The organism is Neorhizobium petrolearium, from assembly GCF_029854435.1.
Taxonomy (GTDB): domain Bacteria; phylum Pseudomonadota; class Alphaproteobacteria; order Rhizobiales; family Rhizobiaceae; genus Neorhizobium; species Neorhizobium petrolearium.
In genome coordinates this window covers 279,849-337,519 of sequence record NZ_CP123000.1, presented here as the reverse complement: position 1 = coordinate 337,519, position 57,671 = coordinate 279,849, and the positions used below count along the sequence as shown (strand labels likewise).

The 57,671-nt window shown below is 59.2% G+C and carries 51 protein-coding genes (2 of these 51 cut by a window edge); 10 read left to right on the top strand and 41 right to left on the bottom strand.

All coding sequences use genetic code 11. The features are described from left to right. A protein-coding gene (locus tag QEO92_RS01735; protein ID WP_227701952.1) for an AsmA family protein crosses the window boundary here: on the top strand, positions 1–1,134 show its 3' portion. It extends 651 nt beyond the left edge of the window; only the last 1,134 of its 1,785 coding nucleotides appear in the window; the start codon falls outside the window, past its left edge; the stop codon is at positions 1,132–1,134. 22 nt (positions 1,135–1,156) lie between these two features. Here QEO92_RS01735 and QEO92_RS01730 read toward each other — a convergent pair whose 3' ends face one another. The 5 genes from QEO92_RS01730 to QEO92_RS01710 all read right to left on the bottom strand — a co-directional run bounded on the left by QEO92_RS01730 (position 1,157) and on the right by QEO92_RS01710 (position 6,773). After that, positions 1,157–1,975, bottom strand: a complete 819-nt coding sequence (locus tag QEO92_RS01730; RefSeq protein ID WP_227701951.1) for an ABC transporter permease — start codon at positions 1,973–1,975, stop codon at positions 1,157–1,159. A gap of 1 nt (position 1,976) precedes the next feature. Continuing rightward, positions 1,977–2,888, bottom strand: coding sequence for an ABC transporter permease subunit (locus QEO92_RS01725; protein WP_037158619.1), 912 nt, complete (start codon positions 2,886–2,888; stop codon positions 1,977–1,979). 16 nt (positions 2,889–2,904) lie between these two features. Next, complete coding sequence (locus QEO92_RS01720; RefSeq protein WP_227701950.1) at positions 2,905–4,062, bottom strand: ABC transporter ATP-binding protein; 1,158 nt, start codon at positions 4,060–4,062, stop codon at positions 2,905–2,907. 72 nt (positions 4,063–4,134) lie between these two features. Further along, positions 4,135–5,232, bottom strand: a complete 1,098-nt coding sequence (locus QEO92_RS01715) for a polyamine ABC transporter substrate-binding protein (RefSeq protein WP_037158625.1) — start codon at positions 5,230–5,232, stop codon at positions 4,135–4,137. A 122-nt stretch (positions 5,233–5,354) separates the two neighbouring features. Next, positions 5,355–6,773 (bottom strand): helix-turn-helix domain-containing protein, encoded by a 1,419-nt coding sequence (locus QEO92_RS01710; protein ID WP_227701949.1) that lies wholly within the window; start codon positions 6,771–6,773, stop codon positions 5,355–5,357. Between the two features lie 205 nt (positions 6,774–6,978). Between QEO92_RS01710 and aceA the strand changes: the two genes are divergently transcribed. Beyond that, a complete protein-coding gene (aceA, locus tag QEO92_RS01705; protein WP_227701948.1) occupies positions 6,979–8,268 on the top strand; it encodes an isocitrate lyase in 1,290 nt (429 codons plus the stop codon). 103 nt (positions 8,269–8,371) lie between these two features. Continuing rightward, entirely contained in the window at positions 8,372–8,614 is a 243-nt protein-coding gene (locus tag QEO92_RS01700) for an SMc00767 family acetate metabolism repressor (protein WP_037158634.1), read from the top strand. On the opposite strand, the gene QEO92_RS01695 is transcribed toward QEO92_RS01700, so the two are convergent. The 4 genes from QEO92_RS01695 to QEO92_RS01680 form a co-directional block, all read right to left on the bottom strand. After that, entirely contained in the window at positions 8,611–9,474 is an 864-nt protein-coding gene (locus QEO92_RS01695) for a LysR family transcriptional regulator (RefSeq protein ID WP_037158637.1), read from the bottom strand. The genes QEO92_RS01700 and QEO92_RS01695 overlap by 4 nt on opposite strands. A 296-nt stretch (positions 9,475–9,770) precedes the next feature. Then, positions 9,771–11,612, bottom strand: a complete 1,842-nt coding sequence (locus QEO92_RS01690; protein ID WP_227701947.1) for a methyl-accepting chemotaxis protein — start codon at positions 11,610–11,612, stop codon at positions 9,771–9,773. A 173-nt stretch (positions 11,613–11,785) separates the two neighbouring features. Then, entirely contained in the window at positions 11,786–11,923 is a 138-nt protein-coding gene (locus QEO92_RS01685; RefSeq protein ID WP_200884017.1) for a hypothetical protein, read from the bottom strand. 143 nt (positions 11,924–12,066) lie between these two features. After that, complete coding sequence (locus QEO92_RS01680) at positions 12,067–13,251, bottom strand: BaiN/RdsA family NAD(P)/FAD-dependent oxidoreductase (protein ID WP_227701946.1); 1,185 nt, start codon at positions 13,249–13,251, stop codon at positions 12,067–12,069. 124 nt (positions 13,252–13,375) lie between these two features. Between QEO92_RS01680 and QEO92_RS01675 the strand changes: the two genes are divergently transcribed. The 6 genes from QEO92_RS01675 to QEO92_RS01650 all read left to right on the top strand — a co-directional run bounded on the left by QEO92_RS01675 (position 13,376) and on the right by QEO92_RS01650 (position 21,735). Then, a complete protein-coding gene (locus QEO92_RS01675; RefSeq protein WP_227701945.1) occupies positions 13,376–14,815 on the top strand; it encodes a glutamine synthetase family protein in 1,440 nt (479 codons plus the stop codon). A gap of 11 nt (positions 14,816–14,826) precedes the next feature. Then, a complete protein-coding gene (locus QEO92_RS01670; RefSeq protein WP_227701944.1) occupies positions 14,827–16,131 on the top strand; it encodes an NAD(P)/FAD-dependent oxidoreductase in 1,305 nt (434 codons plus the stop codon). A 99-nt stretch (positions 16,132–16,230) separates the two neighbouring features. Further along, positions 16,231–17,703 carry a glucose-6-phosphate dehydrogenase gene (gene zwf / locus QEO92_RS01665; RefSeq protein ID WP_227701943.1) on the top strand — a complete coding sequence of 491 codons (1,473 nt, stop codon included), beginning with the start codon at positions 16,231–16,233 and terminating at the stop codon, positions 17,701–17,703. A gap of 4 nt (positions 17,704–17,707) precedes the next feature. Further along, positions 17,708–18,406 carry a 6-phosphogluconolactonase gene (gene pgl / locus QEO92_RS01660; RefSeq protein WP_227701942.1) on the top strand — a complete coding sequence of 233 codons (699 nt, stop codon included), beginning with the start codon at positions 17,708–17,710 and terminating at the stop codon, positions 18,404–18,406. An 80-nt stretch (positions 18,407–18,486) separates the two neighbouring features. Continuing rightward, on the top strand, positions 18,487–20,304 hold the full coding sequence (edd, locus tag QEO92_RS01655) for a phosphogluconate dehydratase (RefSeq protein WP_227701941.1): 1,818 nt from the start codon (positions 18,487–18,489) through the stop codon (positions 20,302–20,304). Positions 20,305–20,373: 69 nt separating this feature from the next. Then, positions 20,374–21,735 (top strand): metallophosphoesterase, encoded by a 1,362-nt coding sequence (locus QEO92_RS01650; RefSeq protein ID WP_227701940.1) that lies wholly within the window; start codon positions 20,374–20,376, stop codon positions 21,733–21,735. 18 nt (positions 21,736–21,753) lie between these two features. Here QEO92_RS01650 and QEO92_RS01645 read toward each other — a convergent pair whose 3' ends face one another. From QEO92_RS01645 to QEO92_RS01490, 32 genes are all read right to left on the bottom strand, one after another. After that, entirely contained in the window at positions 21,754–22,110 is a 357-nt protein-coding gene (locus QEO92_RS01645) for a hypothetical protein (protein WP_037158662.1), read from the bottom strand. A gap of 172 nt (positions 22,111–22,282) precedes the next feature. Beyond that, entirely contained in the window at positions 22,283–23,374 is a 1,092-nt protein-coding gene (locus tag QEO92_RS01640; RefSeq protein ID WP_227701939.1) for an ABC transporter ATP-binding protein, read from the bottom strand. Positions 23,375–23,392: 18 nt separating this feature from the next. Further along, a complete protein-coding gene (gene bglA, locus QEO92_RS01635) occupies positions 23,393–25,048 on the bottom strand; it encodes a beta-galactosidase BglA (RefSeq protein WP_227701938.1) in 1,656 nt (551 codons plus the stop codon). 34 nt (positions 25,049–25,082) lie between these two features. After that, positions 25,083–26,243, bottom strand: a complete 1,161-nt coding sequence (locus QEO92_RS01630) for a carbohydrate ABC transporter permease (protein WP_227701937.1) — start codon at positions 26,241–26,243, stop codon at positions 25,083–25,085. A 1-nt stretch (position 26,244) separates the two neighbouring features. Continuing rightward, positions 26,245–27,258, bottom strand: coding sequence for a carbohydrate ABC transporter permease (locus QEO92_RS01625; RefSeq protein WP_227701936.1), 1,014 nt, complete (start codon positions 27,256–27,258; stop codon positions 26,245–26,247). 147 nt (positions 27,259–27,405) lie between these two features. Beyond that, complete coding sequence (locus QEO92_RS01620; RefSeq protein ID WP_227701935.1) at positions 27,406–28,767, bottom strand: ABC transporter substrate-binding protein; 1,362 nt, start codon at positions 28,765–28,767, stop codon at positions 27,406–27,408. 139 nt (positions 28,768–28,906) lie between these two features. Then, positions 28,907–29,806 (bottom strand): bifunctional methylenetetrahydrofolate dehydrogenase/methenyltetrahydrofolate cyclohydrolase FolD, encoded by a 900-nt coding sequence (folD, locus tag QEO92_RS01615; RefSeq protein WP_227701934.1) that lies wholly within the window; start codon positions 29,804–29,806, stop codon positions 28,907–28,909. Between the two features lie 116 nt (positions 29,807–29,922). Continuing rightward, positions 29,923–31,668: a GumC domain-containing protein gene (locus tag QEO92_RS01610; protein ID WP_227701933.1), complete on the bottom strand. Its 1,746-nt coding sequence runs from the start codon at positions 31,666–31,668 to the stop codon at positions 29,923–29,925. Between the two features lie 93 nt (positions 31,669–31,761). Beyond that, complete coding sequence (locus tag QEO92_RS01605) at positions 31,762–32,406, bottom strand: hypothetical protein (RefSeq protein WP_227701932.1); 645 nt, start codon at positions 32,404–32,406, stop codon at positions 31,762–31,764. A gap of 171 nt (positions 32,407–32,577) precedes the next feature. Further along, on the bottom strand, positions 32,578–33,117 hold the full coding sequence (locus QEO92_RS01600) for a hypothetical protein (RefSeq protein ID WP_227701931.1): 540 nt from the start codon (positions 33,115–33,117) through the stop codon (positions 32,578–32,580). Continuing rightward, positions 33,117–33,482: a hypothetical protein gene (locus QEO92_RS01595; RefSeq protein ID WP_227705067.1), complete on the bottom strand. Its 366-nt coding sequence runs from the start codon at positions 33,480–33,482 to the stop codon at positions 33,117–33,119. The genes QEO92_RS01600 and QEO92_RS01595 overlap by 1 nt, the downstream gene beginning before the upstream one ends. Positions 33,483–33,507: 25 nt before the next feature. Next, positions 33,508–34,059: a rod-binding protein gene (locus tag QEO92_RS01590; RefSeq protein WP_037158690.1), complete on the bottom strand. Its 552-nt coding sequence runs from the start codon at positions 34,057–34,059 to the stop codon at positions 33,508–33,510. Positions 34,060–34,221: 162 nt separating this feature from the next. Further along, on the bottom strand, positions 34,222–34,623 hold the full coding sequence (locus QEO92_RS01585) for a hypothetical protein (RefSeq protein WP_037158692.1): 402 nt from the start codon (positions 34,621–34,623) through the stop codon (positions 34,222–34,224). A gap of 11 nt (positions 34,624–34,634) precedes the next feature. Further along, the gene (gene fliR / locus QEO92_RS01580; RefSeq protein WP_227701930.1) at positions 34,635–35,387 is read right to left on the bottom strand and encodes a flagellar biosynthetic protein FliR; all 753 of its coding nucleotides are present in this window, start codon (positions 35,385–35,387) and stop codon (positions 34,635–34,637) included. Between the two features lie 31 nt (positions 35,388–35,418). Then, positions 35,419–37,506 carry a flagellar biosynthesis protein FlhA gene (gene flhA, locus QEO92_RS01575; protein WP_037158698.1) on the bottom strand — a complete coding sequence of 696 codons (2,088 nt, stop codon included), beginning with the start codon at positions 37,504–37,506 and terminating at the stop codon, positions 35,419–35,421. A 117-nt stretch (positions 37,507–37,623) separates the two neighbouring features. Beyond that, complete coding sequence (gene fliQ, locus QEO92_RS01570; protein ID WP_037158701.1) at positions 37,624–37,890, bottom strand: flagellar biosynthesis protein FliQ; 267 nt, start codon at positions 37,888–37,890, stop codon at positions 37,624–37,626. A gap of 30 nt (positions 37,891–37,920) precedes the next feature. Then, positions 37,921–38,403 carry a flagellar hook assembly protein FlgD gene (gene flgD, locus QEO92_RS01565; RefSeq protein ID WP_227701929.1) on the bottom strand — a complete coding sequence of 161 codons (483 nt, stop codon included), beginning with the start codon at positions 38,401–38,403 and terminating at the stop codon, positions 37,921–37,923. Beyond that, positions 38,394–38,843 (bottom strand): flagellar biosynthesis repressor FlbT, encoded by a 450-nt coding sequence (gene flbT / locus QEO92_RS01560; protein WP_037158707.1) that lies wholly within the window; start codon positions 38,841–38,843, stop codon positions 38,394–38,396. The genes flgD and flbT overlap by 10 nt, the downstream gene beginning before the upstream one ends. Beyond that, positions 38,840–39,187 carry a flagellar biosynthesis regulator FlaF gene (gene flaF, locus QEO92_RS01555; protein WP_037158710.1) on the bottom strand — a complete coding sequence of 116 codons (348 nt, stop codon included), beginning with the start codon at positions 39,185–39,187 and terminating at the stop codon, positions 38,840–38,842. The genes flbT and flaF overlap by 4 nt, the downstream gene beginning before the upstream one ends. Before the next feature lie 38 nt (positions 39,188–39,225). Continuing rightward, complete coding sequence (locus QEO92_RS01550; RefSeq protein WP_037158711.1) at positions 39,226–40,335, bottom strand: flagellar hook-associated family protein; 1,110 nt, start codon at positions 40,333–40,335, stop codon at positions 39,226–39,228. 2 nt (positions 40,336–40,337) lie between these two features. Then, positions 40,338–41,807, bottom strand: coding sequence for a flagellar hook-associated protein FlgK (flgK, locus tag QEO92_RS01545; protein WP_227701928.1), 1,470 nt, complete (start codon positions 41,805–41,807; stop codon positions 40,338–40,340). A gap of 46 nt (positions 41,808–41,853) precedes the next feature. Then, a complete protein-coding gene (locus QEO92_RS01540; RefSeq protein ID WP_037158717.1) occupies positions 41,854–43,140 on the bottom strand; it encodes a flagellar hook protein FlgE in 1,287 nt (428 codons plus the stop codon). A 107-nt stretch (positions 43,141–43,247) separates the two neighbouring features. Beyond that, entirely contained in the window at positions 43,248–43,919 is a 672-nt protein-coding gene (gene rem / locus QEO92_RS01535; protein WP_037158720.1) for a transcriptional activator Rem, read from the bottom strand. A 281-nt stretch (positions 43,920–44,200) separates the two neighbouring features. Then, positions 44,201–44,896, bottom strand: coding sequence for a lytic transglycosylase domain-containing protein (locus QEO92_RS01530; RefSeq protein WP_265105651.1), 696 nt, complete (start codon positions 44,894–44,896; stop codon positions 44,201–44,203). Beyond that, the gene (gene fliK, locus QEO92_RS01525; RefSeq protein WP_227701927.1) at positions 44,826–46,289 is read right to left on the bottom strand and encodes a flagellar hook-length control protein FliK; all 1,464 of its coding nucleotides are present in this window, start codon (positions 46,287–46,289) and stop codon (positions 44,826–44,828) included. The genes QEO92_RS01530 and fliK overlap by 71 nt, the downstream gene beginning before the upstream one ends. Next, on the bottom strand, positions 46,286–47,560 hold the full coding sequence (motC, locus tag QEO92_RS01520) for a chemotaxis protein MotC (RefSeq protein ID WP_407720698.1): 1,275 nt from the start codon (positions 47,558–47,560) through the stop codon (positions 46,286–46,288). Before motC ends, fliK begins: the two co-directional genes overlap by 4 nt. Position 47,561: 1 nt before the next feature. Next, positions 47,562–48,863 carry a MotB family protein gene (locus tag QEO92_RS01515; protein WP_227701925.1) on the bottom strand — a complete coding sequence of 434 codons (1,302 nt, stop codon included), beginning with the start codon at positions 48,861–48,863 and terminating at the stop codon, positions 47,562–47,564. Beyond that, entirely contained in the window at positions 48,860–49,501 is a 642-nt protein-coding gene (locus tag QEO92_RS01510) for a hypothetical protein (RefSeq protein WP_227701924.1), read from the bottom strand. The genes QEO92_RS01515 and QEO92_RS01510 overlap by 4 nt, the downstream gene beginning before the upstream one ends. Positions 49,502–49,788: 287 nt before the next feature. Next, a complete protein-coding gene (locus tag QEO92_RS01505; RefSeq protein WP_037158732.1) occupies positions 49,789–51,063 on the bottom strand; it encodes a flagellin N-terminal helical domain-containing protein in 1,275 nt (424 codons plus the stop codon). Between the two features lie 326 nt (positions 51,064–51,389). Continuing rightward, a complete protein-coding gene (locus tag QEO92_RS01500; RefSeq protein ID WP_037158735.1) occupies positions 51,390–52,655 on the bottom strand; it encodes a flagellin N-terminal helical domain-containing protein in 1,266 nt (421 codons plus the stop codon). Positions 52,656–52,907: 252 nt separating this feature from the next. Beyond that, a complete protein-coding gene (locus tag QEO92_RS01495; RefSeq protein WP_227701923.1) occupies positions 52,908–54,173 on the bottom strand; it encodes a flagellin N-terminal helical domain-containing protein in 1,266 nt (421 codons plus the stop codon). A gap of 252 nt (positions 54,174–54,425) precedes the next feature. After that, positions 54,426–55,691 carry a flagellin N-terminal helical domain-containing protein gene (locus tag QEO92_RS01490; protein WP_227701922.1) on the bottom strand — a complete coding sequence of 422 codons (1,266 nt, stop codon included), beginning with the start codon at positions 55,689–55,691 and terminating at the stop codon, positions 54,426–54,428. Between the two features lie 330 nt (positions 55,692–56,021). Between QEO92_RS01490 and QEO92_RS01485 the strand changes: the two genes are divergently transcribed. Then, on the top strand, positions 56,022–57,671 hold the 5' portion of the coding sequence (locus tag QEO92_RS01485) for an O-linked N-acetylglucosamine transferase, SPINDLY family protein (protein WP_227701921.1). It continues 291 nt past the right edge of the window; the window shows 1,650 of its 1,941 coding nt (coding positions 1–1,650); it begins with the start codon at positions 56,022–56,024; its stop codon lies beyond the right edge, outside the window.

The window sequence follows — 57,671 nt, the reverse complement described above, 5'->3', positions numbered from 1 at the left end:
AAAAGCGGCAATGCATCCGGCACAATCCGGTCCGATCTATTCCACGGTCGCTTCGATGGCGTTGCCAACCTTGCCGTTCACGGTTTCCTTTCCGGCGAGGCCGATTTTACGGTTCCCGATCTTCCCGCGCTCATGGACTGGGCCAGCGTAAGACTCGCCGGTGCTGAACGGTTGAAAAGCCTTTCGTTCAACGCCCGGCTGGTGACCAATGACGATTTCCTGCGCTTCGAGAACCTGTCCCTCGGCCTCAATGACGCGAAGGCGACGGGCATCCTCGATCTTCTGCTTCCGTCGAACCGATTGCCGAGACTGACCGGCACACTCGCATTCGACCGGATGGATCTTTCCGGGATTCTTGATGCGATCGCCCCCTCGGGCATGAAAGATGCCAATGGCAACGTTGATCTGCACAGTGGCCTTGAACTCGACCTCAGACTTTCCGCACAGCAGGCAAGGCTCGGTCCCTTCCAGCTCTCCGAGGCTGCCATCAGCGTGATGAAGACCGCAGACCAGTCTCGTATCGACATTGCCGACAGCGATTTCGAAACCGGGCGCCTCACCGGCCGGATCGCCACGATCAAGAACGAAGGAGCCGGCGGGATCGCCTTGCGGCTTTCCGTTCAGAGTGCCGACTTCGGCAACATCGTCCGCGAACTCGGATTGGCCGGGCCACTCCCCATCGCGCGCGGATCGCTGGACCTGTCGCTTGATACCGACCAGCCGCTGACTGCCACGGCGTGGCGGGACGGAAAGGGAAGCATCCGCTTGCGCACGGAACGTGGTTTCCTGCCAGGCGTGAACCTCGCGGGCGTCCGGCGGCTTGCGACGCAGAAAACTTACTTCCCTCTCAGCGAGGCCGGCAGCGGCAACTTCGAGTTCGACAGCATCGACATATCGGCCAATCTTGAAGGCGGTTCGGCCGATATTCTGGACGGCAAAGTCATTAGCGGCGGAGAAACGCTCTCACTTTCCGGCGTTATTCCCTATGCCAGCAACAGTCTGGCGCTCTCCGCCAGCATTAAGCCAACGACCTCGACCCCGAACGTCACGCCGTTCATCGTCTTCATCGGCGGGTCCTGGCCGAACCCGGTCATCTGGGCGATTTCGCAAACTCCAGCCAAGCCCGCTCAATAACGGTCCTGCTGCACTTGCCCCATCAGGTCGCCCCGCGCAGCGCGACATGCTCGTCACGGATGCGGCGAAGCTCAGCCCGTTTTGTGCTGATCGACGCGGCGATGACGCCGAGCGTGACCAAGCCGATGAGAATGGTGCAGATGGCGTTGATTTCCGGCGTCACGCCCAACCTCACCTGGGAATAGATCTTGATCGGCAGGGTCGTCGCGCCGGGGCCGGTCGTGAAACTCGCGATCACCAGATCATCAAGCGACAGCGTGAAAGCAAGCATCCAGCCGGCGATCACCGCCGGCATGATCAACGGCAGAGTGATCCTGAAGAAGGTCTTGACCGGCGGGCAGCCGAGATCGAGGGCCGCCTCCTCCAGGCTGCGGTCGAAGGTCATGAGGCGTGACTGCACGACGATCGCCACATAACACATGGTGAACGTCGTGTGCGCGATGACGACCGTCCAGAAGCCGCGGTCGATCCCAACCGCTACGAACAACAGCAGCAAGGACAGGCCGGTGATGACCTCCGGCATGACGAGCGGCGCATAGATCATGCCCGAAAACAGCATCCGGCCCGGAAAGCGGGAAAAACGCACGAGCGAAAGAGCCGCAAGCGTGCCGAGAACGGTACCGATCGTGGCACTAAGGACACCGACCCGTGCCGTAATCCAGGCGGCGTCCATCAGGCCCTGGTTCGACCACATCGTGCGGTACCATTGAAACGAAAAGCCGCCCCAGACCGTCACCAGACGGGAAGCATTGAAGGAATAGATCACCAGGATGATGATCGGGATATAGAGGAAAGCGAAACCCAGCGTCAGGACCGTGGCGTCGAAACGAGACGATTTCATTTCAGGCCACCTTCTTCTGCTGGTTCTGGAAGATCGCGATCGGCACGACCAGCAGGATCAGGAGGATTACCGCCACGGCCGATGCGAGCGGCCAGTCGCGGTTGCCGAAAAACTCCGTCCAGAGCGTCTTGCCGATCATCAGCGTATCGGCGCCGCCCAAAAGATCCGGAATGACGAATTCGCCGGTAATCGGAATGAAGCAGATCAGCGAGCCGGCGACGACACCCGGCAGCGACAGCGGGAACGTGATCTTCCAGAATGCCTTCAGCGGCGTGCAGCCGAGATCGCTCGCGGCTTCCAGCAGCGTATTGTCCATTTTCTCCAGCGCCGAATAGAGCGGCAGGACCATGAAGGGCAGATAGGAATAGACGATACCGATGAAGACGGCGATATCGGTGCGGAATATCTGCACCTGCTCGTTCGGTCCCATGAGGCCGATCGTCTGAAAGAGCAACGTCAGAAGGCCGTCCGGCTTCAGGATGCCGATCCAGGCATAGACCCGGATCAGGAACGAGGTCCAGAAGGGCAGGATGACGAGCATCACCAGGGTCGGCCTGAGCATCGAAGGCGCGCGGGCCATGGCAAGCGCCATGGGATAACCGATCAGCAGCAGCAGGAGGGTGGAGATCAGCGCGATCCTGAGCGACGACAGGTAGGACCTGATGTAGAGCGGGTCCTCCGTCAGAAAAAGATAATTCTCGAAATCCAGCCTGGAGATAAAATCCCCGATCGCTCCCTGGAAGACCGGCACATAGGGCGGCATGGCGATCGCCGTATCCGACAGCGAGATCTTCAAGATGATCAAAAAGGGCGCCACGAAGAAGAGCAACAGCCAGAGATAGGGCACCAAGACCACAAGCCAGCGGGCGGGGCCAGGCTTGTTGGCGGCATGGGTTTCGGAAACGCTCGCCATATCCGTTCTCTCCCGCTCAGCGTGTCAGAACAAGGCCGGCATCGAGCGGCCAGGTGAGCCACACCATGTCGCCGAAGGTTATCGGCCGGTCGACAAGGCGCGAGACGTTGGCCTGGGCGGCGCGGACGATGCGATCGTCGGCAAGCTTGACCAGAAAGACGGAAAAATCCCCGAGATAGCCGATGTCCCAGACTTCGCCGTAGACGGCGTTGACGAAGGTATCGGACGGCTGGTCAGGCGAGATACGCACCTTTTCCGGCCGGATCGCGAAGGTCACCCTGTCGCCCTTCACCGCCTGGCATTCCTGTTCGACGGCCACCGTGATGCCATCGCAATCGATCCGCACGGCCCCCGGCGCGCCAAGCGCGCTTTCGGTCGATGAGACGGTGCCTTCGAAAAGGTTGATGTCGCCGATGAAATCCGCGACGTAACGGCTGTTCGGCGCCTCGTAAATTTCCGCCGGCGTCGCCACCTGCATGATGACGCCCTTGTCCATCACCGCGATGCGGTCGGACACGGTCATCGCCTCCTCCTGGTCATGGGTGACGATCAGGAAGGTGAGGCCGAGATTCGTCTGGATGTCCATCAGCTCGAACTGCGTCTCTTCGCGCAGCTTCCTGTCGAGCGCGCCGAGCGGTTCGTCGAGCAGCAGCACTTTCGGACGCTTGGCCAGCGAACGGGCGAGCGCGACGCGCTGACGCTGGCCACCCGAAAGCTGCGCCGGCTTGCGCCTGGCGAAGGGCTCCAGCTTGACGAGCTTCAGCATTTCCTCGACGCGCGTGGCGATCTCCACTTTCGAGAGACCATCCTGTTCGAGGCCGAAGGCTATGTTTTTCTCAACCGTCATGTGCGGGAAGAGCGCGTAGCTCTGGAACATCATGTTGGTGGGCCGGCGATAGGGCGGCACGCCGGAAATATCCTTGCCCTGCAGCAGGATGCGGCCCTCCGTCGGTTCCTCGAAGCCGGCCAGCATGCGCATCAGCGTCGTCTTGCCGCAACCGGAAGGGCCTAGCAGCGAGAAGAATTCCCGCTCGTAGATATCCAGGGTCAGATTGTCGACGGCAGTGAAATCACCGTAGCGCTTGGTGATATTCTCGAAACGGATGAAAGGAACGGCCGAGGGATCGGTCCAGGGAGAGAATTTGCGCTTTACCGGTCCAAGAGATTTCGCCATGCCTTGCCCCATTTCGCCCCATCACAGCCTGAAAGCATTCGGGGCAGACGTTTCCGCCTGCCCCGCCTTTGTTCAGCTACCGGTCTTGATCTGCGTCCAGACCCGGTTCAGCACGCGCTGCTCTTTAGGCCCGTAAGGCGAGATGGTGAAAAGTTTCGAAACGACGTCTTCCGGCGGATAGACGGACGGGTTTTCGAGCACTTCCTTGTCGATAAATTTCTGGGAAGCAAGATTGCCGTTGGCATACTGCACGTAGTTCGAGGCCTTGGCGATGATTTCCGGCTTCATCAGATAATTGATGAAGGCATGCGCCTCTTCGACGTTCTTCGCATCCGCGGGGATCGCGAGGTTGTCGAACCACATATAGGTGCCTTCCTTCGGAATGACATATTCGACATTGACGCCATTCTTGGCTTCCTCGGCGCGGCTCTTCGCCTGGAGGATATCGCCCGACCAGCCGATCGTGACGCAAATGTCGCCATTGGCGAGTTCATCAATATAGGCTGAAGCGTTGAACGACCTTACGTTGGGCCGAATTTTCTTATAGACCTCGCCACCCGCTTCCAGATCGGCCGTCTCCTTGCTGTCAGGGTTCTTGCCGAGATAATTGAGCGCGATCGCAAAGGTTTCGTCGGAAGCGTCGAGGATGTTGATGCCGCAGGATTTCAGCTTCTCGGCATTCTCCGGCTTGAACAGCACATCCCAGCTATCGACAGGCACGTCGCCAAGGGCGGCCTTAACCTTGTCTACATTGTAGCCGATGCCAGTGGTGCCCCACATGTAGTTGACGGCATATTCATTGCCGGGGTCGTATTTGGCGAGACGTTCCGTGACCTGCGGCCACATATTCGAAAGGTTCGGCAGCTTGGATTTGTCAAGTTTCTGGAAGACGCCGGCCTGGATCTGACGTGCGAGGAAGGGAGCTGTCGGAACGACGACGTCGTAACCCGAACCGCCGGCCAGCAGTTTGGTTTCGACAAGATCGTTGCTGTCAAAGACGTCATATACGACCTTGATGCCCGTCTCCTTGGTGAAGTCCTCCAAGATCGATTCATCGATGTAATCGGACCAGTTGTAGACATGGACTTCCCGCTCCTGCGCCATGACAGCATTCGCGGAAAATGCCGACGCGGCCAGGGCTGCGGCGAGGCTGAGCAAACGGTTTTTCATGATCTCTCCAGTTCCAGTTTTTCCGCGCGGTTATGGAGCCGTGCGCAAATTCCCTTATCGTTTTTGCGAGAGTAGAAAGGAATTTTTCTCCCCACAAGGGGGAATGTGCAGTGCCGAAAAGGTCACTGGAAATCAAAGGCACTCAAGCCGGTTACCATTTCGTCAAGTCCGAGCGGTCGAGTGACCGGCGGCTCGGCGCGCGAAAGACAGCCCTGCCGCTCGCAAAGACGGCAGGCCGTGCCGGCAAGTACAGTACCGGTCGCTCCGGAAAGCGCCTCGCCATAAACGGTGTCACCTGCGCTCGAAAGATCACAACCGAGCAGGACCGCGGTGCGGCGGATGCGCTCACCGAACCCCGCCTGCGGCCCTTCGAGCGTGCGCGAGAGTGTCAGAAACGCACTCCCGTCGGGCATTTCGACGCGATCGGCAAGAATCTGGCCCGGCTGAGCAAAAGCGGAATGAATGCCGAGCTTCGGACAGAGACCGCCGAAACGGGCCTGCGGAAATCCTTGCGCGCCGGCCCGCCGGATCACATTGCCCGCATGATCGAGTTCGAGCAGGAAGAACGGTATTCCACCGGCATCCATGCGGACCAACGTGGTCAACCGGTTGGCGGCCTGCTCAAAGGAAACCTCGAAGCGCGAACGCAGCACCTCAAGGTCATAGCGGGCACGGTGGGCTGCCGCGAGAAACGCGCCATAGGGCATCATCAGTGCATGGGCGGCATAGCGGGCAAGTTCAAAACGGCCGATGCGCCGCGCCTCGTTGGTGGAGAAGGAGAGTTCGTCGAGCTCCGCCGCGATCTCCTGCCCCAGCGCCAGAAGCGCCGCCTCCATGGCCAGTTCCCGGGTGCGATCGAAGGGCGACAGCCGCTCCGAAAGGAACAGCCGCATCGAATGGCGGTCGTAGCGGCGGCGCAGATTCGGCATGGCATGGACGGGAAGCGTGCGCACGACGATGCCATGCTCGCTCTTCAGCCAGGCCTTCAGGGCGCCGGGCAGTTCGTCACCCGTTCCAAGTCTCGCCGCGAAAGCCTCCGCAGCATCCTCGATGCGCGCGAAGAAATTCGGCCGCCGCTCCAGGGTCTCCCGCACCTCGTCGATCGGCAGGCGCGTGCCGGCAATCGAGGTTTCATGCCCTTCCCGCGCCAGAAGATCGGAAAGGTCGGAAAGCCGGGCCGCCTGTTCGCGATAGGCGCGGTAGAGCTTCATCATGCCAAGCGCCGCATTCGGCGCAGCCTCGGCGACCTCGATGATTTCCTGATCGCCGGGGATTTCGCCAGCCAGCAGCGGATCGGCGAACACTTCGCGAAGCTGGCTCGCCAGGCCGCCGCCCTCACCCTGCAGCGCATCGAGGTCGACCTTGTAGACAGAGGCGAGCTTCAAGAGGAGCTGGACGGTCAGCGGCCGCTGGTTGCGCTCGATCAGGTTCAGGTAGGAAGGCGAGATGCCGAGTGCCTCGGCCATCGCCGTCTGGGTCAGCCCGAGACCCAGTCGCACCCGCCGCACGCGCGGGCCTGCAAAAATCTTCCGCTCGGCCATTTGTCACCATTTTTACAAATTCGAGTCGTCACCCGATTTTACAATTTTGACATTTTCACCGAAGTCTTTGTGAAAGGCAAGACATCCTAACTTCTTTCCCAGTCCATATTTCGCTTATTTTCTGGCAGTGCAGCATTCTTCTCTGTAAATTCAGTCACATCAAAATCAGATTGGCTCCGTCGCCGGTTTCACATGGGAGAAAGAAATGACAGATTTTTACACGCTGGTTCCAGGGGCATCCAAAGGCCGTTTCGACGGTATTGAGCGACCCTATGGCGCCGAAGAGGTCAAGCGACTGCGCGGATCGGTCGATATCCGATATTCGCTGGCTGAAATGGGTGCGAACCGGCTCTGGAAGCTCATCAACGAGGAAAACTTCGTCAACGCGCTGGGCGCGCTCTCGGGCAACCAGGCCATGCAGATGGTGCGTGCCGGCCTGAAGGCGATCTACCTCTCGGGCTGGCAGGTCGCAGCAGACGCCAACACGGCTTCCGCCATGTATCCGGACCAGTCGCTCTATCCGGCCAATGCCGCGCCTGAGCTTGCCAAGCGCATCAACCGGACGCTGCAGCGCGCCGACCAGATCGAGACAGCGGAAGGCAAGGGCCTGTCGGTCGAAACCTGGTTCGCACCGATCGTTGCGGATGCGGAAGCAGGCTTCGGCGGGCCGCTCAACGCCTTCGAGATCATGAAAGCCTTCATCGAAGCGGGCGCCGCAGGCGTCCACTACGAAGACCAATTAGCCTCGGAGAAGAAGTGCGGCCATCTCGGCGGCAAGGTGCTGATCCCCACCGCTGCGCATATCCGCAACCTGACGGCCGCGCGGCTAGCCGCCGACGTCATGGGTGTTCCGACGCTGGTCATCGCCCGTACGGATGCGGAAGCGGCAAAGCTTCTGACCTCCGACATTGACGAGCGCGACCGCCCCTTCGTCGACTACGATGCCGGCCGCACGGTCGAAGGCTTCTACCAGGTCAAGAACGGGCTCGAACCCTGCATTGCCCGCGCCGTCGCCTACGCCCCCTATTGCGATCTCATTTGGTGCGAAACCTCGAAGCCGGACCTCGAGCAGGCGCGGAAATTCGCCGAAGGCGTGCACAAGGCTCACCCGGGCAAGAAGCTCGCCTACAACTGCTCGCCCTCGTTCAACTGGAAGAAGAACCTGGACGATGCGACGATCGCCAAGTTCCAGCGGGAACTCGGCGCGATGGGCTACAAGTTCCAGTTCATCACGCTCGCGGGCTTCCATCAGTTGAACTACGGCATGTTCGAATTGGCCCGCGGTTACAAGGACCGGCAGATGGCCGCCTATTCGGAACTGCAGGAAGCGGAATTCGCCGCCGAGGCCAACGGCTACACGGCGACCAAGCACCAGCGCGAAGTCGGCACCGGTTACTTCGATGCGGTCTCGCTCGCCATTACCGGCGGCCAGTCGTCGACGACCGCCATGAAGGAATCGACCGAGCACGACCAGTTCCGCCCGGCCGCGGAGTAATAGCGTTCCCTCCCGCTCGCCCCCCGCTTTCCTCCCGGAAGCGGGGGGCGGAGAGGACGGAAATTCCATTCAAAAACCCCGACCAAAAGAGAGGAGAAATGCCATGAACGTCCAGACCCGCGTCAAGGAACGCGCAGAAGAACAAGCCAGCAGCATGACCGCCGAACAACAGGCAGCCATCCGAACGCTCGCCAATGACCTGCATCGCCTCAACCACGCTGTCATGAAGGCAGTCGAAGCCGGCGTCTCGGTTGAGCTCGTCCGCTCCGCCCGGCATCACGGCGGCGACGGCCACTGGGGCGACCTGATGATCCCCGTCATCGTCACCAACCGCACGGTAAATTAAGGCCTGCGCCCGGCAAAGAGCTCGGCATGGCCCTTGATGAACTTCACCATGCGATCGACCACCGTGCGGATTTCCCGGCGGTGGCGATCGTCGTTGTTCATTACGGTCCACTGACTATGGCGGAGGCCGGCGATCTCCTCGCCGACGCGCTCCAGCCGCATGTCCTGATCACCTACGAAGCACGGCAATACTGCCGTGCCGGCGCCTGCGAGCGCAAGATCGCGTAGCGAACGGGGCCGGTTGACGGTGACGGCCACCTGATCCGCCCGGTTCTCATGCGGCCAGCGCAGGTAGGCGGAAATGGCATCCTCCTCCGAAACCGCGAGCCATCGGTCTGCAATGGACGGATGGGCGCTGCGGGCGCGATAAGCAGCATAGGCGACTTCACCCAGCTTGATTGCCGCCAGGTTGGGCTCCTGGGGTTCGAAGGCCCTGATACCGATATCGCTTTCCCGATGCGCGAGGCTCGCACGCCGCTCGGCGATATAGAAATCCAGGCGGAAACGATCCTGCTCCGTGCGGACAGCCGAGAAGTTCCGGGCGAACATCCAGGCGAGCCACGTGCCGCAGGCGACCCTTACGAGCGGCGAACCGGTGCCTTCGCGCTTCCAGCTTTCAATGCGGCGAGCCGCCCCCTCCATTTCCAGAATCTGGGCAAACAAGGCCGAACCCTCGGCGGTGAGCCGATAGCCCGTGCGGCTGCGAAGGAAGAGCGGGCGACCGATCGCCTCTTCAAGATCAAGCATGCGGCGGCCGATCGTGGCGGGGCTCAATCCCGTGGCGACGGCGCCACCGGAGAGCCCGCCATGGCGCGCCACCTGCATGAAGAGCTCGTAGGCATCCCAATTGATGTTTTTCATGGGTGAAAAACATAGCCGGATTTATTCCGTACAAGAAGCATATTTTTATCTATAGGAAAGGAGACGGCTTTTTTCGAACGGAGATTTCCGATGTATGAGAATGTCGTCGCTATCCATCTTGCCAGGCAATTCCGTGCAAGGGGCGAGATCTACTGCCGCCAGGCAGAAGATCGCTTTTATGAGCAGTTTAGCGAACCGTTGCCGCGCTGGCTCACCGGTCCAATCCTACTCCTCGGCGGACGAAGAACGGCAAGGAGCGGCATCGCTGCCGCTCCTTCCGATCCTGTTGACGGTCCTCAGGCCACGCGAGAGGCCTGCGGGTGCGCCGACCTTTCTTCGTCGATACGGAACTGCTGCACAAGCTGAAGCAGCGCATCCGCCTCATCCGCCAGGCATCGGCTCGCCTCACTGGTTTCGCCGACCATGGCGCCGTTCTGCTGAGTCATCTGGTCCATGCGGTTGACCGAGTTATTGATGTCCTGCAGTGCCGCCGACTGGTCCTGGCTGGCGGTGGCGATCATTTCCACATGCTGGCTGATACCGGTGATCTGCTGGCTGATCGACGCGAGTACCTCACCGGCCTGCTGGACGAGCGAAGCACCGGAACCGACCTCGGCACTCGACTGGCTGATGAGTTCCTTGATCTCCTTGGCCGCACCGGCGGAGCGCTGCGCCAGCTCCCGCACTTCCTGCGCCACGACGGCGAAGCCTTTGCCGGCCTCACCGGCGCGTGCTGCCTCGATACCGGCATTGAGAGCAAGCAGGTTGGTCTGGAAGGCGATGTCGTCGATAACCTCTATGATGCGCTCGATCTTCTGCGAGGCTTCCTCGATCCGACCCATTGCGTCTATGGCATTGCTGACGACCGTCCCGGAACTGTCGGCGCTCTTCCTCGTCAGTACGACCGCATTGTTGGCTTCGTGCGCCCGCTCGGCGGAGGACCGGACCGTTGCCGTAATCTCCTCCACAGCGGCAGCCGTCTCTTCCAACGAGGCAGCCTGGGTCTCGGTGCGGCGGGCCAGTTCCGACGACGAATGGCTGAGATCGGCGCTGCTCTTCTGTATGGCGAGCGTGCTTTCCCGAATATGGGAAAGAGTATCGCGCAGCCGGACGATGGAGCCGTTGAAATCGGTCCGCAGTTGTTCCAGCCGACCGGAGAATTCCGTCTCGATGGTGCTGGAAAGGTCACCCTGCGACAACCGCGCGAGCGCGGCACCCAACTCATTCACGGCGACGTCGATCTGCCGGTCGACACGCCGCTTTTCCATGTCGTTGCTATTGCGTTCGGCCTCCGCCTCGGCGCGCTCCTGCGCACTACGGCTTTCGATCTGCAGCTTCTCCCGCGCATTGTCCCGGAATATCTCCAGCGCGCGAGCAATATTGCCGAATTCATTTTGTCGCTCGATATACGGGATTTCGACGGTATCGTTTCCCCCGGAGAGCGTATGAACCGTACCCGTCAGCACGGCGAGCGGACGAAGCAGCACCCTGAAGGTAAAGAAGCTCACCAGACCGACCAGAATCAGAGCGGCGAGCGACGTGCCGACTACGACGTAGCCCGAAGCAGCAATATGTTCGAAATAGACTTCCATCGGTATGCCGATGAAAAGGAGCCCGGTCACCGCATTGGAGGCATCGGTGATCGGGAAATAGCCGGTCATGAAATCCCTGCCGAACAGGACTGCAGGCCCGAAATAGGCCTCCCCGCGCGCCAGGATGGGCTGCGCCGGGTGATCGGCGGCGAGCTTCGTGCCGACCGCACGTTCGCCCTTCTCGGTCTTCACATTGGTGGAGACGCGGACATAGTCGCTACCGCGCTTTTCGAAAACGGTCGCAACGCCTCCGATTGCGCTCGCGGTACGGTCGACCATCCCATGATCGTTCAGAGTACCCTCACCTTGGGTGATGCGAACCAGAGCCCCGTTCTTGATTTCACTCACCGAACCCGGCAGTTCCAGATCGTAGAACAGGCTCATGGTGCGCATGGCGTTGCGGGCGTCGGCCCTTGCCGTCTCCATGATGTCACTGCGCAGATAGGCATAGGCAAGTCCGCCCACTGCCATCACCGCGATGAAGATCATAAACAGACAGAGGAATACGATCCGCGACACGACGGACGGCGGCAGTAATCTCGGCATGACTAGTCTTCCCCAATATGACCAGCTAATCGTTTTAATATTGAGGATATACGTAAAGATTTACTGAATTTGAATGTAACTTCTACGTGCTGCCTCAAGCAGACCTGTATCAGGCGGCGATATGATATTTGCCTTGCAGGGCTGCATTCGATCGGATCGAAGCAGAAGGCGCCTTAATGGAAAAGCGCCGCAACCGACAGAAGCGCTGCGGTGGCGCCGATCGCGATTGCCAAAAGCCTGAACCGCTTCATCCTTGCGTCGTCCTGGACCAGAGCGATGGCAATTGCGCGGGCACGGCGGGTTTTCTGCATAGGTATTGAACCCCAAAACACTGTTGCTCTTGGCGTCCTGCGGCGAGCCGACAGGCAGCGCATGCCAATACTAAATCGCAGAATTTAGCTGGCATTAAGGCAGGATGGCGAAGGCACATTAAGAAGTGCTGAATCGCGCGATACTACAAAGCCTCCCCACAAACATGGCCCGAGGCCCAGGCCCATTGGAAATTGTAGCCGCCGAGCCAACCCGTCACGTCGACGCACTCGCCGATGAAATAAAGCCCCGGCACCGCCTTCGCCTGCATGGTCTTTGAATCCAGTTCGAACGTATCTATGCCGCCCAGTGTGACCTCTGCCGTGCGGTAACCCTCCGAGCCGGCAGGCCGGATCGTCCAGCTCTGGATAGAGGTGGCAAGCCCATCGATCGCCTTGTCGGAAAGATCTGCGAGATGGGTATTCTGCAGACCGCGACTTTCAGCGAAAAACTGCGCCAGGCGCTTCGGCAGCGTCTCGGCAAGCACAGTCTGCGCCGCTTGCCGTCCATTTGTCTTGCGGGCCGCCCTGAGGATCGCCGCGATGTCGAGATCCGGTTCGATAACGAGCGTAATATCGTCCCCCTCGCGCCAGTAGGAAGAAATCTGCAGGATCGAGGGACCGCTCAGCCCCCGGTGGGTAAAGAGCAACGCTTCGCGGAAAGTCGTCTTGCCGTGACGGACCTCGGCCGGCGCGGCGATGCCGGAAAGCGGCGCGAGCTTTTCCAGAAGGTTCGGGTCGAGCGTCAGCGGTACCAGCGCCGGACGCGGCTCCACGATCTTGAAGCCGAATTGCCTGGCGATCTCATAGGCAAAACCGGTGGCGCCCATTTTCGGGATGGACCTCCCACCGGTCGCGACCACCAGCGATCGGGCTTCGATCACCCCATCGGGCGTGGCGATGCGAAAGCCGTCCGGTGTTTTCTCCACCGCCGTAATCTGCTTCTGCAGTTCGAGAACGACGTTTGCCGCCTTCATCTCGGAAAGCAGCATGCGGATGATATCTTTGGCGCTCTCATCGCAGAAAAGCTGACCGAGCGTTTTCTCGTGCCAGGCGATCTTGTTCGCTTCCATCATGTCGAGAAAATCGCGCGGTGTAAAACGCGCAAGGGCAGACTTGGCGAAGTGTGGATTGGCGGAGAGAAAGTTCCGCGCGCTCGCGTGGATATTGGTGAAGTTGCAGCGGCCGCCGCCGGAAATACGAATCTTCTCGCCCGGTGCCCTGGCATGATCGAGCAGAAGTACGGAACGGCTTCGTCTGCCTGCACGGATCGCGCACATCATTCCCGCCGCGCCTGCGCCCAGGATCACCACATCGAATTTCCGCACCACCCGCCGCTCCTTGACTTCTTCCGCTCCGCTCTTTGCGATCCTTTATTCAAAGTCAATGCCGCCCCCTCGCCAATCGCCAATCCGTGGTTATGATGGGAACTCCGATCAACCCTACCGGTGTCTCATGCCGCGCAAGAAATCCAATCCCGCTCCCGAAACAGGCAAGGTGCTGAAAGCAGCCACGTCCCAACCGACACTCACTTCGCTTCGAGGCGTGTCGGGCTGGCGGGAGGCTACTGCGTGGCTGCGGGCGCGCGGGATCGAGGACGTGGAATGCATCACGCCCGATCTTGCGGGCGTTCCGCGCGGCAAGATGATGCCGTCCTCCAAGTTCACCTCCAACACGTCGCTGGCACTGCCGTCCGCCCTCTACCGGCATACGATCTCAGGTGAATATCCGGAGGAAACCGACACTTTCCGCTACGAGCCTCGCGATAGCGATCTCAAACTGATGCCGGATCTTTCCACCCTCTCGGTTGTACCCTGGGAAACCGACCCGACGGCGCAGGTGATCTGCGATATCATTGATACGAATGGCAAGGCCGTCTCCTACACGCCGCGCAACGTTTTGAAGAACGTCGTCAGGCTCTACAACGAGCGCGGCTGGAAACCCGTCGTGGCGCCGGAAATCGAATTCTACCTCGTCGCCAAGAACGACGACCCTGACTATCCGCTGCATCCGCCGAAGGGCAGGTCCGGGCGCTCCATCCTCGGCGGCCAGGGCTATTCGATCGCCGGCATCAACGAATTCGACGAACTGATCGACGACATCTATCATTTCTCCGAAAAGCAGGGGCTGGAGATCGACACTCTCATTCATGAGGAAGGCCCGGCGCAGCTCGAGATAAACCTGCGGCATGGCGATCCGGTCGAGCTTGCGGACCAGGTCTTCCTGTTCAAGCGCACCATCCGCGAGGCGGCGATGAAGCACGGCATCTATGCCACCTTCATGGCGAAGCCGATGCAGGGCCAGCCGGGTTCGGCCATGCATATCCACCAGTCCGTCGTCAACATCGAGACCAGGAAGAACATCTTCTCCAATCCGGATGGCTCGGCCTCGAAGGCCTTCTTCCACTTCATCGGCGGCATGCAGACCTATGTGCCCAAAACACTGGCGATGATGGCGCCTTACGTGAATTCCTACCGCCGCCTGACGCCGGACATGTCCGCTCCTGTCAATAATGCCTGGGGATACGACAACCGAACAACGGCCTTCCGCGTGCCGGTCTCCGACGCAGCGGCCCGCCGGGTCGAGAACCGGCTGCCGAGCTCGGACGCCAATCCCTATCTCGCGCTTGCCGCCTCGCTCGGCTGCGGGCTGCTCGGCATCCTCAACGAAGTGGAACCGGAGCCGCCGACGGAAGACACCGCGAATGAAGGATCGATAGACCTGCCCCGCGGCTTGCTCGAAGCCGTCTCCCTGCTCGAATCCGAGCCGGCGCTGGCGGAAGTCTTCAGTCCCGAGTTCATCGGCATCTATGCCGGCGTCAAACGCGGCGAATTCGAGACCTTCATGCAGGTGATCAGCCCGTGGGAGCGGGAATTCCTGCTTCTCAACGTGTGAGGACCAAGGCCTTGGATTCGTGGCAGAGCCCGATCGCACCGGGAATTTCCTGGTATCAGGCAACCGTTGGCGAGCGGGCGGCCTATCCGGCTCTCGACGGGTCGAAAACCGTCGATGTGGCCATTGTCGGCGGCGGCTATACCGGCCTCCAGGCGGCCTGCAACCTTGCCAAATCGGGTGTTTCGGTCGCCCTGATCGAGGCGCATCGTTTCGGCGACGGGGCCTCGGGCCGCAACGGCGGCCAGATGGGCACTGGACAGCGCTGGTGGCCGGAGGACCTGGAAAAGGAACTGGGCTACGAACGTTCCAAGGCGCTGTTCGATATGGCGGAAGATGCCAAGCGTTATCTTCTCGACTTTGCCAAAATCCACGGCATCGAGATGGATTATATGCCGGGGCAGATGAACGTTTCCCATAAGCCCGGGCATGACAAGGAGTATCGCGCGAACGCCGAGATCGCAGCGGAGCGCTACGACTATCCGCACATCTCCTTCATGGACCGGCAGGAGACCGCAGAGCGGCTCGGCACGAAGGACTATTATTGCGGTGTCCGCGATATGGGTACCGGCCATATCCATCCGCTGAAGCTGCTGGTCGGTCTCGCCCGTGCGGCACAGGAAGCCGGCGCGCAGCTTTATGAGATGACGAAGGCGACCGCCATTCGACGCACCCGGAATGGGCCGGACGGCAAGATCGTAATCGAGACACCTTCAGGTGTGCTGACGACTGATCGCGCGCTCGTCGCCACCAATGCCTATGTCGGCAACCTCGAACCGGCCACTGCCGCGCATATCATGCCAATCGGCTCCTTCATCGCCGCCACAGCGCCGCTCGATGATTTCCCAGACGTTATTCCGGGCGGCGAGGCCGTAGCCGATTCGCGCTTCGTGGTGCGCTATTTCCGCAAATCGCGCGACAATCGCCTGCTGTTCGGCGGGCGAGAGGTCTATTCCTCACGCGATCCAAAGGACACGGCCAATGCCATCCGCAAACAGATCGTCGCCACCTATCCGGCATTGAAAAATGTCGAAATCATCCACGCCTGGGGCGGCAATGTCGGCATCACCCTGCCGCGCCAGCCCTTCGTGAAGGAGGTCATGCCGGGCGTCACCTCGATCGGCGGCTATTCCGGCCATGGTGTGATGCTGTCAAACTATTGTGGCAAACTCTATGCTGATATGGTCGCCGGCAAGGCAACGGAACTCGATCACCTCGCGGCGCTCGACATTCCGGCCTTCCCGGGTGGTCAGCGCCTGCGGACTCCGCTGCTTTTCCTTGCCTTGACGTGGTTTGCGCTGCGCGACAGGCTTTGGTGACGCACCCGCCTTAGTAATCCGTCCGAGCCATTTCGGGCTAGCCATTTTAAATCGATTAGATTAAACATGCCCCCAACCATGCGAGATGAAAGAACAGCGATGAGCAGCCAGATCATCCCAGTCGAACCTTTTGATTGTATCGTCTTCGGCGGAACCGGCGACCTTGCCGAGCGGAAGCTTCTGCCGGCGCTCTATCACCGTCAGGTCGAGGGCCAGTTCACCGAGCCGACCCGCATCATCGGCGCCTCCCGCAGCAACCTTTCGCATGAGGATTACCGCAAGTTCGCCGAGGATGCCCTGAAGGAGCATCTGAAGAAGGGCGAGTATGATGAGGCCGAGGCCAAGAAATTCTGCGAGCGGCTCTATTACGTCTCCGTCGACGCGAAGGCGGATCAGGGCTGGGACGAACTTAAAAAGTTGCTCGACGACGGCAAGGAACGCGTTCGCGTCTTTTATCTCGCTGTAGCGCCCGGCATTTTCGGCGCGATCTCGGACAAGATCCGCGACCACAAGCTGATTACCAGGGCGACCCGCATCGTCGTCGAAAAGCCGATCGGCCGTGACCTCGCCTCGGCGCTTGAACTCAACGACACGATCGGCAAGGTCTTCCGCGAAGAGCAGATTTTCCGCATCGATCATTATCTCGGCAAGGAGACGGTGCAGAACCTGATGGCGCTGCGCTTTGCCAACGCCCTCTACGAACCGCTCTGGAATGCCGAACACATAGACCACGTGCAGATCACGGTCGCCGAAGCGGTCGGCCTCGAAGGCCGGGCCGGCTATTACGACACGGCCGGCGCATTGCGCGACATGGTGCAGAACCATATCCTCCAGCTTCTCTGCCTCGTCGCCATGGAAGTGCCCTCCTCCATGTATTCCGAGGCCGTGCGCGACGAGAAGCTCAAGGTCCTTCGCGCTCTGAAGCCTATTACCGAAGCCAATGTCGAGCAGATGACCGTGCGCGGCCAGTATCGCGCAGGCGCTTCCGCGGGCGGCCCCGTCAAGGGCTATCTGGAAGAGCTGGAAGGGGGTGTTTCCAACACCGAGACTTTCGTCGCCATCAAGGCCGAGATCGGCAACTGGCGCTGGGCGGGCGTGCCCTTCTACATCCGCACCGGCAAGCGGCTTGCCAACCGCGTTTCGGAGATCGTCATCACCTTTAAGCCGATCCCGCACAATATCTTCGATTCCTCTGCCGGCCGCATCGCTGCAAACCAGCTCATCATCCGCCTGCAGCCCGATGAAGGCGTCAAGCAGTCGCTGATGATCAAGGACCCCGGCCCAGGCGGCATGCGGCTGCGCGAAGTCTCGCTCGACATGAGCTTCGCCGAAGCCTTCAGCGTGCGCAATCCCGACGCCTATGAGCGACTGCTCACAGACACGATCCGCTCCAACCAGACGCTGTTCATGCGCCGCGACGAAGTGGAGGCCGCATGGCGCTGGGTCGATCCGATCCTGAAAGGCTGGGAGGAAACCGGCCAGCAGGTGCAGGGCTATACTGCCGGCACCTGGGGCCCGAGCCAGGCCATCGCCCTCATCGAGCGCGACGGTCGCACCTGGCACGAAGGTTGAGACGATGGCTGCGAACCTTCATGAATTTCCCGATGCCGCAACGCTCGCCGCCGCCCTGGCGGACGAGGTCGCGGCACGTCTTGCCGCGGCAATCCGCGAACGAGGTTCCGCCTCGATCGCGGTTTCCGGCGGCTCGACGCCGAAGCGTTTCTTCGAAACGCTTTCCACCTGCGATATCGATTGGGGCAAAGTCACGGTGACGCTGGTGGACGAACGTTTCGTGCCGGCCGACAACCCACGCTCCAATCACCTTCTGGTCGCAACCCATCTCCTGAAGGACAGGGCGGCAGCAGCGAAATTCATCCCGCTCTATTACGACTGTTCCTCGATCGATGAGGCGGCCGTGATCGCGACAGAGAAGGCCGCGGGCATCGGAAAGCCCTTCGATGTGGTTATCCTCGGCATGGGAACGGATGGCCATACCGCCTCGTTCTTCCCGCATGGCAACAATCTGGGGCAAGCGCTTAACCTTTCCGGTCCGCGCGGCGTGCTGACCATGGAGGCGGAGGGAGCGGGAGAAGAACGGCTAACCTTTTCCTTCGCGAGCCTTTCGGATGCGCGCTTCCTCGCGCTTCATATCGAAGGCCAGGGCAAGAAGGACGTGCTCGACAAGGCGAAAGCCGGTTCCGACGAAACCGAAATGCCGATCCGCGCCGTGCTCAACCGCGCCCAATCGCCGCTCGAGATTTACTGGGCGCCTTGAACGCCCGCATTTTTTAACAGGAGCAATCCCGGTCGGCTTTCGCCACTCCCAAGCCGGGATTGACGACAGAGGACAAGACCATGGCCGCCCATTCCAGCATCGAGGCGATCACCGCCCGCATCGTCGAACGATCGAAGCCGCTTCGTGAAGCCTATCTCGACCGCGTGCGACGGACGGGTTCCAGGGGGCCTCACCGCGCTGTCCTTTCGTGCGGCAATCTCGCGCATGGCTTCGCGGTCTGTTCCCCCGCCGAGAAGGCGGCACTCGCGGGAGACGTCGTTCCAAATCTCGGCATCATCACCGCCTATAACGACATGCTCTCGGCCCACCAGCCGTATGAAACCTTCCCGCCGATCATCCGGGAAGCGGCAAGGGAAGCAGGCGGCATCGCTCAGGTCGCCGGCGGTGTGCCGGCCATGTGCGACGGTGTCACCCAGGGCCAGCCGGGCATGGAGCTATCGCTCTTCTCGCGCGATGCGATCGCCATGGCGGCCGGCATCGGCCTCTCGCACAACATGTTCGATGCGGCCGTCTTCCTCGGCATCTGCGACAAGATCGTGCCGGGTCTGGTAATCGCAGCATTGAGTTTCGGCCACCTGCCCTCCGTCTTCATTCCGGCCGGACCGATGACTTCGGGCCTGCCCAACGACGAGAAGTCGCGCATCCGCCAGCTTTATGCGGAAGGCAAGGTCGGCCGCGCCGAGCTGCTCGAAGCCGAGTCCAAATCCTATCACGGGCCGGGCACCTGCACCTTCTACGGCACAGCCAATTCCAACCAGATGCTGATGGAGATCATGGGCTTCCATATGCCCGGCGCATCCTTCGTCAATCCCGGCACGCCGCTGCGCGATGCGCTGACGAAGGAAGCCGCCAAGCGGGCGCTCGCCATCACCGCGCTCGGCAACGAATTCACGCCGGCCGGCGAAATGATCGACGAGCGCTCGATCGTCAACGGCATCGTCGGCCTGCATGCGACGGGAGGCTCGACCAATCACACGCTCCATCTCGTCGCCATGGCGCGCGCCGCCGGCATAAAGCTTACCTGGCAGGATATTTCCGATCTTTCCGACGTCGTGCCGCTCATCGCGCGCGTCTATCCGAACGGCCTTGCCGATGTGAACCATTTCCATGCGGCCGGCGGCATGGGTTTCCTCATCAAGCAACTCCTGAAACAGGGCCTGCTGCATGACGACGTCCGCACCGTCTTCGGCCAGGGCCTGGAAGCCTATACGGTCGAGGCAAAGCTCGATGCCAATGGCCAGGTCGTGCGCGAACCGGCACCGGAAGAGAGCGGCGACAAGAAGGTACTTGCCTTGATCGAAACGCCCTTCCAATCGAACGGCGGGTTGAAGATGCTGACGGGAAATCTCGGCAAGGCGGTCATCAAGATTTCCGCTGTCAAGCCGGAACGGCACATCATCGAGGCACCGGCAATCGTCTTCCATGACCAGCAGGAGCTGCAGGATGCCTTCAAGCGCGGCGAGCTCAACAGGGATTTCGTCGCCGTCGTGCGCTTCCAGGGTCCCAAGGCGAACGGCATGCCGGAACTGCATCGGCTGACCCCGCCGCTCGGCGTGTTGCAGGACCGCGGCTTCAAGGTGGCGCTCGTCACCGACGGCCGCATGTCCGGCGCATCCGGCAAGGTGCCGGCGGCAATCCACATCACACCGGAAGCCTCTGATGGCGGTCCGATCGCCAAGATCAGGGATGGCGATATCATCCGCCTCGATGCGATCGCCGGAACCCTGGAGGTACTGGTGGGTGCGGCGGAGTTTGATGCCCGCACGCCTGTCGTCGTCGATCTTTCCGACAACGAGTTCGGCATGGGCCGCGAGCTCTTCGCCGCGTTCCGCCGCAATGTCGGCCATGCGGACCAGGGAGCGAGCGTCTTTGCTTGACATGTCATATGGTTGTCTTCACCGGTTTCTATGAAGCGCAGGAACCGCCGAGAACCGAGGAGACACCCGATGCGTGCAGCAATCACCCGCCGTAACCTCATGGCCTTGCTGGCATCGACTGCCGCCATGCCGGTCTTTCCGACGATTGCCATGGCCGCCGGCGAAGGGTTTCAGGCAATCATCCTTTCGGACCTGCATTCGGCCTACGAACGCATGGGCCAGCTTCTTTCCGTCGTCGAGAAGCAGGTTACCGGCGCAGGCATTCCCCAGGTCATCCTGATCAACGGCGACATCTTCGAACTCGGAAATGTGGTTGCCTCCCGATCCGGCGGCGAAATCGACTGGACTTTCCTCGACACTCTGGCGAAGCTTGCCCCGACCATCGTCAACATCGGCAACCATGAGCCGGACCTCGACAACGACCTCGCCCATTTCGTGGCGCGCGCTCGCGGGCTTGGCATTACCGTCCTCAGCAACATCATCGACAAACGCAGCGGCAAACCCTACACGCAGGCCGGCACGACGATCGAAGCCGGCGGGCTCACGGTGAAAATCGCCGCGCTGGGCACGGACGCCATCAACACCTATCCGAAGACGGCGCGCGACAAGCTGGACATTCCGAAGCCAGTGGAATGGGCCAGAGCAAACCTGCCGACACTGCTTGGCGGCGATGGCGTCAACATCGTGCTTAGTCATGCCGGCGTCGTGCCGGACCGCGATATCCTGCCGATCGTGCCAGACGGCACGCTGATGATCGGCGGCCACGACCACCTGACGCTGACGCACGAGCAGGGTGAAACCCGCTATGTCCATACCGGATCGTGGTCTTCCGCCATCACGATCGCCACCTTCACGACTGCGGGCAAGGCTGCCGAACTGACGAGGATCGAGATCGATCGCAGCGGCCCCACCTCCGCCGTGCTCAAGGATCTCATTCCGACCGTGCTCGCCAAGCATCTCAAGGAAGAGGAGCGCGCCGTCGTTGCGCATACCGCGAAAACCATGACGCTCGGCGAAACCGCCCGGTTCGCGGCGGAAGCCATGGCGGCCAAGGCGAACGCCGATATCGGCTTCATCGGCCATACGTCGTTCGGCACCGGTCTGCCTGCCGGCGATATCAGCCGCTTCGACTTCAATGCGGCGCTGCGCTTCGAAGGCAAGCTCATGACATCGGAAGTCGATGCTGCCGTGCTCTCCGCCATATTGGCACGCTGCAATCAGGACGGCGCAATCCCGCTTGTCGCCCGCACGGGCGACTTCCTCTATGCAGCACCGAACGCTCCAGAAGGCAGTCAGCGCTACAGAATCGTCTGCAACGACTGGTCGGCCATCAATCAGAAGAGCTATTTCGGCCGCGACGACATCGCCTTCGTCGAAGTGCCCGATATCAAGCTGAAACAGCTCGTCATCGAAGCACTAGCGGACGGCTAAATCGTCACCGCAGCCCTCTCACCAGGAGCGGATATCGAGCGTCCGGTCGCGGTGGTTCGGATGGGTCGAGAAGACGAAGATGCGATCAAGCTCCTTCTGCGACAGCAGCCGCAGGAAACGGACCTCGACCGTGTTGTTGGCGAAGGTCTTCATCAACAGGCAGCCGACCTTGGTGATGCGCGCGTCCGGAATATCGAGATAGAACTGCTGCGGCAACGTATATTGCGTGAGGATGCCGAGAATGGCCCCGCTTTGGGAGATGCGCAGCACGTCGCAGCGGCGCTGCGCCATGTTCATCACACCCTTTTCGGTATACTCGATGCGGGCGGCATTCATGGTGTCTTCCATCTTGAACCGGGCCTCCCGGTCGTACATGAAAGACTCTTCCTTGTTCAAAAAATGATTTTTGGTCGGAGCGGCACTCACGACAAACCTCCTATTCTTCAATAGGAAAAGACTAGCCGGCGAAGTTTAACAGAAGGTTTGGAAGTCCCGCCCTGGAACAATTCGGGGCAGAGACTACAACAACATGGTAAACACCCCTCACTCACGCAGTGCGATAAGTCTTACCCTGCGCGTCAAAAAGATGCAGTTTCTTCGGATCGGCCGAAAAGCGCATCGCTTCACCCTTGCGCACATTCAGGATGCCGGGAATTTTGACGATAATCGGCTCCTGATCGGCAAGGCCCTCGATATAAAGCAAGGTCACCTCGCCAAGCGCCTCGACGATCGAGACCTGCCCTTCAAAAAGATAGTCGTCACCGGTTGCGACCGAAAGATCCTCCGGGCGGACGCCAAAACTTGCCGTCTTGCCGGCTTCCGACGCGGCAGTGGCTACCGGCACATGCACCGCCTTGCCGCTCTTCAGGGCAACGGTCGTCACGTCGCCTGTCTTCTTTACGGTCGCGGGAATGATGTTCATCGCCGGCGAGCCGATGAAGCGGGCAACGAAGAGGTTCTCCGGAGATTCATAGAGTTCAAGCGGTGCGCCGACCTGCTCGATCCGGCCGGCCGAGAGCACGACAATACGATCGGCAAGCGTCATCGCCTCCACCTGGTCGTGGGTCACGTAAATCATCGTCGTGTCCGGCATCTGCTCCTTGAGCTTGGCGATCTCAATGCGGGTCGCGACGCGAAGTGCCGCATCAAGGTTCGACAGAGGTTCGTCGAACAGGAAGACCTTGGGATCACGGCAAATAGCGCGTCCGATCGCGACACGCTGGCGCTGGCCGCCGGAAAGGGCTTTCGGAAGACGATCGAGATAGGGGGTAAGCTGCAGGATTTCCGCCGCCGAACGGACACGGCGGTCGATCTCCTGCTTGCTCTCGCGGGCAATCCGCATGCCGAAGGCCATGTTGTCGTAAACCGTCATATGCGGATAGAGCGCATAGGACTGGAAGACCATGGCAATACCGCGCCGCGAAGGCGGGACTTCGTTCACGAGCTGGCCGTCGATATACATCTCCCCGGCAGTGATGCTCTCCAGGCCGGAAATCATCCGCAGCAGCGTGGACTTGCCGCAACCAGAGGGACCTACGAAGACCACGAACTCGCCCTGGCTGATGTCCAGGTCGATGCCATGCAGAACCTTCACCTGTCCATAGGCCTTGCGGATATCCTTCAGAACGACGCCAGCCATGATCACCTCCCCTTTTTGTTAGGCTTGACGGGCAAAGAACGCCCCCCAAGCCGGTAACTCCACTCGTCTGTCTTCCAGGCTGCTTTCAAATCCGTGACCGGTCAGAACTTCCCATTCGCCGACCGGAAGTTCCGTTATTGCTGCGGCCGCACTCATATTGAAAACGCAGAGCACAATTTCGTTGCCATGGCGCCGCTCGTATCCCAGGACTGTACCGTCTTCCGGCAGGAAAAGGATATCGCCCTTGGCGAAAGCCGGGTGCTGTTTGCGGAAGGTGAGGAAACGCCGGTACTGCTCCAGCACCGAAGCCGGATCGCCATATTGAGCCCCCACAGCCCGAAGCTGATGCTCGACAGGAATCGGCAGCCAGGTCTTCTCGGCCGTAGAGAACCCCGCTTGCAGCGCCTGAGAATCCCACACCATCGGCGTACGGCAGCCATCGCGGCCCTTGAATTCCGGCCAGAACTGAATGCCGTAGGGATCCTGGAGATCCGCGTAAGCGATATCCGCCTCGGTAAGCCCCAATTCCTCCCCCTGATAGATGCAGACCGAGCCGCGCTGCGTCATCAGGATTGCGGAGGTCATCTTGGCATAAGCATCCCGGTCAAGAATATCGGAGCCCCAGCGCGTGACGTGGCGCACGACATCATGGTTCGAGAAGGCCCAGCAGGCCCAGCCATCGGGTGCCGCCAGGGAAAACGCATCCTGGACCGCGACAACACGAGCCGGCGTCAAAGGATCGGGTGCCAGGAACTCGAAAGCATAGCACATATGCATCTTGTCGTTACCGGACGTATATTCCCCGACGATCTCCAATCCCCGCTGGCTGTCGCCGACTTCGCCGACCGCAGCGATCGCAGGGAACTCATCGAGCACCGCACGAAAGCGCCTCAGGAATTCCAGGTTTTCCGGCCGATTCTTGTCGTAGAGATGTTCCTGGAAGTTGTAGGGGTTCACCGCCGGCGCGGTGGAGGCGTTGCGCCGCGACGGTTCCAATGCCGGGTTGTCGCGCAGTTCCTTGTCGTGGAAGTAGAAGTTGATCGTGTCGAGGCGGAAACCGTCGACGCCGCGCTGCAGCCAGAAGCGGGTCATGTCCAGTAGAGCGTCCTGCACTTCTGGGTTGTGGAGATTCAGATCCGGTTGCGAGGTCAGGAAGTTGTGCATGTAATACTGCATGCGGGTCGGGTCCCATGCCCAGGCCGATCCGCCGAAGATCGACAGCCAGTTATTGGGCGGCGTGCCATCCGGCTTTGCATCAGCCCAGACATACCAATCCGCCTTCGGGTTGAAACGGCTGGATCGGCTTTCAATGAACCAGTGATGCTGGTCCGAGCTGTGCGACATCACCAGGTCGATCATCACCTTGATGCCGAGCCGGTGTGCCTCGGCGATCAATCCATCGAAATCCGAGAGTGCGCCGAACATCGGATCGACATCGGTATAGTTCGACACGTCGTAACCGAAATCCTTCATCGGCGACGGGAAGAAGGGTGAAATCCAGACAGCATCGGCCCCAAGCGCGGCCACGTGCGGCAGGCGTGCCGTGATCCCCTTCAAATCACCGATGCCATCGCCGTTCGAATCCTGAAAGGAACGCGGATAGATTTGGTAAATCACGGCTCCGCGCCACCAGTCCTTGTCGGGTGTTGCGGAAGTTTCTGCCGAAATTGTCATTCAATATCCTGTTGTTGTCAGATGAAATATCGGCTCAGCCGCCCTTGACCGAACCAGCAAGCAAGCCGCGCACGAGGTAACGCTGCAACGCGAAGAAGACAATTATCGGCACGAGGATGGAGATGAAAGCAGAAGCCGTCAGGATTTCCCACCTTCCACCCATCGAGCCCAAAAGCGCGTTCAGAGCACCGGTCAGGACGAGTTGCTCCCTGTTGGTTCCGAGGAAGACCATGGCGACCAGGAGATCGTTCCAGGTCCAGAGGAACTGGAAGATCGAGAAGGATGCAAGGGCCGGGAACGACAGAGGAAGCACAATCCTGATGAAAATCTCGAAATCGCTTGCGCCATCCACTCGGGCCGATTCGATGATCTCCTTCGGCAGCCCGGCGATATAGTTGCGCAGGAGATAAATGGCGAGTGGCATTCCGAAAGCGGAATGCGCCAGCCAGATGCCGGCGTAACTTCTCGACGGCACGCCGAAGAACGTACCGATCTCGTTGTACATCCGCAGCAGCGGAATGAGCGACATCTGCAACGGTACGACGATCAACCCCACGACCATTGCGATAATCAACGCACGGCCGGGAAACTCCATCCAGGAAAGCGCATAGGCCGCAAAGGCGGCGATCAGGATGGGTATGATCGTCGAGGGAACGGCAACCGTCAGCGAATTGACGAAAGACTGCCCGATCCCCTGGGATGTGAGCACGGTATTGTAATTCTGCGTGGTGAAAGTCGGCGGCGTAGCGATCGTGAGGTACACGCGTCGTCCACGCTCGCTCTCGAATGGACCGTTCTTCGTGTAGGTGTAGCTGCCATCCTCATTGACGGTCAATGTCTCCCCTTCTCCGAGATCTGCCGGCTGGCCGGCCTGGAACTCCCCTGGAGCAGCGACACGCGTGCCGAAAGCCCGCACGGTTCCGCCCTGCCCCGCCTCGAAAACCGAGCCGGAGATGACATAGTTCGTCCCTTCCTGCCGTGCGGCAGGCGGGTCTGCCAATCGCGACGCCGTGGTTTGTGAGGCGCTGCTGAAGGCGGTCCACCACCCCGACGATGTGATCTGCGCCGGATCGCGGAAGGAGGTGACGAGGATACCGAGCGTCGGGATCAGCCAGATGATGCAGATCAAGAGCACCGACAGGTGAACGATGAGACGGGGAAGTCCGATACGGCGAAGACCAGCAACAGCATTCATCTCAATGGCCTCCCGTTTCCTTGTTCGCCTGGCGGATATTCCAGATCATGATCGGTGTCACGGCGGCCATGATGACAAGCGCGATAACTGCACTTCGGCCGGAATCGCCTCCGCCCCGGAACATCCAGTCGAACATCAGGTTCGCGAGTACCATCGTGTTCCACTGGCCGTTGGTCATGGTCAGCACGATGTCGAAAACCTTCAGCACCAGAATGGTGATGGTCGTCCAGACGACGGCGATCGTGCCCCAGATCTGCGGCACCATGATCTTCCAGAAAATCTGCCAGCCGTTGGCGCCATCGATGACCGCCGCCTCGATCGTCTCCTCGGGAATGCCACGGAGCGCTGCCGACAGGATGACCATGGCAAAGCCGGTCTGTATCCAGATGAGGATGACCATGAGGAAGAAATTGTTCCAGAAGGGCATCGCTATCCAGACCTGCGGATTGCCGCCGAAGAACTGTACGACGGAGTTCAGGAGGCCGATCTGAGTCTCGTTGCCGCCGCGATACTCGTAGATGAATTTCCAGATGACCGAGGCGCCGACGAAGGAGATCGCCATCGGCATGAAGACGAGGCTCTTGGCGATATTGCCCCACCAGATGCGGTCGGTCAGAACGGCGATGACGAGGCCGAAGAAGGTGCAGGCCGCCGGAACGACGGCGAGCCAGAGGATGTTGTTGAAGATCGACTGGCGAAACTGATCATCGAAGAGCGCCCATCGGTAATTCGCAAAACCGACGAAACTGCCGCCGGACCGATCATAGAAGGACAGGATGAAGGTCGCGACGACCGGGTAGACCAGATAGACCCCGAGCAGGATCAGCGCCGGCCCCAGGAACAACCAGGGACGGACGACGGCCCGGCGATTGAGATTGACAGACGCCGTCCGGACATTCTCCTTCGGCACCGGAAAGATGATCTGGAGCAGCTTGTCGGAGAGCCAGTAATAGAGCGCACACGCAAAAACGCCGGCGATTACCACGCCGACGGCCGAGACGATCTGCGATACCATGTCCCCTCCTTGTGACCAGCATCGCAGGAGGATGCTGGTTCTTTTTGGCGGCTATCCGCCCGCTGTTATGGCCGAAGAACAGTCAATCTTTTGAAAATCAATCTGTTGGAAGCCGCGCCGGTCTCGCCGGCGCGGCAATAAGCGGATTTACTTCAGGCCGTCCCATGCCTTCTGAATGTCGGACGCGACCGTCTTGGCGTCCTTGCCGCCGACATAGTCGACCATGCCGGTCCAGAAGGCACCGGCGCCGATCTTGCCCGGCATAAGGTCGGACGCGTCGAAGCGGAAGGTCGTGGCGGTCGTCAGGGCCTCACCCTGCTTCTTCAGGACCTCATTGGCGTAGGCATCGGGATTGGCGCCCTTGAACGGCGTCAGGAACGATGACTGCGCCATCCAGACCTCATGCGCGATCGGCGTCTTCAGGAATTCGATGAAGGCCTTGGCGGCTGGCGAATCCTTGGTGATCGCGAACATCGTGCCCGCGCCGAGGACCGGCGTTCCCAGTTCCGGCTTCGAAGCATAGGTGGGCAGGTAGAAGAAGTCGGCATCGGTGCCGAGCTTCGTATCGGGCGGGAAAAAGGACGGAACGAAGGAGGCCTGGTGATGCAGGTAGCATTTCGGCGGAATGCCGAAGAGGCCCTTGGGGCTGTCGCGGAAATCGGTGGAAGCCACTGCCGCCACGCCGCCGCTGACATATTTCTCATTTTTTGCGAACTTGCCGAATTCCTCGATCGCGCCAACAACGGCCGGGTCATCGAACTTGACCTCGTTACTGACCCACTTGTCATAGACCTCCGGCTTCTGGGTCCGCAGCATCAGGTCCTCGACCCAGTCGGTCGCCGGCCAGCCGGTCGCGCCGCCCGAACCGAGGCCGATGCACCATGGAACGCCACCATCCTCAACGATCTGGTCGCTGAGCTTGAAGAGGTCCTCCATGGTCTTCGGGACCTCATAGCCCGCTTCCTCGAAGTTTTCCGGCACGTACCAGACCATGGACTTGAAGTCCGCCTTGAAGGGGAAGCCGAAATAGGCCTCCTTGCCATCCTTGCCCTTGTAGGTGCCGTAGCGGATCCAGTCGGCGCCCGAGCCGTAATTGCTCTTGACCCAGTCGGAATTCTCCTGGCCGAGCGGGGTCAGGAGGCCCTTGGCGGCGAGATCGGCCAGCAGACCCGGCTGCGGAATGATGGCGATATTCGGAGGGGAGCCGGCCTGCGTATCGATGACGATCTGCTGCTCGTAATTTTCCGAGGAGGAATAACGGCCGTCAATGCCGGTTGCGGCATTGAAATAAGCGAGAACGCTGTTGAACAGGACCTCGTCTTCGCCACGCCAAGGGCCGAACAGCGTGAGGCTCTGTCCTTTCAGATCCGAGTGAGCGGCCTTGAAATCCTCATAGCTCTTCCAGTTGAAACGCGAATCCTCACCCGGTGCGAACTTAAGTTCCTGGGCGGCTACACTGCCTGCAAGGAGTGTCGCAAGCGCCGCGCCGATCCAAAATGATGTCTTCATAAAATCATCCTCCCATTGCCCCGGCTTTTGCTACCCTGCCGGGAGTTCCCAAAAACATAGGAAGAGATTTAACGCTCTGGCGACGGAGTCAAGCCCTCCGCCGACAGCATGTCGAAGATCGCAAACGCTCAATGCTACCCTAAAACTTCGGCGCCGGCTTTCCCGCGGCGCGATAGGCCGCGATTAGCGTGTTGGCCATCAGCATGGCGATGGTCATAGGGCCGACGCCACCGGGAACCGGCGTAATCGCGCCTGCGATGTCAACGGCTTCGGCATAGGCAACGTCACCGACAAGCCGGGTCTTGCCCTCGCCCTTGTCCGGCGCCGGCACGCGGTTGATGCCGACGTCGATGACCGTTGCGCCAGGTTTCACCCAGTCTGCCTTGACCATCTGCGGACGTCCGACCGCAGCGACGAGGATATCCGCGGTGCGGCAGATCGTGGCGAGATCCCTGGTCTTCGAATGCGCCATGGTGACGGTCGCATTGGCGGCGAGCAGCAGCAGCGCCATCGGCTTGCCAAACAGGTTGGAGCGGCCGATGACGACGGCATTGAGGCCCGAAAGGTCACGGCCATGTATACGGTTGACGAGCAACATGGCACCGGCCGGCGTGCAGGAAATGAGACCGGTATCGAGATCGCCGGTGGCAATCTTGCCGGCATTGACGACATGCAGGCCGTCGACATCCTTTTCCGGCGAGATCGACAGGATCACTGGCTCGGCATTCAGATGCTTCGGCAACGGGAGCTGAACCAGGATACCGTGGATGGCCGGATCGGCGTTAAGCTCGGCAACAAGCTTTTCCAGTTCCTCCTGCTTCGCGTCTTCCGGCAAGCTGTGCTGGATCGAGTTGAAGCCGCACTGCTTGGCCATCTTGCTCTTGGAATTGACGTAGGCATGGCTCGCCGGATCGTTACCGACGATGACGACCGCCAAGCCCGGCTGGACGCCTGTTTCCCTTTCGAGCGAAGCAGCCGCTTCGGTCACGGCCGCAATGACGGACGCTGCCGCCTCTTTCCCATCGATCACCACAGTCACGCGTACCTCCCGCTTGAACCGTTGCCAATGTATACACGGGCACGTATTAAATTTGCACGCCAACGCCTATGCTGGTCGCAGACGGCAAATGCAAGAGGATTCGATGTCGCGGGGTCTTATCTTGCGGATGCGCTCCGGCGAGCCGCGTGCAACTGCACACGGTCTCGTAGCTCGGTCATGTGACGGCGCAGCTCACGAACCTCTTCAGCCCTGCGAATATCCTGCTGAGGAACAAGCGGCCTCGCATGGCTCGTTTCTTCCGCGAGGCGGGCGGACGTAATGGCCGAGACCAGCGGCGGAAGGTCTGCCTCCCGCTCCAGCCTCCGGTTAGCCATCAATACTTCGCGGATATGATCGACGAGCGGGCGATCATTGGCAGGAGCCGGATAATGCGGGCGCCGAGGGTGTTGCGACTCATGGAAAGGATCATCGTAGGGCGGGTCATGGGGTTCTTCAAGAGCATTTTCCCGCACGGGAACGTCCTCCCGCCAGTCCGGTTCAACTATCAGCTCTGGTTCAGTTGTAAATTCTGCTTCAGCACCATCTGCCGGAACCTCGACCGGTTTGCGACGCGTAAAAAAGACGAGCATCGAACCGAGGCAGAAGCCGGCCAATGCACCTGCACCCGATATCTCCGCGACCGACAGGCCGCGCGCTGTCACCCTCTCGACCGTTGCCGGAACAAGAATCTCAACCTTCGCTGCCGCAGTTTTCGGGTGCGTCTCGCCGCGCTGGAGCGCATCGAGATAGTTCCTGCGCGCCTCACCGACCGCGGCTTCGAGACCTGCGAGCCTCGCGGCGGAATCGACGATCTCCTTGTCACCCGGCTTTCTCGACTTCGCCGCCTTGAGTTCGGCCAGATGTATGGCAGCCGCCTTCTCCTGCTGGCCAAGTGAAGCCGAAAGCTGCTCCAGAGCCGTCTGAATGCCGGACCGCGCATCCTCGAGCGCCGCTCGGGCTGCGAGCAAGCGCGGGTGGCGAGGGCCGAGATCGCCTGCAAGCCGATCGACGGCGAGCTTTGCTTCGATATATCTCTGCCGCTGATAGTCGAGGCCGGTATATTCCAGGCTATCCGGCAACGGTTTGCTCAGAATGTCGTCGAATTTCATTTCAGACGCCTGCACGGCCTTCTGCTTCAGCTCTGCAAGCTGAGCTTCTGCGCCAGAGATCTCCGCAGTCAGTTGTTGTTCTTCGCTTTCCGCCCGGCGCAGTTGGGCAAGCTTTTGCTGGTCCGTTTTCGCGATGAAGCCGGAAAGCGACGCCTCGGCATGCTCAAGAGTCTGACGCAGCTTTTCCACCAACGGCTCAGACGCGCCGCCCCCCGAAATGGCGATCTCGTCACTCAGCGTGTCGCCGAGCATGTTGGCGATTTTCACCGCCTCGTCCGCTTCCGCGGCGGTGACTGAAACCGTGAGTTCGCCTGCCTGGCGGTCGTAGCTGGTCAAGATCGCCTGAGAAAGCCGGTCACGCAGCCGGTTCTCAGCCTGTGATACCGTCATCGCCTCGCCGGAGACGATATCGGAGGCCACACTTAGGAGGCTCGAACGATCAACGGCGAATTCGCTGCCGCCTCCCAGGTTGAGAGCGCGGATCAGATTGTCCAGACTCCGCTTCGAATGCAGCGCCGCAGCGGCATCGTTGATCGCGCGCTCGCTTGCTGCTTCGATCTTCAGCCGGGTTTCAGCTTCGAACTTCTGCGGAACCGAGGCAGCCATTGGAAACGCCAAGGCAGCACCAATCAGTGTAATGACGCTGACCTTGAGGAGAGTGAAGCGCATCGCGGCACGGATCGACCCGGCGTCGGCGGGTATGGCCGACGCCTCCGGATTCCGGTCTTCTATGATTTTCACCGACTGATACATGGATGACCACATAAATCCATGCCGCCGGCATCCTCGCAGGCAGCCTTTGATTAAGGCAGTCTAAATTTGTATGGCAAAGAAAGGGTTAACTTGTCAGGCGAAAGACGCTTTGGCCGGCATCGACGGAACTTTCGCTCCAACCCGAACCGGGGCGTCTTCGATGAAGCCGGATAAGCCAGATGCCGCCATGATGACCAGACCAGCGGGAACCGACGATAGACGCCGCTCCATCCGCCTTTCCGCAGCAGGGTTTGCCGCGTCGACGATGATGAGATCGCAACGCTGCACGATCTCATCATCGGGAGCGATCGTCACGATATCGTGCCAGGGGGCATGGCGGGCAAAATGGCCCCGCAAAGCGTCGATACGGGCGATGTCCTCGCCGGCGATACCAATCCGGCAGCCCTTTTCCAGGAACGTCAGCAGCGCGGGAACGAATGTACCCGCCGAGAACCGGACGGGCGTGGGCTTTGCCTGCAGCGTATTTGCCAAAAGGCTGAAGACACGGCTTCCGCCCGGCAACAGCAGTCGACGGCTCAGCTGATCCCGATAAAGAGCATCGATAACCTGACGCAGAACCGTTCGCTCATCCAGAAATGCAAGCGTCGTGCGGTTGCCGCGCAATGAAATCAGCCCCTCCGCGAGACCGAGCACCGCATTCCACCCGAGGTCGCAGGTGCGCAGGCCGAACAAAGTTCGGCATGACGCGGATACCAGGAATTCTCCCGAGGCATTCATCGGTGCGCTCCACGATGAGGGACGAACAATCCCATCGACCCCTAAGGGAGCGCGCTGAAATTCAGCTTAAATCAATTGTTAAAATTCGAGCGATCCGTGCATTTCCGGGACTGCTCATGAACGAGGAGCCGACCCATAAGGCCGACCCCCACCAGGTATCGCCTACATCATTCAATGGCCTGAGGACTGCGGCGCCTCGATTTTCACGCCTTCGACGATCTTCCGGCCCGGATTCGGATTCTTGTTACCGCGCGAAGCATTGTTGCGAATATCTTCCTTCGAAAGATAATCAAGCTGTTCGACCAGCACTTCTGCCACGAGGCCCTCGCCGAGCTTCCTGTTCATGCCATCCTTGATGCTGGAACGGAACTTTTCGAGATCGAAGGCGCCGGGCTTGCTGAGATCGACCATCTTGTTGCCGATCAGCAGGGTGAAGAGCTCATCGGTCGTCACCTCCGTTATCGGGAGCTTGACGCCCGTGATCTTCTGCTTGTCCATCATGAAGGAAACGCGACCCAGGAAGTAGCCGGTGATCGCGCCATCCGAAATCACCGGAATAGTGATCGATTCCCCAGGCACCAGTTCGAGAAGCTCCTTCTTCTTGGCCTCCTCATCGACCGGCGCCGGCGCAGCAGACATCTGCACGGAGAAATATACTGCTCCGAGCGTTACGACGCAGACCCAGAGACCTGTGAGAAGGAGCTTGATCATCAGACCTCGCTGTAGGTGAACTGTTCCTGGGTGTAGGTACCATCACCATCGGCGTCGCGAGCAGCGCTCTTCAGGAGATCAGCGACTGCGCGCACAGCATGCAGATGCGCCTCGACCCGGCGAGCGTTGAGGGCAAGCTTGTCCTTCAAGCCATGCATCTGGTCGACATAACCGAGGGCGATTTCCCTGGGATCGGTGCCGCGGAAGAGCATGGTCAATTCATAGAGGCATCGGCTCTTGTGGGCGTTCGAGACCTTCAGATCAAATTCCGGGTCGCGGCCGATCCGCTGATTTTCATTGTCGATTATCATCTCCAACCGGCCAAGCACGGTCTTGATGCGATAATCATTCGAAACGACTTCCATATTTTCTGCCCCAGTCTGAGTCATGTCAGGCCTCATTGCTCTTGCCGACGCCGAGAACCTGACGTTCAAAATCGGTAATCATGCTCATCGCGCGGCTGCGATCATTCTCGTCGGTGGTGGTGTTGACCGTCCCGTGCCGTTCAGCCCGTGCGAGTGCCTGTGAATACATCTGCTCGGCGATGCCGATTCCACCCTTCTCGGACATCTCGTCAGCAATCTTCTCGGCCATCATGCTCTTCCAGAACTCACCCGCCGAGCCCTTGCCGTAAACCTCCTCGGTTTCCTTGGGGAGCATGGAATTCACGAAAGTCTGCAACACCGAAGCTTCGAACTTGCGGTATTCGTCCGGCATTTCGGCGATCTCTTTCGGCATGACCGGGTTGCCGAGGCCTGCTTTCGTCGCAGGAGTGTCGATGATGTTCATGGCGGCGCCGAAACCCTTGCCGACTTCCGCGAGACTCGTCGCAGCAAAAGCCGCCTTGCTCGCCTTCAGCTTCGCCTGCGCCTCTTGTACGGCGGCAGGGTCGGCGGCACGGACGACATCCAAAACCAGATCGCTTGGAGGTGAAATCGCCACGTCAGTTCCTTTCAATGAATGCCGTGAACTGCATCCAGGAAAGGCGCAGGGCACAGCAGCAAGTTTGCAACGGCACATGATCCTGTCGGAATCCGATTCGCATCGGGTGATCTGCGCAATGAGGGGACTATGGCGTCCGAAGCTTGCTGGAGGCTGGCGAGTCTATTTGATCATCTGCACGCCCAAGGTGATCTCGATGAGCTCACTTATGGTGTCATCAGCCGCCTCGCGGTCTTCGTGATCGCGGGCCTCCTTCATGTTCTCCTCCAGGCGATCGGCCTTGGTCCGCTCCTTGAGAACCTTCATCTCCTGAAGTTGCTGGATGCCCGCAAGCTGACGTTCCTTCATGGTCAGGCGACCGAAGCGCTCGGCATAATGCTGTGAGAATTGCCGATGGATGGGTTCCATCGAGCCGATAGCTCCGATCACGTCCTCCATCGACTGATTGACTTCGGCCCGGTGGCGGGTCGTCGCGGCAAGCTCGTGTTCGGCCATCTTCTCCATATGCCGCTGAACCGCCACCAGGCGCTTGAGTTTGTCCGACCTCTTTGCTGGACCTGCCATTTTCGCCTCTCCTAGAAGGATGTGAAGATCGGCACGAAGCCATCCACGTAGAGGCGAATGAAGGCGGCGATCGAGAGATAAAGAAGGAAAAGCCCACCCATCAGCAGAAAGGGCGTGGAAATAAAGTAAACCGGAATCTGCGGCGCGAGCTTGTTGATGAAGCCGATCGCGACGTTGAACATCAGACCATAGATCAGGAACGGGCTTGCCAGCCGCAGCATGATCATGGTCGAGGCACGCAACGTATCCGTCAGCGTAATCAGAATCCTTTGTGAATCGATCACGGCACCCACAGGCGTTGCCGCGTAGGAATCGACGAGGGCACGGAAAACGATGTGATGAAAATCCATCATGAACAGGAGCAGCAGACCGCTCAACGTCAACAGGTTCGTCAGCTGGTTTTCCGAAGCATCTTCCAGAATGTCCTGGCCGCCTGGCGCAGTAAAACCGATCGACATGGTCAGAATCGCGCCGGCGAACTGCATGCTGAGGGTGTAGAGCCGGGCGATCAGGCCATAGCCAATGCCGATCAAGGCTTCGGTAAAGATCAGGCCGATATAGGTGGCATCCGGTGAAGACGCCTTCGGGTAGATCATATCCCAGAGAACCGGCAGTATTGCCATGGAAAGGGCGACGGCCAGGAAGAGCCTGACCTGTGCCGGCACGCGGGCGCTTCCAAAGCCCGGCAGGACCATGATGCACCCGCCTATGCGGCAAAACGCAAGGAAGAGTGCGAGAATGGTCCCCTGCGGGTCGGTAATCATAAAAAGTCCCTTAGGCCCTAGAGGCCGGCGGTCACGAGATCGCACCCAGAATCTTGATCTCGAGGCCTTTCGCCAGTTCCACATGTGACAGAACCGGCAATGTTGCAAAGAGTCGTTCGATGATCATGCGGACATAGGAGCGTGTTTCCGGGGACGTGACAAGCACGAAGGGCAGACCCCGATCCATGAATTCACGGATAACTTTGGTCGCCTGCTCACTGAATTCCTCAAGCGTGCGCGGATCGATGTCGAATTCGACCACTTCTCCCTTGGCATCTCGCTTGAGGGCCTGATGGAAAAGCATGTCCCACTTGTTACCGAGACGCAGCACGCGCAGCACGCCGTTGTCGGCAAGGTCACCGCAGAGCTGTTGCGCCATTCGCACGCGCACATGCTCGACGATCTGTTCCGTCTTGCGGACATGCGGCGCCAGTTCCGCCACCGCTTCCAGGATGAGATGCAGATTGCGGATCGAGACGCGTTCGGCCAGCAGCAGTTTCAGCACCGCCTGCAGACCGGAATAGGACATGTGCGATGAGCAGATTTCGTCAGCAAGCTTCTTGTATTCCGGATCGAGACGGTCGATCAGGATCTTGACGTCCTTATAGGAGAGAAGCTGCGGCAGGTTGTTGCGGATGACTTCCGACAGATGGGTCAGCACGACCGAAACGTTGTCGATCGGATGGAATCCTTCGCGCTTCAGGTCTTCGGCGAAAGTTTCAAGGATCGAGACCGCGGGCATTCCAAAGGCGGGCTCGCGGATTTCGTCGCCGGGAATGCTCGGCTTGCGGCCGGATCCGGTCACGACAAGCACATCGCCGACGCGCAATACGTTGGAAGCGATCGTCGTGCCATGGATGCGGATCTGGTAGGACTTTTCAGGGATGGCGATGTCGTCGCAGACCTTGATTTCCGGCACGACGAAGCCGTACTGGGTCGCGAACTTCTTGCGCATCTTGCCAACGCGAAAAGCAAGTTCCTGATGCTGGCCGAGCAGTCGTGTCGAGACCTGCTTGCCGAGCGCAAGCTCGATTTCTGCGGTCTTGAGGACCGATTTGACCGATTCCTTCTCGGCTTCCTTGCTCTGGACGACCTTCTTTTCCTCGTCTTCCCGACGGGCCTTGTTCTCTGCCTCGACACGGCGCGGCACCAGCCAGGCACCGAAACCCAGAGCGCCACCCAGGGCAACGAAAGGCAGGAGGGGCAGACCCGGCACGATGGCAAGCAGGCCCATCAACGCAGCGGACATGGAAAGGGCGCGCGGATAGCCGCTCAATTGGTCGACGACAGCCTTGTCGGTGGACCCGGCCGTGCCGCCGCGGGTCACAAGGAGGCCGGCCGCGAGTGAGACGATAAGTGCCGGAATCTGTGAGACGATGCCATCGCCGACGGAAAGCTTGACGAAAACATCCGCCGCCTCGCCGATCGGCAAGCCGTGGCGGAAGTAACCGATGATGATGCCGCCGAAAACATTGATAGCGGTGATGATGAGACCGGCAATCGCGTCGCCACGAACGAATTTCGACGCACCGTCCATCGCCCCGAAGAAGGAGCTTTCCTCTTCAAGCTCGGAGCGGCGGCGCTGGGCTTCCTTCTCGTCGATAATGCCTGCCGAGAGGTCCGCGTCGATCGACATCTGCTTGCCGGGGATGGCGTCGAGGGTGAAGCGGGCGCCGACTTCCGCGATACGCGTCGCGCCCTTGGTGATGACGATGAAATTCACGGTGACGAGGATCATGAAGACAATCACGCCGATCACGAAGTCGCCGGACATGACCAGGCCGGAAAAGCCCTGGATCACGTTGCCCGCGGCGCCATGACCTTCATGGCCCCGCGAGAGGATCACGCGCGTCGTTGCGATGTTGAGCGACAAGCGCACCATGGTCGCGATCAGCAAAACTGTCGGAAACGACGAAAAATCGAGCGGACGCTGGATCCACAGTGCCACCATCAGGATCAGCACAGAAAATGCGATCGAGAAGGCAAGACCGATATCGATGAGGAAAGGCGGTATCGGCAGGAAAAGGATGCAGAGGATGGCGACGATGCCGAGAGCAAAGCCGATGTCACGGCCGCTCGGAGCTACCTTCGGTATGGATAATGCAGGTGGTTGCGCCATGGATTTCCCGTCTCTTCATGAGATGGCGGCAGGACATTCTCCTACCAGTTCACATCCTGACTAACGGGCGAAGCTTGCGCGAAGGTGGGGTGGGAAAAGCCGGCGGGCAGCAATCGCTCAAAAGCCGGACTGCACCCGCGAAAAGACAAGATTGGCGAAAAGATTGATCTGGCCGCCGATAAATGGTGCTGTGATGCCGATCGTAATCATGATCGCGACGATCTTCGGTACGAAAGTCAGCGTCATTTCCTGGATTTGCGTCAGCGCCTGGAGAAAGGCGATGGCCACGCCCACGACCATAGCCACGACAACCGCGGGGCCGGAAGCGATCAGGACCGTCCAGATCGCCGCCTGCATGATGTCCAGGGCATCGGCCTCATTCATCGCGCTTATCCTGATTCGCAGCTATTTCGATCAGGTATCTGTAGCGCCGTCGTCGGTATCAGTCGAGCCATCGGAAGTGTCATCCTCGGCCGGGAACGGCTCATCCGAGAATACGACGCCGGCCTGCAGCAGAATCTTGTTGTCGTCTTCCGTGATGGCGACGACGCCGTCGGAATAGACCTCGACTTCCTTGACCTTGCCGGTGAGCGCATCGTCGGCGCTCTTGACATATTTGCCGATCAGATCGCTCGCACGCGTCAACGCCTCTGCCTGCAACATGCTCTTCAGATGCGTGTTCGTCTGGATCGACTGCTCGACCTGCGAGAACGTCGCGAGCTGAGAGATCTGCTCGCTCGCATCCATGGGATCGGTCGGATCCTGGTACTTCATCTGCGCTATGAGAAGCTGCAGGAAGTTATTGTAGTTGAGACTGGCGTTATTCGCCGCATCGCTCGATGCACCGGCATTCGCCCAGGGGTTGGCCGCTGCCGATGTAACCGGATCTACCGCCATGGCGCGATCTCCTTGCGGATGCGCTCGACGGTCGCGGGCGCAATTTCCTGGTTATTGAGAATGCGGTCTTCCACCGGGTAGAGCGCTCGGATCGCCTTGAGTGCATCGAAGGCCCGGCCGGAAGCAACCATCCCGTCAATCCGTTTCAATTCCGCCAGAACCTCATCGTCATTGAAGCAGGTGAGCAGCATGGCGACAGACTTGCGGAACAACGTCATCGACTGTTCCCGGCCGTCCGGATTGATAAGCATCATCTGGGCGATGAAGTAGAGCTGACGAAGCGGTGTGGTCGCATCTTCCGGCTGAAGAACATGGTTTTCCAAAAGGAATGTGACGTCGTTGAGGAATTCCAGCGCGACCTTGCGATCAACGCGCAACACGGCGCCGTTGATGAAGATCCGCTCGCCGGATTTCAAGGAGATGCGAAGCGTACTTTTCATTTAAGTCCATCCCTGATGATGGTGGTCACGTCTATAACGCCCTGGAAATTGGCCGATTCGCGTTTTCTGATCTTCTCGCATTCCTTCAAGATCCAGATGGCAATGGAGATCAGATCCGCCCGCAATTCGGTAGCCAACTCGTTATCGGGTTGCCTCAAGTCTTCGATGAACCGGATCCAGACACGCCGGGTATAAAACAGAGCCTCGATCGTCGCGCGCGAATAACCTTCTTCATCGCGAGCCGCGATCAGAAGTTCAATGGAGCGATCAAGGGCCTGCCGCTCGCGATCCTTGGCGTCTGCGACGCCGTCCTCCATGATCTCGGCGTATGAAAACTGGTACATTCATGTATCCTTCATCTTCACGACCTTCCTTTTAATCATCAAAGGAAGTTGGCGAGGCTCAGCTGCTGTATTTTAGCCGTCACTGTATATGCAGTTTCGAGAAGTGTCTTCAACGTATTGAGACGAGTAGCCGCCTCCTCCGGATCGACATTTTCCATGTCTCCCAGGCTCTTCGTCAGAATATCTTCTTGCGCCTGCAACCTTTCCTCAACCTTGGAAACCCGTTCGGTGGAGATACCAATCGTCGTCCGCTGCTGATTGATGCTGTCTACGCCGTTCATCGCCTTGTTGATAACAGCGTTGGTTCGCGAGCTTACGGCTTCACGAGCCTCCTGGCTCACGCTGGTCTGCAGAAGCTCCATCGAGACGATCGATGCGAACGCGAAATTGCGCATGCCGGCACTGTTGGCATTCGTCGAGCTGTCGATGACCTCGGTCGGGCTGATACGGCTCTTCATGTTCTCGTCGCTTGCGCTGGAGAAGAAGGTTGTCCAGAGATCCTGACCAGCCAGCGCCGCCGGATGCGGCGGATCCGTGAGGGGAGCCGTCCCGTTGAACTTCGCCTCGAGGTCATCGAGGAAATCGTTCATCTGATCTTCCGTCATCGCCGACAGACTCGGTATGGGCGGGACCTGCGACGACATGTAATAATTGAGTTCGGTGTCGAAGGCCGCCTTCGCCGGTGATCCCGGTGCAAAGTAATCCTCCATCGGCTTCACGTCGGTATTGATGCCGGCGAAGATATATTCGCCCTTGACTGAAGTATTCGCAAAATCCGTGAATGCGGCAAGCGAGGCAGACATCGTCTGGCGCGCCGTCGCCAGGCTCGTCTCGTCGGTCGAACTGCCCAGCGTCAGAATTGCGCTCTGAATATCAAGGCCGAGCTTGTTCATGTTATCGAGCGAGAGTTCCGCGCTTTCCAATCGTGTGGTCGCAAGCGAGGCGGTATTGAGCAAAGATTCGATACGGCTGATTTCGCGCGAAAGGTCGAGCGCGCGCGATGTGCTGGCGCCCAAGGTAACACCAAGGTCCGCGTGCTTCATGGTCACGGACTCTTGGTTGGCCTTCACCATTTCGCGCTGCACGCCGGCGATCGAATTTCGCATCGTGGTCTGGACGGACAATGTGGAAATGAAAGAGGTCTTCATGATCAGCTCGCAATATCCAATAGGGCCTGCATCATCTCATCGACCGTCGCCATCAGCTTGGTACCGGCCTTGTACGATTGCTCTATATCGAGAAGCAGCGACAATTCCTCGTCGAGACTGACGCCCGTGTTGCTGGAATAGGCATCAAGGGTTCGGGTCAGCATGGCTGTTTTCGACTCGTCGGCCGCAGTCGCCGTACTGCGAAGCTGTTCCAACCAACCCATGGAATCGGATGCAAAAGATAGAAGGTCCGGAGCGTCGGCGATTTCCGTCAACGGGTCGAAGGTCATCGGCGCTTCGAGATTTTCATTATACTTGTCGAGCAGATCGCCATAGCTGCTGCCGCCGGTATTGACGACGTAGGCGGCTCCGTTGATGCCGCCATCACGCAGCTTGTCGGGCGTACCCGCCGGGGGAACCACCACCGGATTGACGAAGATCCGTGAGGCAAGACCCGGCACGATCGCGCCAGAAGCCGGAATTGCCGTCTGCTGGACGCCGGAGCTATCCTTATACGAAAAAAGACCGGTCATCGGCGCTAGAGCACCGGTTGGCCCTGTTTCCGCAAAAGCCGTGATGAGACCGCGGGCAATCTCGTCGAGCTGACTCTGGAAGGTCGGCGCGACTGTGTCGCGAAGCTGCAGCAACGCCTGGATCGAACCTTTGGCGCTCGTGTTGGCGGCTTCACCGGCTTTGAGAGCCACGCCATCAATGTAGACACCACTGCCGTTGGTCGAGGCGTCGAAAGCAGCCGTCGGCTGGAACGTCACCTTGCGGGGAACGGTCTCGAACAGCGTCACCCCGTCGGAGGTATAAAGCACCAGGTCGTTGTTTTCGCGAATATAAGACGTTACGCCAACGATTTCGGAAATCTGCTTTACGAGAGCTTCGCGCTCGTCGAGCGCGTCATTGGCGTCGGTGCCGCTTGCCGTTGCATTCTTGACCTGATTGTTGACGCTCTCCAGTTTGGAAAGCAGCGAGTTCAGCTCATCGACATCTTGCTTGATCTGATCGTCAGCATCCTTGCGGATCTGCTGGAGTTTGTCGGCAGCCGTATTCAGGCCCGTCGCCAGATCTTGCGCACTGGAGATGACGGAAATGCCCAGGCCGGTATCGTTGGCGGTTGAGGCAAATGCATCCAGATTGTTGCGGAAGGCCGTAATCAGCTTGGCGGGAGACAGCTCGTTGGAGTTGCCACCCATCAGGTTCTTGATCTCTTCGAGGCCATCCAGGAGCGTCCGCTGCCCGCTTGCAACCGACGAGCTTTCAATCGTCTGACGCAGGAGCGGCGCATTTTGGGAGCGGACGATATCGCCGATCATCGCCCCGTTTCCACCGGTCACCACCACTGCGGAACGACGGATATAATCCGGGTTCTGTGCATTGGCGATGTTCTTCGAAACCACGGCCGATTGCGTGCCGGAGTTGTTGAAAATGGATTGAGCCGTGGACAATGCTGACGAAAGCGACATTCTTTACTAGCCTCTTGAGATTTATTCTCTCGACTGTCCTGTCCGCTTACCTCTTCAGGTTGATGAGGACGTCCATCAAGTCTGAGCCGGTCTGAAAGACCTTGGAATTTGCGGTATAGACGCGCTGGGATTCGATCATCTCGGTCAGCTCGTTGGCGATATCGACGTTGGAGCTTTCCAGCGCACCGGAATAGATCTCACCAAAAGAGCCGCTCTGCGGGAAACCGATGGTGACGACGCCGGAATCATTGGTCGGCAGATAGACGTTGCCGTTCCGCGGCAGTAGCTTGTCGATCGCCGGCACGGTTGCCAGTGCGAGCTGATAGATCGCGCGGCGCCCGCCATCCTGATAGACCGCAGTGACCACACCATCGCCGCCGATTTCAACATCGGTGATCGGGCTCGGCGCGTTGCCGTCGATGATGCCCTTGCCCGGCGTGAAGTCGCTTGCGAACTGCGTCATGTCGGAGAGGTCGATCGTGATCGTCTGAGCCGGCGTAGCGCCGTCGTTCGGATCGGTGATTACAATGTCCGTCGGAGAACCCGACGCCAGCTTGTTGGTGTTGGGATCGAAGGTCAACGTCACCGTTTGCTGGACGAGGGTAGCCGGTGCCGTTGCAGTGTAAGGGAACCCACCGTTTGTGGACTGATCCTGACGGTAGACACTGACTTCCCAAGTATTCGTCCCGGTCTTGGTGTAGTAGAAATCGTAAAGCACCTTCGACCCGGCATGGTCGTATCCGGTCAGCGAGCTCTTATTCGTGTATGTGCTGGTCGCAACGTTGTCGCTCGGGCGGCTACCGGCAGCAACCACGTCCGCTTCCTTGTCCAGGTTGGCAGGGAAGCTGCCCTGGCTCGAAGGTGAAGACACCAGACCGAAGTCATTGATGTTGATGGCCTCGAGGCCGTTGAAGCCGTTGACGACAGCGGCTGGCGGGTTCGAACCATAGGGATAGCCCATGAGCTGATAGCCGGCCGTATTGACGAGATAACCGTTGGGATCCTTCTGGAAGGCACCGGCGCGCGTGAGATAAGGCGAACCGTTCGCATCACTGACGATGAAGAAGCCTTCACCCTGGATCGCAAGATCGGTGTTCGATGTCGTGTACTGGATGCCGCCCTGCTCGGAGATGCTGTAGCGAACGTTGGTTTCGACACCGCCCGATGAGTAGGAACCCTGGGTGGACGGAAGCACCAGCGAAGAGAATGCAGTCGATGCCCGCTTATAACCGACCGTGCTCGAGTTGGCGATGTTGTCACCAACGGTGCCGAGACGATTGGCCTGAGCATTCATACCCGAGACGGCCGTTTTCATCGTGCCGAAAATACTCATAGGAAATCTCCGTTGTGTCTTGATGGAGAGAGTAGGTGGTGGGCCTTGCGTGAAGCTGTCTGCTTTCCCGTACCCGCCGAAAATAAGCGGCAAGACCCTGCTGAAAATCAGTCCCAGTCGATGCAATAGCCAAGGAAACGCTTGGAATCGACAGGATCGAAGCCGAGCTTCTTGCGCAGTTTCTTGCGCAGCTTGCTGATGTGGCTTTCGACAACGTTTTCTTCGACTTCCTCATCGAAGATGCCGTAGATGGCGTTGAAAATCTGAGTCTTCGAGACGCGCCGGCCGCGGTTGGCGACCAAATATTCGAGAATGCGGCGCTCGCGGCGCGGCAACGGGAAAACGTCGCCGTCGATCTCCGGATCCCGGCCATCGGAGAAGACGCGAATCGAACCGATGTCGGTGTAATTCGAGATCGCCTTCAACCGGCGACGGATCGCGGCGGCACGCGCCAGGATCTCGCGGGGGTGGACAGGTTTGCGAACGACATCATCGACGCCGCTGTCGAAAAAGGCCAGCGTAGCCTCGAGGGAGGGATGGTCGCTGACTGCGATCACCGGCGCCATGGAACGGTCCCGGATCGCCCGCGGCAGTTCGAGGGCGCATTCGCCCTGACCGATCAGGAAGGCTTCCACCGCGGCGATATCCATGTCCGCCGCCGTATTCACCCATTCGCCGAATTCTTTTGGATCAAACCCCGTGGAAGGAATTCCTTCCCGCCCGAAGAGAGAGGTGTACCCATCTTTCACGAGCTCGCGCTCATCAACCACTACGATCATTCGTCCGCCTCCGAATCAGTTGTGGTGTTTCAATAGGCCTATGGGTACGAATCAGCGGAATCGGAGGCAAGCTACGTGAAATTAACCAAACAAATTAATAGTTGATTAACACCTGCTCCCTGATTTGCACTAGATATAGTATGCCACGCCTAAACAGGCACAATTCTTCAGTGGAAAAATTAACGTATCGTAAAAGAAGACTTGCGCTGCCACATTTGCCACATATGTGGCAGCGCTGCAATTTTGCGATTCTTTGATTTCTGAGTTCAATCCAGGATTGCTTACCCGTCGCAGAATCCGGAAGCCGTCGGAGTCCATTTTCCGTAGCCCGTTGCGACAAGATTGCTGATGACACGACAGACATATCTCTTCTGAGCAGGGTCGTTATTGGGTCCCGCGTGGTATCTCGCCACCGCCATCGTCCAGGTTTCATGCCTATCATGTAGATTGCGAAGGAATTTCGCTGCATATTCCACGTTGCGACGCGGATCGAACATATCCTCCGGTGACGCGAAATTCTCCCCGTGGAAATAATGATTGATCTGCATGCAGCCCATGTCGATCAGCCTTGCTCCCTGCCGCTTCGCGTCGTGGAATTTCGTCATCGCCACCTCCGCCGACGGCAGGAAATAGGCCTTCCCTTCGATGTTCATTGCATAAGGGCTAAGGCTTCCCTTTCGGCCAGTTTCCGTCAGGCCGACAGAATAGAGGATACCTTCCGGTATGCCGTATTTGGCCGCTGCACTCTGAATCTCGCGCTCGCAGACACCCGGATTGACGGGCACAGGCGACGGCGACGTCGCTGCAGATGCAGGTCGAACCGCGGCAGGTGCGGAAGGAGGCTTCACCGCGGCGTCGTCAGGCCCGCCCCATCCACCGGAACTGAACAGCGAACCGCCGTATGCGTCAGAGGTAAAGCTGACCAGAGCGAGCGTTACCAGAACCCGAAAGCTGGGTGTTCTCCGATACCGCTTCATTCGAATTCCTCGTTTGCTCCGCAGTCGCCTGCTCTTGACCGCGGCCAGTCTCATGCCCCTGCCTTCCGCCCTCTGCCATTGCCTGTTGTCCCGCCTGACCGGCTTGCCCCTGCTGGCCACCTGCCGCATCCGAGGCCGACGTCGGCGTTGGCGCAATGCTGATCGTCACCCGATCCACGGCAAAGCCCTGGGCACGGAGCGCATCCAGAATGCCACCGCTGTCCTCGCTGAGCTGTCTGTAGGCGGCACGCGTTTCGACGGTGAGATGGACGTTCAGTTCATCGCCATGCAGACGCAATGTGGCCGTCACCATGCCGAGCTCATGCGGATTCATCTGCAGCTTGAGCATGTTCACGACGGTGCCGGTGCTGCTTTGCGCGGCCGCATTCGAAAGGGCTGAACTCGGATGCGCAGCGGCGGCCCATTCCGGATCACCCGCCAGCATCGCGGTCAGGTTGGCCCCGCTGGAATTGGGAGCAAGCCCGAGGAACCGGCGCGAGTCGAGGACTGCGACATTTTCGGCTGCACCACTCGAAGGCGATCGGAATTCCACCGTGGAATGCTCGTCTCGGCCTTTACCGACTGCCATATCGACCTTCTGACCTTCACCCCGCGCATTGCTGAAGCGAAACAGTCTGGTCTCCTCCGCACCCGCATCCGGGCCGCCATGCACCGACGGCAATTGATCTTCTCCCGCTCCGGTCAATTTGAAACGCTTTGGATCATTGACGACAAAGGCGTCCACATCGTTGGACCGGGTATCTCCATCCTTGGCGCGCTTCACCTGCGCGCCTGCGGTAATTTTCGGCACCATAGCGTTCAGTTCGCCGGACTTGGCCTCGCTGCCGATCAGGAGCGAGAACATCTCGGCGATCTTGGCATCGTCCGCGTCAAGCATGGACGTATCCAGAGTAGCGTCCTCATCCTGCGGGTCGATCTTGTCGGCAGCCACGCGCTTCTCCGTGGCGCCCTTCTCATGAAGTTCGTCGGATTCGCGCGCCAAGGCCTTTGCAGCCGCAAGAGCGTCACGAAGTTTCTTTTCAGCCGGCGTCATCTGCCGCTCTTCGGCTTTTCCCAGTCGTTCCTGCCCAGGAAATTCAACATTATTCTTCAATTCGTCCGGGGGGCGACGAAGGGATTCCGGCCTTATGTCAATGATCGGTTTTGACGTGGCGGATTTCACCTCGGCAGCCATCCGATCCCCGAGAGAGGATGACGTGCCCTCGTTCTCAAGGGCATCGTCATCCGATTGCTGCGGGGGCAGATCGCGATCAAGACCCGAAAGAGCATCGGAGAAGCTGTTCGAAGATGCGTCGGTATCCTTGCGGCCCGAAATCGCCTGTTTTGCGGACAAAGCCGCATCGGCCTTACCACCCAGAATGTCGGTAATCATTTGGACGGATTCTCCTCCTTCAGCATTTCATCGATAGCATTCAATTTCGAACGACCACTATCGACATATGTCTGGAAGGCCGGATCGAATTTGGCAGCTGCGCCAGCCGTCGGACCTTCCGTGGTGGCAGCAGGCCCAGCGATCTCATTTCTGGGCGACGCGACTGGGGATTTTGCGTCTTCTGTATTAGTCATATTGATTGGCTTTTCTTGTGCGAGGCTTTCGGCTGTCGGCCAGCCAACGACTTGCTCCGCCACAACTTTTGCCGCCTCACGCAAGGCCCGATCGCGCGGCGAAAGCGTCTCTTCGGGGATATCGGATATCGCCTGCATGGCTGCTCGAATGTCATTCGTCGGAATATCGGCAAGGCCGCCATAGAGCCGCGCGAGTGCTTCAGGCGTCGGATTCCCGGAAAGCGCTTCCACTTTTGCAGAGGCCAGACGAGCAAGGTCATTCTTGCCGGCGATGGCGGCTGCACGTGCAACACGGAGGAAGACCTCGCGGCGGCGGTCGACGTCCATGAATTCGAGTGCTCCGTCGATATCCTCTTCCGTAATCTCGCCGAAATGCCCCACGACAAGCTGTACGAAGAAATCGGCGAACTGGCTGGCATAAGGCGAATGTATGAAGCGCCGGGCATATTTGCGCGCGTAAGAAAGCGCCTGCTCGACCATGTCGGCATCCACGGTGATCGCAACCGAACGGCGCAATGCGGCTTCTTCGATGATGGTACCAGGGGCCGTCAGCCGCGCCCAATCGTAAAAGACCAGCGCATCCTTCGGATCCGTCGCCACCATCACATTGCCACTGACCAGCGAGAGATAGGGGCCGATCTTCTCGTCTCGGTATTCCTTGGCCATTTCGCCCAGACTTTTTGCAACCAGAGTGCCCTTGCCGCTCAGATATTTCCTGAGCGCATCGGCAATGCGGCTGTCGAAATTTCCGGCAATGTCGCGCGCGGCGAGGAATTCGAGCGTGGCCGGATTGCCACCGCTCATGGCATAGATCAACGCGGCGTCGACATTGCGCGGATCCTCGAAGATCGACGGATTTGCCGCCCTAAACCTTTGATCGACCCTCTCCAGCATGAAACGCTGCATCTCCGCCGCCGAGTGATCACCGAGCACGACGGAATCCTGCACGAATTGCAGCGAGCGAAGCATGACATAGGGCGCAAGCTCGCCATGATCCTGGGCGGATGCCGGATATGCAAAGGCAGCCCCGAAAACGAGCGTAGTCGCCAACAGAGACCGTATGCCCGCAAGGACCATCTTATCCCTCGTCCGCCTGGATCAGGATCTCGATACGGCGGTTCGCCGCGGCAAAGGGATCACCCGGCACCTGCAGACGCCTGTCGGCGAAGCCCGAGACCTGCTTGATGCGATCTTCCCCCAGACCGCCATGCACCAGCATGTAGTAGGCGCTGTGAGCGCGGGCCATGGAAAGCCGCCAGTTGTCGTTCTGCGTGTCTTTGAACTGGCGACCGTCCGTGTGACCTCGCAGGATGACGCTTCCCTTGCGTTCCTTGAGGATCTGGCCGATCTTCTCCATCGCCAGCACCATTTCGCGGCGCGGTACGGCCGAGCCGATATTGAACATCGGATCATCCGTCTGATCGGAAATCATTACCAGCAAACCGCCTTCGGCAGGCGTGACGACGAGGCCTTCGGCGAGTTTGCCCGCAACGCCGGAAATCTGTCGCTCGATTTCCTGGCGCAAATCGTCCGCCGCCTTCTGCTCCGCTTTGGCTTCATCCTCCGCCTTGCGCCCGTCGATATCCGCCGACTTGCCTGCCTGCGTATCCGGCTGGGTCTGTGTCTTGTCCAATTGTGTCGGATCAGGACGCGGCATAGGAGCGGCGGCCGCCATTTGCGTGACCGGTGGCTGCGGCTGGCCCTCTGTCGATTGTGGCGCCTGGGGAGATTGACCGATTTGCGCCTGCGGATCGTCACTCGGAACCGCTTTTACAGCTTGCTCAGGACCGTCAGCGCGCGTTACCTGAACCTGCCTGGTCCAGAAATCAGGATCGAAGGGATCGCGATAGGCTTGCCCGCCATCCGCTCCGGTCGCGGGACCGGATTCGCTTGCCCCCCCTTCCCCCTTTGCGCTTACATTGGCTTGCTGCCCCACCTCCTGCGCAATCTCGGCAAGAACGGAATAGGGGTTCTCAAAGAAATCCGCCTCGGAGTAGTTGGGTTCGTCGCCGGAGGTTGACGTCATATCCTCGCCGGTCGCCGCAGCAGAGCCTTGAACGTCGGCATCCGCTTTGACCCGCGAGCGCTCGCCGTCTTCCTGGCCCTCCGCTGCATCGACGGGCTTCTCAAGGCCCTTCTCGGCCGGGGTCTCATCGGAAAGTTTGATCGGGTTGAAATAGCTCGCCATCGAGGCCTTGGTTTCCTCGTTGGCTGCGTTGACCAGCCACATCACGAGGAAGAATGCCATCATCGCAGTCATGAAGTCGGCATAGGCGATCTTCCAGGCACCGCCATGATGGCCGTCATCGTGCCCGCCACCATGCCGTTTGACGATGACAACCTCATTCTTGCCGTGATGATGGTTCTCGCCCTCGCTCATCCCAGTACCTTCTTCAGACTCGCGGACCACGCGGACATGCGGGTCACAAGAGCGGTTTCACCTATATCGACTGCGATATCGAGGTCGGGCGCTTCGACATGGCGCAGGAGCGGCGTGGGGTCTCCAAGCGCCTCTTTCAATTTTTCAAACAGATGCAGCGGACCACGTACTGTCAGCGTCCCAAGATCGCCCTCGATCATGGCGCCGCGAATGATATCCGCCATATCGGACACCGCCTTCTGGGCAAGCGCGTCATCGAGCAGCGGTGCCAGAATTCCCGCCGTCTGATCGCTGACCGCCTGCGCCGTCAATCCGGCAATTTCCTGAAGCCGGGTCGCTATCATTGCTGCGGTCTCGGTTTCATATCTTTCGCGCAGTGCTGCCATTTCCTCAGCATGGGCAGAGAAAAGTGCCTGGCGCTCTTCCTCGAAACGTCGCTGCAGCTCCTCGGAGGCGGCATCATAGCCCTTCGAATAGGCTTCGGCGCGTTCCGCCTCCACATCGACCGGGCTCTCGACCACAGAAGGGAGTGCCAGATCGTCGTCGAAACCCTGAGTTAAGCTGTCCGCCATCAACGGTAACGGAATGGCTTGCGGTTCGCTGAAGTCCTTCAGATAGCGGGCGAGCGAGGCACTCATCGGATACCCCGCCCTTCCGTGCCCACTTGCCGGGTACTCGTTACGAGCTCGCCGAAGGAGCGAAGTTCCGCTGCTGCAATCATCGCATCATTCCGATAAGGTTTTCATTCGTTCGTCGGTGGCGAGATGGCAATTTTCGCCAGACCACAGCGATACGGTAGGAAGTCAAACTTGCGCGAGGATGAAGATGCGGCAACAGCGCACCAGAGCATAAGGGCAGGTTCAACGACGTGCCGTACGGCAGTCGAGAAAAGTGCGGCACGGAGAAGGCAATCAATCTATACGTGTTATTGCCGGAAGAGCTGAAGGATGTTTTCGGCGTTGGTATTGGCGATCTGAAGCGACTGAATACCAAGCTGTTGCTGCGTCTGGAGCGCTTTCAGTCGAGTTGATTCCTCGTTCATGTCTGCATCAACCAATCGACCCACACCCTTGTCGATCACGTCGGTCAGCGAAGCGACAAAACTCTCTTGAAGATCGATACGTTTCTGAATGGAGCCGAGGCTGGAAGCGGCACTCGTCATCATCTGCAGTTGCTTATCGACGAAACGCTCCATCATATCCAGCACTGCATCGTTGTCCGGCGCAGAACCCGGAACCAACGCGTTCATCTGCGCCGCCACCTCATCCAGTTTGTCTATGTCAAGCGACGAGACGGAAATATCGAGCTTACGATTGTCCAGGTTATCGCCAACGCTCGTATCGAGATAATAATTCGTCGCGCCAATCTGGTGAAGCGGGGTCGTCACGACCGGCGCAGTGGCGGGGTCAACCGTGGTCACCTGCACCCACTGACCTTCAGCGACCTTCATATAGAGAGTGCCGGCGAGATCATAGATACGCGAATCGACTGCAGTTGCACCAATCAGATCGGTTTCGGTGTAGAAAGGAACGGCATAGCTCGCGCTCGTCGGTGCCTGGGTGCCATTCGCAGTGGTAACGGTCACCGCCGCTTCGCCTTCAGCCACAAACTCGACCGGCGAATCCAGAATGCCGAGATTACCGCCGCTGAGATCGAAAAGAACGGTCTTGGAGTCCAGCGTGTAATCGACGGTCTTGACGGCGACCTCGCCCGAGGCGGTGCGCGTGAACGACGCTACAACCTGCTTGATAACCGGCTTCTCGTCCGCATTGGTGCCGCCGTTGCTGATATAATCCTGCAGCCAGTTCTCACCCGAAAACGTAGCGGATTCGGCAATGCTCTTGAGCTGCTCCTGGAGCTGCGTGATTTCTTCCTGGATCTTGTTACGGTTGGCACCGACGCCGTAAGCGGCAACGATCTTGGATTTGATCTCCATGACGGTGTCGATGGCGCTTTCCATGGCGGCATAAGCGGTATCCACCTTTGCCGCGCCGAGACCGAGAGCATCCTGGATCGTCGACAGCGCGTGATTATCGGAACGCATCGTCGTGGCGATCGACCAATAAGCCGCATTATCCGCAGCTGTCTGGACACGCATGCCGGAGGAGACCCTCGCCTGGGTTATCTCCATGTTGCGGTCGATCGAGCGCAGGGTCTGCAGAGCAGCCATAGCGGCAGCGTTGGTAAGGATACTGGTCATTGGCCGTGCCTCGGTCAGATATTCTGAACAATCCGGAGTGCATCACCGGAAACGACGAGAGGCATCATGCTTACCGCCCCCTCTGCATCGCGGATGCGGGCGGCCTGTCGTTCTTAACAAATCGTTAATACGACAGTTATCAAAGGCAATCGTGGATTGGCAAGTTGTTAATGAGGTCTGAATGCCCGAACGCGACGCCCGTGCAGGCTTCGCGCAAGCCACGCAGCCGATATGAAAAACCGCGCCTCTTGCGAGACGCGGTTTTCTCTCCTGAATATTGCTGTCGTGTCAGAGCGGGACGAACCGCTCCTAGCCAAGAGCGCCGCTTACTGACGGAAGAGCGACAGAATATTCTCGGAACTGGTGTTGGCGATCGAGAGCGACTGGATCGCAAGCTGCTGCTGGGTCTGCAGCGCCTTGAGTTTCGTCGACTCCTCGTTCATGTCCGCATCGACCAGGCGGCCGATGCCGCTATCGATCGAGTCCGTCAGCTTGGAGACGAAATCCTCCTGCATCTCGATACGCATCGAGATCGAACCAAGCTTGGCAGTCGAACTGGTGAGCGCTTCGAGCTGCGTATCCACAAAGGAGAGAAGCGCTGCCATGATGTCTTCGTCGCTGACATTGGTACCGCCCATGCCCAGATCGCTGGTGCCGCCGTTGCGGTAGTCATCGAGCTTGGTGATGTCCAGTTCGGCGACGGAAACATTCAGCGAATACGATGCACCGGCAGTGGCAGTCGCACCAGCCGAGAAGTCGTATCCCTTGGTGGTGTAGACGGCGTCGATATAAGCACCGCCGACCTTAATGAGGTAGGTGCCGCTTGCGCCGGTCGTGAAGACGCCGTTGGTGTCGCCCTTCATGAAGACGCCGCCACCGATGTCCTTCCACTGGGCGCTGGTGTCATACAGGGCAGTTGTATTGACCACGCCATAGTATTGGACATGATTGGTCGTGCCGTCGTCGTAGCTGATGGCGCGCGAACCCTTCATCATGTTCATGTCGAGAAGGCCGGCATTGCCGCCCGAAAGGTCGAAAAGGACATTCGTCTCGTCGAGCTTAACGTCGACCGTCTGGACCGCGATATTACCGTCGGCACCACGAATGAACGAAGCAACCACCTGTTTGGTGACAACATCCCCTGCCTGGATAATGCCATTTGCATTCGAAGCGCCGCCGATATCGGCCTGCAGCCAGTTTTCACCGGAGAAGGAGGCGGAGGAGGCGATGCTCTTCAGCTGATCCTGGAGCTGCGTGATTTCTTCCTGGATCTTGGCCTTGTCGACGCCGGCCTCGGTCGCGGCAACGAGCTTGCTCTTGATTTCCTTGACAACGTCAACGACGGTTTCCATCGCGGCGTAGGCGGTGTCGACCTTGGCGGCGCCAAGACCAAGGGCGTCCTGAACGGCGGAAAGGGCCGCATTGTCGGAACGCATGGTGGTTGCGATAGACCAGTAGGCAGCGTTGTCGGAAGCGGTACCGACACGTAGGCCGGTCGAGACACGGCTCTGTGTGTTTTCAAGATCGGAGCCGATCTGCCGCAGGGTCTGGAGAGCAGCCATGGCTGCGATATTGGTAAGAATGCTCGTCATTTTGAGTGCCCCTTGATTGGCTAGATGAAAGGGACATTCCGGGATTACACCGGCAATCGATGGCCTGGCTTGATGCCCGTTAACCTCTTCTTCGTCTTGGTTAACCCATCGTTTCGATGAGCCCATCTAAGGGAGAAATGGTTAACAAAGGTTAAACTGCCATTTACGAAAGTTAATAAAAAAATGACGGGCACGAAAAAGGCCGCGCCCGTCGAGCGCGGCCTCCTGATTGAGGCTCTATGACTTTCCGGATTAACGGAAGAGCGAGAGGATGTTCTGCGAGTCGGAGTTGGCGATCGAGAGCGACTGGATCGCAAGCTGCTGCTGGGTCTGCAGGGCCTTGAGCTTCGTCGACTCCTCGTTCATCTCCGCATCGACCAGGCGGCCGACACCGCTGTCGATCGAGTCGGAGAGCTTGCTGACAAAGTCCTCCTGCATCTGAACACGGCTCGAAACCGCGCCGAGTTTCGCGGCAGCGCTGGTCATCTGTTCCAGCTGACCGTCGACGAATGAGGTCAGAGCGGCCATGATGTCTTCATCGCTGACATTGGTGCCGCCCATGCCCAGATCGCTGTTGCCGCCGTTGCGGTAGTCGTCGAGCTTGGTGATGTCCAGTTCCGACACCGAGACGTTCAGCGAGTATGCCGCACCGGTCGTGGCTGTCGCACCGGCCGAGAAGTCGTAGCCTTCGGTCGTGTAGACGGCATCGATGTAAGCGCCGCCGACCTTGATGAGGTAGGTTCCGCTTGCGCCGGTCGTGAAGACGCCGTTGGTGTCGCCCTTCATGAAGACGCCGCCGCCGATGTCCTTCCACTCAGCATTGGTGTCGTAGATCGCAGTCGTGTTGATCTGGCCGTAATACTGGACGGAGTTGGTCGTGCCATCGTCATAGTCGATCGCGCGCGAACCCTTGAGCATGTTCATGTCGAGAAGACCGGCATTGCCGCCCGAAAGGTCGAACAGGACGTTCGATTCATCGAGTTCGACATTGACCGTCTTGACCGAAACATTGCCATCGGCGTCACGGATGAAGGAGCCGACGATCTGCTTGGTGATCGCGCTGCCGGCTTCGATGACACCGGTGGTCGCGTTGGCGGCGCCGCCGATTTCGGTCTGCAGCCAGTTTTCGCCGGAGAAGGAAGCGGAGGAAGCGATGCTCTTCAGCTGATCCTGGAGCTGAGTGATTTCTTCCTGGACCTTCGCCTTGTCGACGCCGGGTTCGGTTGCGGCAACGAGCTTGTTCTTGATTTCCTGGACGACGTCGATTGCCGATTCCATGGCAGCGTAGGCCGTATCGACCTTAGCGGCGCCGAGACCGAGGGCGTCCTGAACGGCAGAGAGAGCGCCATTGTCGGAACGCATGGTGGTTGCGATCGACCAGTAGGCGGCGTTGTCGGAAGCGGTGCCGACGCGCATGCCGGTCGAAACGCGGCCCTGCGTGGTTTCCATATCCTGGCCGAGCTGGCGCAGGGTCTGGAGAGCAGCCATGGCTGCGATGTTGGTAAGAATGCTTGTCATTCTGAGTGCCCCTTGAGTGGCTGATTACGAAAAGGGACATTCCGGATTCCACCGGGAACAGCGGTCAGCATCATGCTTGCTAACCAGTTAATTTTTCTGGTTAACTCGCCGTTTCGATGGCCTTAGGTAACCTCAATATAGTTAATGAAGATTGAAGCGCGGACGAAAAATTAGAAGGCCGCGCCCCGGCGAGGGCGCGGCCTTCCATACTCCTTGGCGCGGTCAGCCTCCGCGCCAATTCGCCGGCTCCGATTAACGGAAGAGCGAGAGGATGTTCTGCGAGTCGGAGTTGGCGATCGAGAGCGACTGGATCGCAAGCTGCTGCTGGGTCTGCAGGGCCTTGAGCTTCGTCGACTCCTCGTTCATGTCCGCGTCGACAAGACGACCCACACCCTTGTCGAGCGTGTCGGAGAGCTTGCTGACAAAGTCCTGCTGCATCTCGATGCGCTGCGAGACCGCACCGAGCTTGGCTGCAGCGCTGGTCATCTGTTCCAACTGGCCATCGACGAACGAGGTCAGGGCCGCGATGACATCCTCGTCGCTGACATTCGTGCCGCCCATGCCCAGATCGCTGCTGCCGCCGTTGCGGTAGTCGTCGAGCTTGGTGATGTCCAGTTCCGATACGGAGACGTTGAGCGAATAGGAAACGCCGCTGGTGGCTGTCGCGCCGGCCGAGAAGTCGTAACCTTCGGTCGTGTAGACGGCATCGATGTAAGCGCCGCCCACCTTGATGAGGTAGGTGCCGCTTGCGCCGGTCGTGAAGACGCCGTTGGTGTCGCCCTTCATGAAGACGCCGCCGCCGACATCCTTCCACTGAGCGGTGGTGTCGTAGATGGCCGTCGTGTTGACGGTACCGTAGTACTGGACGGAGTTGGTCGTGCCATCGTCATAGTCGATCGCGCGCATACCCTTCATCATGTTCGCGTCGAGAAGGCCGGCATTGCCGCCCGAAAGGTCGAACAGGACGTTCGATTCATCGAGTTCGACGTCGACAGTCTTGACCGCGACATTGCCGTCGGCATCGCGCGTGAAGGAACCAACGATCTGCTTGGTGATCGCGCTGCCGGCTTCGACGACGCCAGTGGTCGCGTTGGCGGCGCCGCCGATTTCGGCCTGCAGCCAGTTTTCGCCGGAGAAGGAGGCGGAGGAAGCAATGCTCTTCAGCTGATCCTGGAGCTGAGTGATTTCTTCCTGGATCTTGGCCTTGTCGGCGCTGCCTTCGGCAGCCGTAACGAGCTTGTTCTTGATTTCCTGAACAACGTCGATAGCAGCTTCCATGCCGGAATAGGCCGTATCGACCTTGGCTGCGCCGAGACCCATCGCATCCTGGACGGACGAAAGAGACGCGTTGTCGGAACGCATGGTGGTTGCGATCGACCAGTAGGCAGCGTTGTCGGAAGCGGTGCCGACGCGCATGCCGGTCGAAATACGGTCCTGCGTCGTCTCCATGTCGGAGCTGATGGTCCGCAGCGTCTGGAGAGCCGCCATCGCGTTGATGTTGGTAAGAATGCTAGCCATGATTTGATTGTCCCTTTGAACGAAATACTTTTGGGGGGACATACCGGACTGGATGTTTTACCGGTCACTTCGGTCCGGCATCATGCCAACTCGGTTCCTTCGCTCGGAAGGGATACCAAACCCGTCGTGTGCGGAAAATCTCGCAGCCAATCCTTGCCAAGTCCTTTAAGCGAGACCGGTACAAAGAGCGTGTTGGCGGACGTAGTTAATCATTGGTTTATGTCGACGGGAATTTGCCGAAGTCGGCTTCATGCAAGCTTGGCCTGCCACGATGGGTGGAAAGCCGGCCTGTCGCGATGCCCGGCACAGCTATGATTTGGAGTGGGACGGTTGAACAGCATTAAGTTGAAACGGCAGTATCTCAATGCCCAGAAACATTTCGACAAAGCCCAATATCATGATGTCCTCGCCATCCTGAACAGGCTGCTGGATGTTCAAAAGGACCCAAGGCACTACGCGCTATTGGGTGCAACGCTCGTAAAGCTCAAGATGAAGGCCGAAGCTGCCCAGGCGTTTCAGCTTGCCGGAGAACAGAACTCTCCCCATCGAATCAAGTACCTGCGTGAAGCCATGAGACTTCATCTGTCGAACGGCGACGACATAAGCCTGCTTCGCCTCGGCAAACGGATTCTCAACGAAGCGCTCGCCGATCCGGACATGGCGCTCATGATGTCGGCCGCGCTGATGCGACAAAACCTGGAAGGCACGGAAGCCTTCCGGAAGACTCTCGGTGAAAGCACGGAACGGCCCCACCGGCAGCTTGCGGTCCGCTCGATCAAACTCCAGGATCGCAGCGACGAGGAAAATCAGTTCATTCTGGATGTCTTCGCAAAAGACCGTGACGACAAGATCATCCGTAATTTCTATCTCTCTGTCATTCGCGACAGCCTTAACTACGAAGTGCTCGCGGAATATGAACCGATTCTCAAGCAGGAGATTGCGGCCGGCGACTTTGAAGCGATCCTGGACGAGGTGTCGCTCTACAACATCCGCTGGTGCGATGACGAAAAGGCAAACTCCATGGCGGGCGCCGGTCGCGGCGAAAGAAAGCCGTGGCATGGGTCTGCGAAAAGGCTCTCAATGCCTCACAAGTGGGGCGACAAGCTCCGCATCGGCTATCTCTCTGCCGACCTTTGGACAGAACACGCGGTTATGAAAGCCTTCCGCGGCGTTCTCGAAGCGCATGACAGGGACCGTTTCGAGATCACGATCTTCTGCAATGCCGACCCGGAGCATCTTCGCGACCATAACAAGGCCAATCGCGACGAATGGGGCAAGATCGTCAGAATTCGCGACATGACGGACGACGAGGCAGCCGACGCCGTCAAGGCCGAGAATATCGATATCCTCGTCGACCTGCACGGCCATACGGCCGAGAACCGGGTGTGGGTGATGAACCGCTTCACCGCGCCTGTGCACGCCACCTGGCTCGGCTACCCCGGCACAGTCTGCAACGTCGATATCGACTATCTGATCTGCGACCACACGGTGGTGCCTGAAACCTCCATTCCCAACTACTATGAAAAGCTCTGCTGGATGCCGGAGACCTTCTTTCCGAACGATGCGATCCATCGGCCGCTTCCGCGGTCGATCGAACGGGCAATCTGCAAGATGCCGAAGGATGCTTTCATCTACTCCTGCTTCCACAGCCATTGGAAGTTCACTCCCGCGACCGTCCAACTTTGGATACGTATCCTGACGGAGGCTCCCGAGAGCTATCTTTTCCTCATCTGCCGGGAAAGGTTCGGGGCACGCAAGAATTTGCTCAAGGCGTTCACCGATGCAGGCATTTCTGCCGATCGCATCCTCTTCGGGGATCGTGTTCACGACTACGCTGCGTATCTCGATCGCGTTTCGGTTACAGATCTCGGCCTGGATACCTATCCTTACAACGGTCACACGACGACCTCGGAAAAGCTATGGGCCGGCCTGCCGATGCTCACCCACAAGGGCGTCAACTTCGCTTCCCGCGTCAGCGAA

Bases quoted from the DNA above. Each gene is read 5' to 3' on its own strand.
- QEO92_RS01730 (WP_227701951.1), bottom strand. From the start codon at position 1,975: ATGAAATCGTCTCGTTTCGACGCCACGGTCCTGACGCTGGGTTTCGCT.
- QEO92_RS01725 (WP_037158619.1), bottom strand. From the start codon at position 2,888: ATGGCGAGCGTTTCCGAAACCCATGCCGCCAACAAGCCTGGCCCCGCC.
- QEO92_RS01720 (WP_227701950.1), bottom strand. From the start codon at position 4,062: ATGGCGAAATCTCTTGGACCGGTAAAGCGCAAATTCTCTCCCTGGACC.
- QEO92_RS01715 (WP_037158625.1), bottom strand. From the start codon at position 5,232: ATGAAAAACCGTTTGCTCAGCCTCGCCGCAGCCCTGGCCGCGTCGGCA.
- QEO92_RS01710 (WP_227701949.1), bottom strand. From the start codon at position 6,773: ATGGCCGAGCGGAAGATTTTTGCAGGCCCGCGCGTGCGGCGGGTGCGA.
- aceA (WP_227701948.1), top strand. From the start codon at position 6,979: ATGACAGATTTTTACACGCTGGTTCCAGGGGCATCCAAAGGCCGTTTC.
- QEO92_RS01700 (WP_037158634.1), top strand. From the start codon at position 8,372: ATGAACGTCCAGACCCGCGTCAAGGAACGCGCAGAAGAACAAGCCAGC.
- QEO92_RS01695 (WP_037158637.1), bottom strand. From the start codon at position 9,474: ATGAAAAACATCAATTGGGATGCCTACGAGCTCTTCATGCAGGTGGCG.
- QEO92_RS01690 (WP_227701947.1), bottom strand. From the start codon at position 11,612: ATGCCGAGATTACTGCCGCCGTCCGTCGTGTCGCGGATCGTATTCCTC.
- QEO92_RS01685 (WP_200884017.1), bottom strand. From the start codon at position 11,923: ATGCAGAAAACCCGCCGTGCCCGCGCAATTGCCATCGCTCTGGTCCAG.
- QEO92_RS01675 (WP_227701945.1), top strand. From the start codon at position 13,376: ATGCCGCGCAAGAAATCCAATCCCGCTCCCGAAACAGGCAAGGTGCTG.
- zwf (WP_227701943.1), top strand. From the start codon at position 16,231: ATGAGCAGCCAGATCATCCCAGTCGAACCTTTTGATTGTATCGTCTTC.
- pgl (WP_227701942.1), top strand. From the start codon at position 17,708: ATGGCTGCGAACCTTCATGAATTTCCCGATGCCGCAACGCTCGCCGCC.
- edd (WP_227701941.1), top strand. From the start codon at position 18,487: ATGGCCGCCCATTCCAGCATCGAGGCGATCACCGCCCGCATCGTCGAA.
- QEO92_RS01650 (WP_227701940.1), top strand. From the start codon at position 20,374: ATGCGTGCAGCAATCACCCGCCGTAACCTCATGGCCTTGCTGGCATCG.
- QEO92_RS01645 (WP_037158662.1), bottom strand. From the start codon at position 22,110: ATGTACGACCGGGAGGCCCGGTTCAAGATGGAAGACACCATGAATGCC.
- QEO92_RS01640 (WP_227701939.1), bottom strand. From the start codon at position 23,374: ATGGCTGGCGTCGTTCTGAAGGATATCCGCAAGGCCTATGGACAGGTG.
- bglA (WP_227701938.1), bottom strand. From the start codon at position 25,048: ATGACAATTTCGGCAGAAACTTCCGCAACACCCGACAAGGACTGGTGG.
- QEO92_RS01630 (WP_227701937.1), bottom strand. From the start codon at position 26,243: ATGAATGCTGTTGCTGGTCTTCGCCGTATCGGACTTCCCCGTCTCATC.
- QEO92_RS01625 (WP_227701936.1), bottom strand. From the start codon at position 27,258: ATGGTATCGCAGATCGTCTCGGCCGTCGGCGTGGTAATCGCCGGCGTT.
- QEO92_RS01620 (WP_227701935.1), bottom strand. From the start codon at position 28,767: ATGAAGACATCATTTTGGATCGGCGCGGCGCTTGCGACACTCCTTGCA.
- QEO92_RS01610 (WP_227701933.1), bottom strand. From the start codon at position 31,668: ATGTATCAGTCGGTGAAAATCATAGAAGACCGGAATCCGGAGGCGTCG.
- QEO92_RS01605 (WP_227701932.1), bottom strand. From the start codon at position 32,406: ATGAATGCCTCGGGAGAATTCCTGGTATCCGCGTCATGCCGAACTTTG.
- QEO92_RS01600 (WP_227701931.1), bottom strand. From the start codon at position 33,117: ATGATCAAGCTCCTTCTCACAGGTCTCTGGGTCTGCGTCGTAACGCTC.
- QEO92_RS01595 (WP_227705067.1), bottom strand. From the start codon at position 33,482: ATGGAAGTCGTTTCGAATGATTATCGCATCAAGACCGTGCTTGGCCGG.
- QEO92_RS01585 (WP_037158692.1), bottom strand. From the start codon at position 34,623: ATGGCAGGTCCAGCAAAGAGGTCGGACAAACTCAAGCGCCTGGTGGCG.
- fliR (WP_227701930.1), bottom strand. From the start codon at position 35,387: ATGATTACCGACCCGCAGGGGACCATTCTCGCACTCTTCCTTGCGTTT.
- flhA (WP_037158698.1), bottom strand. From the start codon at position 37,506: ATGGCGCAACCACCTGCATTATCCATACCGAAGGTAGCTCCGAGCGGC.
- fliQ (WP_037158701.1), bottom strand. From the start codon at position 37,890: ATGAATGAGGCCGATGCCCTGGACATCATGCAGGCGGCGATCTGGACG.
- flgD (WP_227701929.1), bottom strand. From the start codon at position 38,403: ATGGCGGTAGATCCGGTTACATCGGCAGCGGCCAACCCCTGGGCGAAT.
- flbT (WP_037158707.1), bottom strand. From the start codon at position 38,843: ATGAAAAGTACGCTTCGCATCTCCTTGAAATCCGGCGAGCGGATCTTC.
- flaF (WP_037158710.1), bottom strand. From the start codon at position 39,187: ATGTACCAGTTTTCATACGCCGAGATCATGGAGGACGGCGTCGCAGAC.
- QEO92_RS01550 (WP_037158711.1), bottom strand. From the start codon at position 40,335: ATGAAGACCTCTTTCATTTCCACATTGTCCGTCCAGACCACGATGCGA.
- flgK (WP_227701928.1), bottom strand. From the start codon at position 41,807: ATGTCGCTTTCGTCAGCATTGTCCACGGCTCAATCCATTTTCAACAAC.
- QEO92_RS01540 (WP_037158717.1), bottom strand. From the start codon at position 43,140: ATGAGTATTTTCGGCACGATGAAAACGGCCGTCTCGGGTATGAATGCT.
- rem (WP_037158720.1), bottom strand. From the start codon at position 43,919: ATGATCGTAGTGGTTGATGAGCGCGAGCTCGTGAAAGATGGGTACACC.
- QEO92_RS01530 (WP_265105651.1), bottom strand. From the start codon at position 44,896: ATGAAGCGGTATCGGAGAACACCCAGCTTTCGGGTTCTGGTAACGCTC.
- fliK (WP_227701927.1), bottom strand. From the start codon at position 46,289: ATGATTACCGACATTCTGGGTGGTAAGGCCGATGCGGCTTTGTCCGCA.
- motC (WP_407720698.1), bottom strand. From the start codon at position 47,560: ATGGTCCTTGCGGGCATACGGTCTCTGTTGGCGACTACGCTCGTTTTC.
- QEO92_RS01515 (WP_227701925.1), bottom strand. From the start codon at position 48,863: ATGAGCGAGGGCGAGAACCATCATCACGGCAAGAATGAGGTTGTCATC.
- QEO92_RS01510 (WP_227701924.1), bottom strand. From the start codon at position 49,501: ATGAGTGCCTCGCTCGCCCGCTATCTGAAGGACTTCAGCGAACCGCAA.
- QEO92_RS01505 (WP_037158732.1), bottom strand. From the start codon at position 51,063: ATGACCAGTATCCTTACCAACGCTGCCGCTATGGCTGCTCTGCAGACC.
- QEO92_RS01500 (WP_037158735.1), bottom strand. From the start codon at position 52,655: ATGACGAGCATTCTTACCAATATCGCAGCCATGGCTGCTCTCCAGACC.
- QEO92_RS01495 (WP_227701923.1), bottom strand. From the start codon at position 54,173: ATGACAAGCATTCTTACCAACATCGCAGCCATGGCTGCTCTCCAGACC.
- QEO92_RS01490 (WP_227701922.1), bottom strand. From the start codon at position 55,691: ATGGCTAGCATTCTTACCAACATCAACGCGATGGCGGCTCTCCAGACG.